Genomic DNA, 57,671 nt, shown 5'->3' with positions numbered 1-57,671 from the left:
GTGGGTTAGCATTGCACGATGCTGATGCTCGGTTTTGTAAAGCTTGCGGTACGAGATTAGAAAAGATTCAGACTTGATTCTCTCACAAACCAGTCGATCTTCCGCACGTCAGTAGCATCTAGCCACCAGCCACTAGTCACTCTCAACTAATAGAAGTACTACTTTTGGCGTAAGAACATATGCTTGAACCTGAGTATAATAAACCAAGTAAAAAATGTTGTTTTTGTCAAGTTAAGATTTATACTCGTTTCAAATTAGGGTAGTTCTATGGTTTTGTGGGCAGACTACGATAGCTTACCAATCTCTTATAAAGGTTGGAATGTGGCTGTGGGCGAAAAATACATAGGTAATAGACAACAGCTTGCAACCGCTTTCACAAAGCTATTGGCGTGGCTGCGAGAGTACATGTCTGTAGACACTGCTACACTCCTACTACCAGATGAAGATCGGGAAAATTTAGTCGTATATGCTACCCTCGGACTTGAAGAGGAAATTACACAAAAAATTCGCATTCCTATAGGTCATGGTATTGCAGGTAGAATTGCTGCAAGTTGTAAACCAATGGTCACTCATAATTTGTTGGCAGAGGAGATTGTCAGTCCGATTTTACGGCAGAAAAGATTGCGATCGCTCGTCGGCGTTCCCCTACCAATGCGAGAAGGTATGGTTGGGGTTCTACACGTTGGTTCGCTTCAAGAACGTCAATTTACCGAACGCGACGTACAGCAATTGCAAGTCGTCGTTCATCGCCTCAAGTCCATCATGGTGACAGCACAATTTAACTACCTTTCTGATTCTGCCAGCAAGACAGCTACACATAACTATAAATACATAGCCCGAACTCTATTGTTGTTCCAATATCGCTACCAAATTCAAAATATATCATCTGCTCTACAGCTGCCTTTAAACAGCTATTGGTCGATCGCAGCGTGCAAATGTCTTGACATTTTCAGATGTCAGTATATATTGACATGCAATTGAGTCGTGTCATAAAGAGTAGGGTAGTTTTTTCACCTTGAGATAGTTACGAAAATTAATATCAGAGGCGATCGCGTTTCCCGTAAGAATCGATACAATAAGCTTCTTGTAGGAGTCGATTTTGCCTATGAAGTCAAAAATAAAATTAGTAAATTAGCGATCGCGCGATCGCGAAGGTTGTCTTCAGAGGGAAATCGGAACCAAAATTGATTTAATTCAAGTGGTTTTGCAATCGTGAAATTTAAAGAATTGAAATTTAAAGAATTGAGATTTTTCATTAACAAGTGTTTCAGAAATTATTAGGGGCGCATAGCTATGCGCCCCTAATACAACAGATAACTAATAATTTCCTTAAGAGCTGAACATTTACATCTCTACTCGTTAGAGAATGCAAATTAGAATGCGCCTTCACTATCAGGTGTAAACTTCCTACACCCCATATTCCTGTCAATAACTTCCGACTGCCAACTGCCAATTTCATCACGACCCTTCATTGCCACGGATAAATCGCCAATTATGAATAGCAATCAACTACCACCAAAACAGGGACTCTACGATCCACAGTTCGAGCATGATGCGTGCGGTGTAGGATTCATCGTTCATATGAAGGGCAAACAATCGCACGAAATTGTAGAACAAGCACTCACAATTCTGTTAAATCTCAATCACCGTGGCGCGTGTGGTAGCGAGACTAATACAGGCGATGGTGCTGGAATTCTCTTGCAAGTTCCGCATAAATTTCTCAAAAAAGTTGCAGCCGTAAAAAATATTAACCTACCAGAAGCAGGACGTTATGGCGTTGGTATAATCTATTGCGCGCCAGATGCCGCACTCAGGGAGCAGAGTCGGCAGATATTTGAGAAAATTGTGGTAGAGGAAGGTCAAAAAGTCCTCGGTTGGCGCGACGTACCGACAGACAACTCCTCATTAGGTAACACAGCCAAAGCGAGCGAACCATTCGTACAGCAAGTTTTCATCCAACGTGCTGACAATTTAACCACTGAAACAGATTTCGATCGCAAACTATACGTCATTCGCAGACGTTCTCAAAACGAAATTCGCACCGCGCAGATAGATCCGTATTGGTATCCATCTAGTCTTTCGTGTCGGACAATTGTTTATAAAGGAATGTTAATGCCCGTGCAAGTAGGGCAATATTATCCCGATTTGCAAGATCCAGATTTAGAAAGCGCTCTAGCACTGGTACACTCTCGTTTTAGTACGAATACATTCCCTAGTTGGGAGCGATCGCATCCTTATCGCTACATCGCTCATAATGGTGAAATTAATACACTGCGCGGTAATATCAACTGGATGCACGCGCGGCAATCTTTGTTTGAGTCAGAATTATTTGGCGAGGATTTAGAGAAGCTAAAGCCAGTTATAAACATGGACGGCAGCGACTCGATGATCTTTGACAACGTGCTAGAGTTGCTTACACTGGCAGGGCGATCGCTCCCTCATGCGGTGATGATGATGATCCCCGAACCGTGGACGGCGCATGAATCGATGAGCGAGGAGAAAAAGGCATTTTATAAATATCATTCCTGCTTAATGGAACCGTGGGATGGTCCCGCCTCAATCGCCTTTACCGATGGAACGACAATCGGCGCAGTACTCGATAGAAATGGCTTGCGTCCGTCACGATATTACGTCACCAAAGACGACTTGGTAATCATGGCATCCGAAGCGGGTGTATTGCCAATTGAACCAGAACGTGTAGCGTCGAAAGGACGCTTGGAACCAGGACGGATGTTTCTGGTAGATATGGCACAAGGACGGATTATTGCCGACGAAGAAATCAAACACCAAATCGTCACCGCGCATCCGTATCAGAAGTGGTTGGATAAGTATATGGTGGCGTTAGCGGGAGTCGGGAGTCGTAGGGGCGGGTTTAGCGAAAGATTAACGGATGAGGCGAACGACCTTCACTCAAAACCCGCCCGTACAGGAGTTGGGAGTCGGGAAGAAGGAGACAAGGGGGACAAGGGGGACAAGGGGGACAAGGAAGTAATTCTAGCCACCAGCCACCAGCCGCCAGCCACTCACTCCTCACCCCTCATCCAAAGCCAAATGGCTTTTGGATATACGTTTGAAGAGTTGCGGCTGTTGTTGACTCCAATGGCAAAGGATGGAGTTGAGGCAGTAGGTGCGATGGGTGCGGATACGCCGTTGGCTGTTCTGTCTGACCGTCCCAAATTGCTTTACGATTACTTTCAACAACTGTTTGCTCAAGTCACGAACCCGCCGATTGATTCGATTCGCGAAGAAATTATTACTTCGGCAGAAACTACAATTGGTTCGGAACGAAACTTACTCAAACCAGAACCAGAAAGTTGCCGTTTAATTGAATTGAAAACGCCAATCCTCAGCAATGAAGAGTTGGCAAAACTGAAATACATCAATGAAGATAATTTCAGTTCTGTGACGATTTCCATCCTATTCAACCCGAAAGATGGAGTGAAGGGATTAGAAACAACCTTGGATGAAATTTGTAGCCAAGCAGACAAAGCAATTGCATCTGGTGTCAATATTATTATTCTGAGCGATCGCGGTGTGGATCGAAATAATGCTCCCATCCCAGCATTACTGGCGGTTTCTGGCTTGCATCACCACCTAATTCGCACGGGAACCCGCACGCGAGTAGGAATTGTCTTGGAATCGGGAGAACCACGGGAGGTACACCATTACGCCGTTTTACTCGGTTACGGTTGTGGTGGAATTAATCCTTATTTGGCTTTTGAGACAATTGAGAGTTTAATTCAGCAAGGTTCGCTACTTGATGTCGATTTTAAAACCGCGTGTAAGAACTACGTCAAAGCCGCAACCAAGGGTGTGATTAAAGTTGCCTCCAAAATTGGGATTTCCACCCTGCAAAGCTATCGTGGAGCGCAAATTTTTGAAGGCATCGGCTTAAATCAGTCGGTAATTGACAAATATTTTACCTGGACGGCATCGCGGATTGAAGGTATAGATATAGAAGCGATCGCCAAAGAAGCAATCTTACGTCACGCTCACGCCTTTCCAGACCGTCCCACCAACGGACATACGCTGGATGTTGGAGGTGAATATCAATGGCGCAAAGAAGGTGAAGCGCACCTATTTAGTCCGCAGACAATCCATACTTTGCAAAAAGCTGTCCGTGAAGGAAATTACGACAGTTATAAGCAATACGCCACCCTGGTAAACGAGCAAAATCAGCAGTTCTTCACGCTGCGCGGACTATTGCAATTTAAAGCACGTCAACCAGTCCCCATTGAAGAAGTCGAACCGATTGAGGCGATTATGAAACGCTTCAAGACAGGGGCAATGAGTTATGGCTCAATTTCCAAAGAGGCGCATGAAACCCTGGCGATCGCCATGAACCGGATTGGTGGTAAATCTAATACTGGCGAAGGTGGCGAAGATCCAGAAAGATATACCTGGACGAACGATCGCGGTGACTCGAAAAATAGTGCCATCAAACAAGTAGCTTCTGGTCGTTTTGGTGTAACCAGCTTGTATTTATCCCAAGCGAAGGAACTTCAAATCAAGATGGCGCAGGGGGCAAAACCAGGAGAAGGCGGACAATTGCCCGGACGCAAGGTGTACCCCTCAATTGCCAAAGTCCGTCACTCCACGCCAGGGGTAGGATTAATTTCGCCTCCACCACACCACGATATTTACTCGATTGAAGACCTTGCCGAGTTAATTCACGATTTGAAAAATGCCAACCGTCAAGCGCGAGTCAGCGTCAAATTAGTCTCTGAGGTTGGCGTGGGAACAATTGCCGCAGGGGTTGCCAAAGCGCACGCTGATGTGGTATTAATTTCTGGTTTTGATGGTGGTACGGGTGCTTCGCCACAGACTTCAATTAAACACGCGGGGCTACCTTGGGAATTGGGGTTAGCAGAGACGCATCAAACTTTGGTGTTGAATAATCTGCGATCGCGCATCGTTGTCGAAACAGACGGACAGATGAAGACGGGACGCGATGTTGTTGTCGCAGCACTTTTGGGTGCAGAGGAGTTTGGTTTTTCTACCGCACCCCTCGTTTCCCTCGGCTGTATTATGATGCGTGTCTGTCACCTCAACACCTGTCCGGTAGGGGTAGCGACACAAGACCCACAACTGCGGCAAAACTTTACGGGCGATCCAGAACATGCAGTTAACTTTATGAAGTTCATCGCCCAGGAAGTACGAGAAATTATGGCACAACTCGGTTTCCGCAGCTTGAATGAAATGGTGGGTCGCACTGAAGTACTAGAAGCAAAACAAGCGATCGCCCATTGGAAAGCTAAGGGCATTGACTTGTCGAAAATTCTCTACCAACCGCAAGTTGGGGCAGAAGTCGGGCGTTACTGTCAAATTCCCCAAGACCACGGGTTAGAACAGTCCCTCGACATGACAGTATTACTGGAATTATGTCAAGAGGCGATCGAACACGGTAAACCAATCAAAGCCACTCTACCGATTAAAAATATCAATCGCGTCGTCGGCACGATTCTCGGAAACGAAATCAGCAAACGTCATTGGGATGGTTTACCCAAAGACACCGTACACCTACATTTCCAAGGTAGTGCAGGACAGAGTTTCGGTGCATTCGTCCCCAAAGGCGTAACTCTAGAACTTGAAGGCGATGCTAACGATTACCTGGGTAAAGGACTTAGCGGTGGCAAGATTATTGTCTATCCACCTGTAGAGTCTACATTTGTCTCAGAAGAAAACATCATCATTGGGAATGTTGCTTTCTACGGTGCAACCAGTGGCGAGACATATATTTCCGGTGTTGCCGGAGAACGCTTCTGCGTGCGTAATTCTGGTGTCAATACCGTTGTGGAAGGCGTAGGCGATCACGGTTGTGAATACATGACTGGTGGTAAAGTTGTCATTCTCGGTACGACCGGACGTAACTTTGCTGCAGGAATGAGTGGTGGTGTTGCTTACATCCTCGACGAGAAAGGCGATTTTGCTACCCGTTGCAACACGCAAATGGTAGGACTGGAAAGACTCGAAGATCCAGAAGAAATCGCGATCGTGCGGCAAATGATTCAGAAACACGCCGACTATACCGACAGCCAGAAAGCAAAGCAAGTTCTCGCCAACTGGGAAGATGCGATCGCCAGATTCGTCAAGGTGATGCCACGGGACTACAAGCGCGTACTGCAAGCTTTACAACAAGCGATCGCCTCTGGCTTAAGTGGTGACGATGCCCTCACCGCTGCCTTTGAAGAAAATGTCCGCGATGTCTCCCGCATTGGCGGCAGCTAATTCAGTGACCAGTAGGGTGCGTTATGACTAACGCACCCTACTACAAAATCTCACTAATCCACCACGTACCACGCACCACGCACCACCTTTAAACTATGGGCAAACCAACAGGCTTTATCGAATATCTCCGCGAAGTGGCATCGGAAGCTGCGCCACTCGATCGCATCCACAACTGGGACGAGTTTCACATCCACATGCCAGAGGAGAAACTTCGCACCCAAGGCGCGCGTTGTATGGATTGTGGCGTACCGTTTTGCCACACGGGTACGGTCATCAATGGCATGGCAAGCGGTTGTCCGATTAATAACCTAATTCCTGAGTGGAACGACCTGATTTATCGCGGACTTTGGCGCGAAGCCCTCGATCGCCTGCACAAAACTAATAACTTCCCCGAATTTACGGGTCGCGTCTGTCCTGCACCGTGTGAAGGCGCTTGCGTTTTGGGAATTAATAACCCTCCCGTGACGATCAAAAATATTGAAAATGCGATCGCTGATAAAGGTTGGGAAGCAGGCTGGATCGAACCGCATCCCCCAGAAAAGCGCACGGGTAAAAAAGTTGCCGTTGTCGGTTCGGGTCCGGCGGGGTTGTGTGCCGCAGCGCAACTGAATACAGCAGGACATTGGGTCACGGTATTTGAACGCGCCGATCGCCCAGGCGGATTGTTAATGTATGGTATCCCCAACATGAAACTCGACAAGCGGGAAGTCGTCCAGCGCCGCCTCGATATTTTGGAACAGGAAGGCGTAAAATTTGTTTGCGATACCGAAATTGGTAAAGACATCTCTGCGGAAACTCTGCTAAAAGAATTTGATGCTGTAGTCCTCTGTGTCGGTGCGACCAAACCCCGCGACTTACCTATCGAAGGACGAGAATTGAAGGGAATTCACTTTGCAATGGATTTCCTCACCACCAACACTCAAGCAATTCTAGACGATCGTAGAGGCGACAATTTCATCTCTGCTGCCGATAAAGATGTGGTAATTATTGGCGGTGGCGATACTGGAACCGATTGTGTCGGTACGTCAATCCGCCATAGTTGCAACAGCATCGTCCAATTGGAAATTATGCCCCAACCGCCCCTCACCCGTGCCGCAAATAACCCGTGGCCCGAATATCCCAAAATCTACAAAATGGATTACGGACAGGAGGAAGCAGCAGCTAAATTTGGCGCTGACCCCCGCGCATACATCACCACTGCGACTAAATTTGAAGGCGATGAGAACGGCTGCGTCAAAGCCGTCCACACGGTACAAATAGAATGGACAAAAAACGACAAAGGGCAGTTTGTGCCGCAGCAAGTCCCAGGTACGGAAAGAGTCATACCTGCCCAACTTGTTTTACTAGCAATGGGTTTCCTCGGACCCGAACAACCCCTAATTGATGCCCTCAGACTCGATCGCGACCCCCGCAGCAACATCAAAGCCGACTATGGTAAGTATGCTACCAGCATCCCTGGAGTTTTCGCCGCTGGCGATTGTCGTCGCGGACAAAGCCTAGTCGTTTGGGCATTCAACGAGGGTCGCGGTGCAGCCCGCGAGTGCGACCTCTATCTCATGGGTAGCACGGATTTACCTTTTTAACAGTTATCAGTTGTCAGTTATCAGTTGACAGTTATTTGCGACCAATAACCAATGACCAATGACCAATGACTAATAACCATATGACAAAAATTTCACCTAGAACTATCTATCACAACCTCAGACTGCTAGAACAGGTTAATGCTGCTACTAGTGCTGTTTACAGACAACTGGCACAAGAAGTATTGGCAGATCCAGAAGTGGAACTCGTCTGGCGACAGGCGATCGCCAATCGACTCAATCACGCCAACCACCTACTAGAAATGCAGATGGCTAACGATAACGATAGCTACTGAGGAGAATTCGGAATTCGGAGTTCGGAATTCGGAATTAAATCGTCTCCTTTAGCTGCTTTAGTTCTCTTATCCCGACTCCCCACTCCCCACTCCCCACTCCCCAGTTTGCTCAATTTCTCGGCACTTTGCCTCAGCGTCTTTGAATGCTGCAGCATAATCAGCACCACCTAGCATGACATCGCCATAATACTCATAAGGGGCTTCTCCATAGACTGGTAAGGGGTCGTCTTCTGGGTAATCTTCTTTTGACTCTTCTATGGTTGCCTTGAGTTGTGGCACGGTGAGGCGCTGGGCGGGAAAGTAATAGAGTGTTTCCATGTGGCGATCCAGATGGGGAAATGTCGGATCGACAATGCGATCGCCTAATTCGAGCCAGCCATACTCTACCATTTCACCCGGCGCGCTGGCAAAGACTAAAAAGCCCTGCACGTAGACCGATTCCTCCATCAACAGCGCCGCTTTATAGGCGTTATCAAAACACTTAGTTGCTTTACTCTTAATCCGTTTGGCAACTTCCATCGAAAGAGTTACATCTAAAATTTTACTCATATCAAACTGTCGTTACATCTCAATCCCAATTTTTGAATGTTTTGACTTTTGTACGGGCGGGTTTACCAATTATCTCTGACTGCGACCAAATATTGCTGGCAAACCCGCCCCTACGAATGCATATCTCAATCAAACCGGAACCGTCAACGGCATTCCATTATCCTTTGGACTCAATTTAAGTAGAAATGGTACGGCTTGCTTAACCCAATCTTTTATCGCAGTATAAACTGCTGCTTCCTCTCCATAACAAATTTCCAGCATATCTGTATGAATGATGCCGGGGTTGAGGGGAATCGCTGCCATTCCAGAGGGTAATTCCTGTGCCAAAGACCTAGTAAGTCCCTCAATTGCCCATTTTGACGCACAGTATGGTGCAACCTCTGGGGAAGTGGAACGACCCCAACCAGAACTCAAGTTGACGATAACACCCCGATTTTTCTCCTTCATGGCGGGGACAAAGTGACGGATAACGTTTACAACTCCCTTGATATTGACATCAATCAGGCGATCGAATTCTTCAACAGGAATTTGCCACAGTGAGGCTAGAGGATTAATTATAGCTGCATTATTAATTAGTAAATCTGGCACGCCGTGGCGCGAAAGTACTCGTTCTGCCCAAGTTTTCACCTGCTGGTTATCGGCAACGTCTACTACCGCAAAATCGTGCGGCGAATTATACTGCTGAGATAGTTTCTCTACAGCCGTCTCAGAACGGGCGCAACCTACAACTGTATGTCCGGCTTGAATGAATCCTTCCGTCATGGCAAGCCCCAAACCGCGACTTACCCCCGTGATGACAATCAGTTTGGTCATGATGAAACTTGGCGTAACTTTACTTTAACTATATCTATATGCTATTCATGGTCATCGAACACTTTAAAAACTGCGATCCTTTGCCAATATAGCGTCGCTTTCAAACACAAGGGCGAATCATGCTGGAAGGGTTAAAAGTGGAGAAACATTTATTTTAGCTGGAGATGGGATTCAGATAGTTGTTCAACGCGATGGAAGTTGGAAGTTTATTGTACGAAGCCTGATTTTAAAGAAATGACCAAGCAACAGCTAATAGCTTACATAAAAAAAACATCGTACCGACGATGAAGCTATTCACGAATTGTTTGTCAATCGTCGTCAGCCCAACGCTATAAAATATCCTGCCGAACAAACTCAAGCGGAAATTGAACAAATCCTTCGAGATAAATTAGAATTAGATAAATCGTAGAAAATTGAAATATTAACTAATTTTTGTAGAAAAAATGACATTGGAGAGAACGAATAATTGGCAAAAAGCCATTACAGAAGATGGATTTTCAGTAGCTCATAAAGTCGCCAAAAAATTTAAATAATATAGCCTAGCAACATTCTTCTTCGCTGTAATCGCAGTCGATATAGTCAATTCGCTGGCAATCGTATTGACCTTTAATATTGTTATTATAAAATCTTCCTAAAGAATTGGTTTCTTGTAAAGCTTCCCAAGTTTCCGGTTCTACATCTGCATACTGATATACGCTGCCACTGCTAAACTCAACTTGCAAAATGCGATCGTTGCAGTCATAACCAATTGATGTTGCTATTGTAGACCGAACTGGTAGCATTTTTAGAGCTTCAGAGGCAGCAGGTAATGCACTAGTATTAACCAATGAATTGACGTGTTGCAAACCTTCACAAGCTTCAAGCGGGGCGGGAACTTCCACTAACTCAAACTCATTTCCTCGGTCGATTAACAGCCCTAAATAACCATCTGAATGACCGACTGCTACAAGATTACCCAGATCGAGCTTAGAGAACTTCATCAGGATTCTAACCCTCTATATTTATTGGTACAATTGTACTAGTAAATATGTATTTTGTATAGTGCTAAGGCAATATCCCACCCTTTCTTATTCCTCCCTTGTAAAGCAAGGCTTTCTCACAGCGAGTCACACGACCTCAGCTTAAAATCATGGATTGAAGCCTGAGTTATATTTGAACTTTTATTTCTATTAACTAAGTTTCATTGCTATTTCGATCTAAATATACAAAAAAGTTTCAGTATTGTAGGATACATAGTTTCGGAGTATACAAATAATATGGCAAATTTAAATAGACTGGTAAAAGGTGTATCGCAGCAATTCAACCAAAATTCTTTGAGTTGGGGTTCGCTATTGGTTTGGGTAAGTGGGTTAGTTGTAATAATGATGTTGATGGTAAGATTTTCTCAAATTTATTAAGTTTTTCATGCTGATTTTTAGAAAAACAAGATAGCAGGGAATAGGGAGCATCCTAAAAGCGCAAATTGTGCTTTTAGGATGCTCCCTAACAGCAAGATTTACCGTCGATACTCGATAATGTTCCTACCCCAGTTACCGCGATCGCCCGTACCAGTCCAGTAGTACCAGAAAAATTTTGGCGTGAGTCTTTTCACTGGATGAGGCTCTAATTGATATCTTTGGGCTACCATCGCTCCATTAATTCCCCTCAACGCCTCGCGATTAGTATAGCCCAAATGGTCTTTAGAAATCTCAATTTGTTGAGCGCGACGAAAGTTAATTAAAGCCGTATTGTAATCACCCCTAATTCCAGCTCGAATTCCTGTTTTCATTAAGCGCGTATAGTCTTTCCCATACCCAGGAATAATTGCTAATGGTGGTGGTAAGCAAGTATCATCCTTTGCTTTGCGGCTAGGGACTGCACCAACTGGAACGGGATAAAAAACCTTACAGTCTGATGGGTTGTTTTTATAAAAACTACTGCGAAAATACTTCGGCTCTGTTGTTATTTGAGCCTGAGTTGGAAGCGCTGTTGCGATCGCAATTAAGACCGCTAAGGTAGCAGAAATTCTTTTCATCAGTTATCGGTTATCAGTTATCAGAGATTTGGGAAATTTACCAATGACAAATGACAAATGACGAATGACAAATGACCAATGCCTAACTTCAAATTCCTTTGACAAATTTTGCTAAATTTTCTTGTCGCCATCGAGCATCAGCTTTTCTGTTCGTTCTCAACTCTAAAACTCGAATTCCGCTTGCTGGTAAAAACTTTAGCTTTTGTCGCAAATCTTCCCAAGTCGCAATTAATTCATGTTCTACACCATAAGTCTGACAAAGGCAAGCGAAATCAATATCTTGTGGCGTAGCAAAAAACTCTTCAAAGGGTGGATCGAACTGAGAAATTGGCAGCATTTCAAAAATTCCGCCACCATTGTTATTAATCAGCACAATTGTTAAATGACCCTTAAGTTTTTTGCCAATGAGAAAGCCATTAGTATCGTGCAATAAAGCTAAGTCTCCAGTTAGCATGACACTGCTTTGATTGTGATGAGCAATTCCTAAAGCAGTAGATAAAGTACCATCAATGCCATTTGCGCCGCGATTCACAAAAGGTCGCACGCCAGAATTACTAGGCATCCAAAAAAATTCTACATCGCGCACGGGCATACTATTGGCAATAAACAGTGGCGTACCCGGGGGGAGTATTTGAGAGAGCATCCAAGCTACCTTACCTTCAAACGGTTGATTCAGGTTGGCGATCGCCCCATCTACAACACCTCTCACCTTAGTCTCTAAGTCGCACCATAGCTGAAGATAGTCACTAGGTAGCTTTGGCTTTGTAGGATAGATTTGAGCTAGCTGTTCCACACAAAGGCGCAAATGAGTCGTTTTGCCATGTAGAGGGTCTAGATTTTGGTCGCTAGGATCGACAATCCAACGCTGCGGTTGAGTGCGATCGAGCCAACTACGTAACTCTTTACTTGTAGGCAATTCCCCAATTTGGATTACCACGTCCGGCTTGAGTTTATCTGCTAGTTGCGGTTGCCGGAGAATTAAATCGTAGGTAGAAATGAGATAGGGATTGAGTTCGGCATAATTTCTGGCTGGAGATAACCCCTCTGCTAGAACTGGGAATTTCACTGTTTTAGCAAGTTGTGCGATCGCTCCACAATATTCTCGCGGGTTCTGTGGTTGAGCAATACCAGCGATGATGATACCGCGTTCGAGCTGTTGCCAAAAGACGGGTAGGGATGGGTTTAACCCAGATATCTTTTGACTCGTAAACAATTTGAACAAACCCACCCGTACGGGAGTTGTAGGGAGGAACAGATGCGCGTGGCGATCGGCTTCGATCCCAGCAAAAAAGTCTTCTAATTCTAGTTGAGAGGAGATAAATTCAGAATTATTGCCATCGGGTATGGGTGCGAGGGGGTCGCGAAAAGGTATATTGAGATGAATGACTCCAGGGACGGGGTATAGCGCCCGTTCCCACGCATAAATCGCTGTTTGGCGCAAATATCTGAGCGTCGAGATTTCTAAAGATGGTAGAGCTAATTCTGCTTGCCAGTTAGGATAAGAGCCAAATAACTTTAACTGATCGATCGTTTGTCCAGAATGGCAGTGTCTCAATTCAGGAGGTCGATCGGCTGTTAGAACTATTAAAGGCACTCGACTTTCCCTTGCTTCCACGATTGCGGGATAGCAGTTAACTCCAGCCGTACCGGAGGTGACGACGACAACTACAGGTTTACTCGTTTGTTTAGCAATTCCCAAGGCGAAAAAGGCAGCAGAACGCTCATCTAACACGGAAATTGCCTCAACTTCTGAGGCTTGCAAGAAAGCGATTGTCAGTGGGGTAGAACGCGAACCAGGACAAATGACAGCAGTATTGAGTCCCAACCGTCGCCATGTTTCTACCAAAATAGAAGCACAAGCAGAATTTGTATTTCTTAAATCGATTGACATTGCGATCGCACAAACTATTAAGTAGTCATCAGTTATCAGTGGCTAGTGGCTAGTGGCTAGTGGAACCGGTGACAAGAATTGAGTCCAGCCACAAGTCACTCACGACTCACGACTCACTTCCCAACGACCAACGACCAACGAAAAAATGCTTTGTAAAACTATCAACACAAAAATTCACGCTCAAACGGTAGAGTAAACGATCGGGTATCTAATAACACTTTATGGCGCAACGCTACATTCGAGTTCAATCTCTAGAGGGACGCATCTACTACGGCATACTCCAACTTAGCTTGGAAGTTCTGCTATTAGATGCTCCGCCTTGGCTACAAGGACAGCCTACGGAGGAAAGCTTAACACCAGATGAATATCAGATTCTCGCACCTTGCGCTCCCTCCAAAATCGTAGCAGTAGGTAAAAACTACGTGGAACATGCAGCAGAAATGGGTTCAAGCGTACCGAAGGAACCTTTGTTGTTTCTGAAGCCACCTTCAGCAGTGATTGCCACGGCGACGGAAATTAAATACCCGCAACAGTCGAGACGGGTAGACTATGAAGGAGAATTAGCTTTAGTGATTGGCGATCGCACTTCAGATTGCACGCCAGAACAAGCACAGAAAAAAATTTGGGGCTACACGATCGCTAACGATATCACGGCGCGAGATTTACAAAGGCAGGACAGTCAGTGGACGCGAGCCAAAGGATTTGATACCTTTTGCCCTCTTGGTCCCTGGATCGTCAGAGAAATCAATCCATCTGCCCAGCTACAGACATTTTTAAACGATAACCCCCAACCCGTACAATCTGCCAGCATCGAAGAAATGGTGTATTCTCCATCCATCCTCGTGTCCTACATCAGTCAAGTCATGACGCTGTTACCTGGGGATGTCGTCTTGACTGGAACTCCTCCTGGGGTAGGAGCGCTGAATGCAGGCGATCGCATCCGCGTTGAGATTGAAGGGATTGGTCGCTTAGAAAATACTGTAATTTTAAGGTACGCCAACGAGAATTCTGAATCGACAATTCAAAACTTATAATTTTTTCATGACTAAAACAACAAGATTGTTAAAAGCAGTAAAATGTGCAATCGACTTTTATAAAATAGATAAGTCTCTTGCACTCAGATTGCCAATGACCAATCGCAAAATATCTATCTCACCTGCATATGAACTGCATCAGAGAGAGCAGGAATTTCTGCATATTTTCCTCTTAGAGACTGAGTTACAGCAAACGCTACAGCTGCCACTATTCCAAGGAAAATTGTACTGGCTATAGTCTGCGTAGCAAAACTAGCCCCAGGAATTGGAGCCAAAATTGGCAGCACCAACCCACACAAAAATATCACAATATCAATTAAAATTGCTTGCATGGTATTGAAACGAATAAAGTGGCTGATGCTTTCATTTCTAACTACCAATAGATATAAAGCAAAAAAGACAATTAAACTAGCAAAAGGTATACTACTGTATATTTGCAATAAAGGTATCAGCGGTAGAAATAAATATTGTAGAACTGGAAATTCTCGCAGTAAGAAAACGCCAAATGCAAACCCATGCATCAAGGGCAGTAAATATGGTAAACAAGCAAAGATTCGCTCTTGCACCGTAGTAGACCCGCGCCAAGCCATTATTTATTCTCCTAAAAGAATTTATTTGGATTTAACTCTTCATATGCACAGGATAGCGCAGGTTTTACAGTTATCAGTTGTCAGCGACCAGCGACCGATGACCAGTGACTAGTTAATTGCGACTTGCGACTTGCGATGCACTACCATCATTCAACATTGGCAATGCGGAAGCCCATCATGCATTCGTACTGATCTGGTTGTCCTGGGGAGAGTTTAGGTACAGCTTGACCACAGCGTAATTGTCCTTGTCTCCAACGTGGCTGTCCAGCACGATCGGCAAGCAAACAGCTTTGGCAAACTTGCTGAGGGGCAAGGATTCGATCTTCCATCAAAATCACTAACATCCAGATCCCTCCAGAATATCCTATAATCCCTTAAGTCAATTTTATGCTAGTCACTCAGAAAGAGTGTTATGGGGCATACAGAGCTTAATATCCACGTTGGTAGTTGGTAATGGGTAATGAGTAATGGGTAGTTGCCCCCTTGTCTCCCTTGTCTCCCTTGTCCCTCCCTGCTCCCCTGCTCCCTGCTCCCTATGATTGAGTTAAAGTATCTATGTTGAGTTATGCTGTCCGCGAATTTTGATTGATGGTGTGGTTTCGGAAAACGCGATCGCTCCTATTAATCTAGACAGGTACAGTCGTGTAAATTGCTTAAGGTTAACCACAGTGTCTTCGACTAACTTAGATTTACTTGCTTCCTCCGATCCGGTTGTGGCTGAATTAATTAGCGGCGAACTTCAGCGCCAGCGCGACCACTTAGAATTAATTGCTAGTGAAAACTTTACCTCGGCTGCCGTTTTAGCTGCCCAGGGTTCGGTATTGACCAATAAATATGCTGAAGGCTTACCTGGAAAGCGTTATTACGGCGGTTGTGAATATATCGATCGCGTCGAGCAATTAGCGATCGATCGCGTCAAACAACTGTTTGGTGCAGCTCATGCCAACGTTCAACCCCATTCTGGCGCTCAAGCTAATTTTGCTGTCTTCATGACTCTGCTAGAGCCAGGAGACGCAATTATGGGGATGGATTTATCCCACGGCGGACACTTAACCCACGGTTCGCCCGTAAATTTCTCTGGGAAGTGGTTCAAAGTTCACCATTACGGCGTGAATCCCCAGACCGAACAATTGGACTACGACCAAATTCGGGAATTGGCGCTGCAACATCGTCCCAAGCTACTCATTTGCGGTTATTCTGCTTATCCACGCATAATTGACTTTGAAAAGTTTAAAGCGATCGCCGATGAAGTTGGTGCTTACTTATTAGCCGATATCGCTCACATTGCTGGCTTGGTTGCTACTGGCTTGCATCCTAACCCCATTCCCTACTGCGATGTGGTCACGACAACCACACATAAAACTTTGCGCGGACCAAGAGGTGGATTAATTCTCACCCGCGATCTAGAACTGGGTAAAAAATTAGATAAATCCGTGTTCCCTGGTAGCCAAGGCGGACCCTTGGAACACGTCATCGCAGCGAAAGCAGTTGCCTTTGGCGAAGCATTGCAGCCTCAATTCAAAACTTATGCAGCTCAAGTTATTGAAAATGCAAAAGCTATGGCGGCTCAATTACAAAACAGAGGTTTCAAACTCGTATCCAACGGTACAGAAAATCATTTGATGCTGGTTGACTTGCGCTGTATTAGCATGACAGGTAAAGAAGGCGATCGCCTTTTAGGTGAAACAAATATCACCGCTAATAAGAATACAGTCCCTTTCGATACAGAATCGCCTTTTGTTACCAGTGGTATCCGTTTGGGGTCCCCAGCCATGACCACACGAGGCATGGGTACGGAAGAATTTACCGAAATTGCCAATATTATCGCCGATCGCCTGCTACATCCTCAAGATGATACCGTAGCGCAAGACTGTCGCCGCCGAGTCGCGGCATTGTGCGATCGCTTCCCCCTCTACCCGCATCTCAACGTTCCCGTACCTGCCCTAGCATAAAATTCAGGATTTTGGATTTTGGATTGAATCCAAAATCCAAAATTTAAAATCTAAAATTCAATGAGTGCTGAAATCATTTGTGTTGGAACTGAATTACTGCTGGGTGATATTCTCAACACCAACGCGCAATTTTTAGCTCAGCAATTAGCAAATCTGGGAATTCCCCATTACTATCAAACTGTAGTGGGGGATAATCCGGCAAGAATTAAACACGCGATTCAAGTCGCTCTAGAACGAACATCAACTCAGGATAACTCGACTCAAGTTCTCATCTTTACAGGTGGATTAGGTCCTACACCCGACGATCTCACCCACGAAACTTTAGCCGATTTCTTTGGCGTACCGCTCGCAGAACACCAAGAAATTATTGAAGACATTACTCGCAAATATGCTGCACGCGGGCGAAAAATGTCTCCTAGCAATCGCAAGCAAGCTCTACTGCCTAAAAGTGCGGCAATCTTACCTAATCCAGGTGGAACCGCCCCAGGTATTCTCTGGCAACCGCGATCTGGAGTGGCAATTCTCACCTTTCCTGGCGTACCGTCGGAAATGCAGCGAATGTGGCAAGAAACCGCCGTGCCTTACCTTAAGAGTCTTGGTTACGGTCAAGAAATTATTTACAGCCAAACTTTGAAATTCTGGGGTGTTGCCGAAGCAGCTCTAGCAGAAAAAGCAGCAGCCTTTCTCAATTTACCTAACCCTACCGTTGCTCCTTATGCCAGCCAGGGAGAGGTAAAGTTGCGTGTTTCGGCAAAAGCAACTTCTTCAGAAACAGCCAAGCAAATTATTGCTCCAGTGGCTCGACAATTGCAGGAAATTGGAGACTTAAATTATTTCGGTTCTGACGAAGAAACTTTAGCCTCGGCAGTCGGTAAATTGTTAACTGCGGCGGGAGAAACTCTGAGTGTGGCGGAATCCTGCACGGGTGGTGGCTTGGGTCAGATGCTCACGGACATACCAGGTAGTTCTAGATATTTCTGGGGGGGAGTTATCTCCTACGACAATGCAGTAAAAATTTCTGTTTTGGGCGTTAATCCTGATGATTTGAGTCAATTTGGCGCTGTCAGCGCGATCGTCGCCGAACAAATGGCAGTAGGAGTGCGATCGCGTCTCGGTACGACTTGGGGTTTGAGCATCACAGGAATTGCCGGACCCGATGGTGGTACGGCAACCAAACCTGTTGGCTTAGTGTATATCGGTTTGGCGGGAGCTGATGGCAAGGTTCAAAGTTTTGAAAATCATTTCGGAACTGGACGCGATCGCGCTCTGATTCGCCACGTTAGCGCCTGCACCGCTCTCGATCTCTTGCGCCGCCTACTACAGGCTAGGGAGCAGGGAGCAGGGAAGCGAGCGGCTGGCGAGGTGTCCTCGCCAGTAAAGCCGCCTAGCAAGGAGCAGGGGGGAGAAGAGAGCTGCTCTTGAGCTGGGGAGGCTCTCGGGAGCTGAGGGAGCAATTCTAGTCACTAGTCACCAGTCACTAGTCACTGATAACTGATAACCATTCCCTCAAAAGAGAGATGTGTCTGCTGTTGGAATTTGTGATATCTTTATATTAAATAAAAAAATTAAGCTGTCACCTTTGTTTTCCCAACAAAATGTTGGTAGAGCAAAGGGAAGAGACAGTTAAAACGGTTGAGAATAAGTAGCTAAGCTACATTTTGACTTGAAAAAGTTAAACTTTGTGTGATAGCAACAGCAAAAAGCTAAGCAAATATAAAGAATAAGTAGCGGAAAAATCAAGAGCGCACAAAGATAGATTCCAATCGATTATCATCAAGAAATCAAGGTAGTTTTGCAGGAGTAATCGGTTCGATGGATTACATAGATCGGGTACTGGAAAAGCTGAAAGAATGGGCGCGCAAGCTAATTGAAGCCTTGCTAGAACCGGAAGCTGAACCGGAACCAGAGCCGATCCCAATTCCAGTTGATGACCGCCGCACTCGTCGTCACAGATAAGTATCGAACAGGCTTGAATGGCGTGTCTTCTCATTCGTTACTAATCAAAGTCCTCGTGCTTCATGGACCGAATTTAAACCTACTGGGAGCAAGAGAGCCAGGAATTTATGGTTCGGTGACGTTGGCAGAAATCGATAGTATGTTAGTGACAGAAGGGAATCAGCTGCAAGCCGAAGTAGAGGCGATGCAGTCTAACCATGAAGGCGTGTTAGTGGATGCGATCCAAGCAGCTAAGACGGAATTCCAGGGAATTTTGATTAATGCGGGTGCCTATACCCATACAAGCGTGGCGCTGCGAGATGCGATCGCTGCGGTAAAAATGCCTACAGTAGAAGTTCATTTAAGTAATATCTATCAACGAGAATCTTTTCGCCATCACTCCTATATTGCAGCGGTGGCAATCGGGCAAATTAGTGGTTTTGGCGTACAGAGCTATCGCTTAGGTTTACACGCCTTGATTCACCATATCAGGCACTCCAATTAATGAGTTACTCGATTCATAGTCGATTTCGCGGCACGATGCTAGGAATGGCAGTTGGCGAGGTTGCAAACCACCCTAGACTTAAGGCGAAACTATCTGAAAGGGCAATCGATAACTCCTCCCAATCGGAGTTGCTTGACTCAGTATTGCAAGGAATAAAAACTTTGATCGCGCTCGGTAGGTTCGATTATGAAGCGTGGCACAAATCCATGACAAAAGAGTTGACTGGTAATTCAATCGCTTCACCTTTAGCAACTCTTCCCATATCAGTATTTTTTCATGAGAATGAGTTGAAGCTGCGGCAAAATTTGCAATTGGCGCTAGTCGCGATCGATCGGGATGAGCCAGAAAGCCGAGATGGAACCTTAGCAATAGGACAAGCAATCGCCACTGCTTTACAAGCAAAATCGAACCCAATCGAGATAATTTCCCAAGCAATTGCCTTTGTAGGAGCATCCCCAACTGCAACAGCTGCAAAACTCTCACAAGTCAAAGAGCTACTGGACGAACGAGTAGGATTGGAAAGAGCGATCGCTCAGTTAGGACAACCCCATGAATTGAGCAGTCAAATCGCTCTGGCGTTTTTTTGCTACCTGAGTACCCCAGCAGATTTTCGCTTGACCGTTCAAAGAGCAGCAATAAGCGATCGCTCTGGCGTGACGAGCGCGATCGCGGGTGCGCTTTCAGGAGCTTACAATGGCGTGGCAAGCATTCCAGCTACTCAAGCACTGGCAATAGGGGTGACAAATCAGACTGAAGTGCTAAGATTGTGTGATGTACTAGTCGCAGTGTGGTCGGGAGTCTATCAGCAGAGCGATCGAGCTACTGCCAACAATCAAATAGTCGCAATTGCTGCTCCTAAAATCGTGCGGAGGCGCTGAGAATAATAGTTGTCTTTCCAAAATCGATCTGAAAAATTTGATTTCAGGAAAGTTTAGTTTCTAAATACTTGAGTTGTAGAACAGGCAATAAGCTTAAACGTCAGTTGCGAGATCTCATTGTGGAAAGATCCATAGACTGGATGTAATTATTGTCATTCAACCTAAGATTACAGATGAGGCTTTATGCCATTTAACTTTTTGCTCCATGCCGATTGCATGTAATAAGGGTAATGAAAAAGCGTACGCTATTTGAATTGCTCGACCTGCAACTCAAGAAGTGGTGGCAATTGCGACCAAACCAGCAGAAATTAACTCGTCAAATATGCCAAGCTCAACCAGGAGTTAAAGCTAAAAAACCTCCTAAAGTGCGCAGAGAACGCACCTCTGCGCTCCTGATACTGGCAGTGGTATTGCTGAGCATAATGCTGGGACATCGCTTTGCCAACCAACCTCGGCTAGATGAAGGCACGATCGCACCAGAGACAATTCGCGCCCCTAAAGCAGCTCAAATTGTCGATACGAAGACTACAGCCCAAAACCGCCAAATTGCATGGAGAAAAGCAGAGCCAATCTTAGTCATTGACTCGACGGCAAACCAAAAAATTTGGCAAAAGTTGCAAGCTAACTTGACACAGGGAGAGCGACTGCGGCAGTTAGCAGGAGATTTTCCATTTACAACCACAACCAACTTATCTACAGCAGCACAAATTTATCTACGCAGCTGCCCAGATTTTCAGTGGCAGCAAGTCTTAGCCTTTTTACGAGACGCGCAAAGTCGAGAACGCAAGCAAAATGCCGCGACAACGAACTTTGCTCCGGTTAAAATCGAAAGATTTGAAAATGAGGCAATGGCTCAGGCAGCAAGGGAACTGAATGCTTATCGCTTGAAAACAGCGAAATCTCAACAGTTCTCGATGTTAATGGCAAAGCTATCTCAAGTCCGCCAGCAATACGCTCAAGCTTTATCACAACTAGCGCAATTACAAAAAGCAACTCCGCCGACTCTTTACGAATCGTCCTGGTTAGATTTATCCGATCCCATTTGGTCGAAGACAGTTGCAGGTATCCGCGCCACTACACAACGCATTCTCGCCCAAGGAGTTTATCGAGGCATATCATCCGACACTTTGCAAACAGCGGTGAACTTACAAGTGCGATCGCATGTACCACCGCAGCTGGAACCTCTAGCAACCCAAATGCTGTTAACCGTCCTCGAACCAAATCTTAAAGAAGACGAAGCACAAACAAAGTTAGCAGCAGCTGAAGCAGTCGCAAAAATTGCCCCCCAAATGCTGAATTTGGAGCGAGGCGAAGTCATAGTTAGAAAAGGCGAAACGATCGACCATGTTGCATTTATCACCCTTGACTATTTCGGTCTGTCGCGACGAGGAATCGGTTGGTCGGGGCTATCAAAATTTGGTGGGATCGTTAGTATAGCCGTTGGTATTTTTGTCTGGATTGCCTGGAAATTAGAGCGGCAGAAACTGCGGCAGCGTGATTGTGTTCTAATTTTGTTGCTAGCGTTGAGTACTCCACTACTCTTAAGACTGAATTTACGGTATATTAACTTACCTGCCGTAGGACTGTTACTAGGTAGCTTCTACGGCTTCCCCATTGGTGGCACAGTTGTAGGGTTGCTGGGGCTGCTTGTACCTATAGGAATGGATATTAGCGGCAAGTCTTTGTTAACAGGCTTAGCTGGCGGAATGCTAGCTAGTTGGATGGCTGGGTGGATGCGATCGCGAGAAGAGTTAGCTCTAATCGGAGTCGCGGTTAGTGCAATCCAAGGATTAGCTTACCTGCTCGGGAAAGTCGTACTCAGCGCGATCGGGACTGATTCAGTCTGGAATTGGTACAATGTTGCCCTTCAAGCTGGTTTATTTAGCCTTGCAGGGATTGTCTGGAGCGCGATCGCGATCGGCATTAGCCCCTATTTGGAGCATTTTTTCGATCTAGTTACCCCAATTCGGCTAGCAGAACTTGCCAACCCCAACCGACCATTATTAAAGCGTTTGGCAACGGAAGCCCCCGGAACCTTCCAACACACGCTGTTTGTCTCCACTCTGGCAGAGGCAGCGGCGAGGGCACTGGGATGCAACGTCGAATTGGTGCGGACGGGAACCTTATATCACGATATTGGCAAACTCCACGATCCCCTCGCTTTTATTGAGAATCAGATGGGTGGAGCGAATAAACACGATGAAATTAACGATCCTTGGGAGAGTGCGGCAATTATTAGAAAGCACGTGACTGAAGGGTTGGTTATGGCACGAAAGTGTCGTTTACCAATGGCAATCCAAGCCTTTATTCCCGAACATCAAGGTACAATGGCGATCGCCTATTTTCACCACCAAGCGCAGCAGATAGCACGACAAGACCATAGCATTACAGTAGACGAAAGAGATTTTTGTTACGCGGGTCCCGCGCCCCAGTCGCGAGAAACAGCCTTGGTGATGCTAGCAGATTCCTGTGAAGCAGCTTTACGCACTCTACCAGCAGATGGAAAATCAGGAGCCAAAGAACCGACGCGAGAGGAAGCTCTAGCAATGGTGCAAAAAATTCTGCGATCGCGCTGGCAAGACAATCAATTAGTTGATTCTGGACTAACGCGGGCGGACATGGATACAATTGCCGAAACCTTTGTCAACATTTGGCAACAGTTTCATCACAAGCGGATTGCTTATCCGAAGAGGAAGGAGTAAATTCTACCCCTGATTTTTTCTATCTAAAAACTTCAACTGCCGATACAAAGTGCGAATTTGAGGCAGATTTGTCCCAGCAGCCTCAGCTAGACGTAAAGGACTACCAACGATCGCTTCAACTTCCAAAGGACGCTGCAAATCGTAGTCAATTTTCATACTAGTTTTATAGGGCTTCATTTTGGCAGTGCGATCGAGCATGTTTTGGACAAAACTACTGGAAATATGACGATCGAATCTAGCCGCACCCGCTACCACTTCCGCCATCAACTCTTCGACTAAAATCCGAGTGGATACATCTGCCATCAACTCATCGGTTCGAGCATTAAGTATGACAGATAGCCCATTATAGGGAATATTCCATACCAATTTTTGCCAACGTGCTAACAGCAAATCTTCTGATAAGTCAATGGGAATGCCAGCCGATTCAAAATCAGTGGCAATTTGCTGCATTCTTGTCGTAATTCCTGCCGGAAAATAGTCAGCAGTATATTCTCCCAGCGAGATCGCCTTGTAATCTAAATGGCGAATATGTCCTGGGGCAACTTTATTAGCGCAGACAAAACACATACCACCGATAACTCGATGAGAACCGACAATTTCAGCTACTGCGCCTTCTATGCCCAAACCATTCTGCAATACCAAAACTACGCCATCTTCTTTTAAAACTGGAAGTAATAGATCGGGTAGTAGATGATTTTGAGTCGTTTTCAGCGCGATCGCTACCACATCGCAACATGGCATATCCTTCACGTCTTGGTAAGCATTGATTTGGGATAGGGTAAAGTCCCCGTCAGTTGACTCGATAATTAAACCAGATTGAGAAACATGGTTGTAATCGCTGCGAAGCAAAAAATGGACATCTAAACCAGCCTTTTGCAGACAACCACCATAATAACCACCCAATGCCCCCGTTCCTAACATGGCGTAACTGCGCTTACTATGACGATTATGGCGATCGGGATACGACTCCATTTGTTTCTTCCCTCTGGCTAGAAACGGGCATTACCTCATGAAAGTGGTTGTAATCGATATAGCGTTGCCCGTCAGACTTTTGGAATAAAATATCAGCAAACCGATGATGCCACAACATCTCTGAAGCAATGTATGTATGACGAGCATGAATCATCTGAGATACAGTCTCATCAATGCCAGTCAGCGTCACCACCAACATTGTCTCTGCTGCTTCTAGATCTTCTAAAGTAGCGCCGTAAAAAGGGCTGTACTCGTCAATCGGATGCATCACCGTCCAAGAGAGAATAAAAATTGGGTTATTAGCACGTATCAAAGGCAGGTCGTACAATCGGCGCATAAACTGCCCCTCAGCAGTCATTTCGTCGCGTACCAGTACAACTCTAATCTGCGCTTCAATAATTTGGTTGCGACGTTTATTCGCTACGCGAAACATCAAAGTTGGAATCCCATCATAAGCTGTGACAACAGCCACTCGACTGAAAACCACTCGCGCCGTAGGACGAGAGAAACGAGCAAAAGCGATTCCCGTTCCCATTGCTACGCCCAATAAACCCACCCAAGATTCGATCGCCACTAGGACATTAGCGTAGTCAGTCTGCGGATTCATCACGCCATAGCCAATAGTTGCCATTGTTTGAATGCTGAAAAAGAAAGCATCCCAGAAATTGCCAGGACGAGCGTTAGCTATGCTACCTGGTTGCAATAAATAGGCAAGCGCAAACAAAGAATTGAGTGATATGTATCCAAATGCTACGATACCTAAGAACCAAGACCAAGGCATAGTAATCAACAAATGGTATGGATCGCGCCAGTAGTAATACCATTTATTAATCCCCTGAACGTTTAACCGTCCATTCTGCCTGACAATCGAAATAATTGGTTTACGGGGGAGACGACGCTTTGCTTTTGTCATTTGTCATTTGTCATTCGTCATTTGTCCTTGGTTGGAGGTGATTCCAACTCATGAATCGCGACTTGTGAGTTAGGCTTTACCAACTACCTCTAGATAGATATTCTGACTCGATTTGGTAAAAGAAGGGAAACAGTTGTTAATAGAGAGTGACTAGTGGCTAGTGACTGGTGACTAGAATTGCTCCTGAAGTTCCTCTGCTTCCTTGTCCCCTTGTCCCCCTTGTCCTCCTTGTCTTCCTTATCCCGACTTCTATCTCGTCTTCCGGCGACGATTGCGATCTGTTCTCATTCCTTGCTCGTCACGGTTTTTTTCCGTTAGCGGTATGGCATTTTTTGTTGGTACGATGCGAGAACCATATCTTCTAGCATAAACTTGAGTAAATTCTGCACCGAAAAAGAGGATTTGGGCAGCATAGTAAACCCAAACTAAGATAATGACGACTGAACCTGCCGCGCCGTAGGTAGAACCAAAACTACTGTTTCCTAGATACAGTCCCAAAGCAAACCTACCAATTGAGAATAGCAGCGAAGTGACGATCGCGCCGCTCCAAACATCGCTCCAGGCAATTTTGACATCTGGCAAGACTTTGTAAATCAGTCCGAATAGTAGTGTCGTCACGGCAAAAGAGAGGACGAAGTTAGCTAGCTGTAACAATGCCCCGATTCCTGGTAGCAAGCTGCCCAAAAAATTAACCAAACCTGATAAACCTGCACTTAAAACCAGGGAAACGAGTAGCAAAAAGCCTACACCAAGTACCATCGTGAATGACAAAAAGCGATCGCGCAAGATGCCGATTAAACCCCGTCCTGGTTTCGGCTGAACTTCCCAAATCGTGTTCAAAGAGTCTTGTAACTGAGCGAATAAGCCAGAAGCGCCAAATAGTAAGACAGCAATACTAATCAGAGAAGCAATGGTTCCTGCTTGAGGTTTACTAGCGCCTTCAATTGCCGTTTCAATAAATTTTGCCCCGTCCCTACCTACCAAACCTTGAATCTGCGTGACAATTTCGCCTCTGGCTGCTTCTTCACCAAAAACTGCTCCAGCAATCGCGATCGCAATAATCAACATGGGGGCGAGGGAAAATACCGTGTAATATGCCAATGCTGCGGCTAGTCGCGAAGCTTTATCTTCGTTCCATTCAGTAAATGTCTCTCGCAACAAACTAATAATTGTTTTAATTCTCACTGCTAAATCTCCTCTTTGCCAGATGCACGGTCATTTTGATGACTATGACAAAATCGGCAATTTTACACATCTCCAAGGAGATAGAAAAAATTTAAATCTGTCTGATTTGATCCTCGAAAACTAAATTCTAGTATCGTTAGTCACTATCTCAACTCAGCTAGGTTTATTGCAAGCAAAATTGACGAACCATTTGCAGCCTTTTTTAAAGCTCGATTGCCGCAATCAAAATTACTGGAGTGTTTTTCAACAAATATTTTTTATCCTAACGGGAGAAGGAAACTGATGTCAATAAAACTGTAAAAGAAGTGTAATAGTTAATTACTATAGAGCTAATATTTAATTTTTGAAATCTACGTAGAATGCGTTAGCCTTGGGCGTAACGCATCACTCTTAGTTTTTAGTGCGTTACTATCAACTAACAACCGTTCAATATTACCTCTTGCTACCGATCGAATAAACCTTGATAAATTTCTAAATGCTGTTGAGTTATATTTTGCCAGTTAAAATTTTCGCTAAAAACTCGACTGGCTTTAGCCTGTTGTCTTCGTTTTTTGGGGCAATCGATCAGTTCTATTAATACAGTTGTCAGGGCAGCAACATCATGCGGCGGGACAAGTAATAATGGATGCGTATCTGGTAAATACGACGGCATATAAGTGGCGATCGCTGGTAAACCGTGGGATAAAAGCGACACCAAAGAACTATTATTGAGACTCACATCGCGATCGAACACTCCGATATCCGATCCTGCAAGATAGCGAGACACAATTTCCTCGTCCAAATATCCTGTGAAATGGACGAACGAACGTAATTCGAGTGCGTCGATCGCTGTTTGCAGTTGTGTTAGGTACGTATTATCGTCTTGAACCGTTGATTTTGGGCTATCATTCCTATCCATCACCAGCAGCCGTGCTTGGGGCTGAGTTGTGAGAACCTGTTTAAAAGCCAGTAGTAGAGTCTCTAAGTCGTTACCAGAGTGGAGAAAGCCTAAATAGGTAATGACGAGTGCATCTTCATGCCAATTGCAGTTTTGCCGTAAAATCTGGCGTGCCGCACTACTGTCCGTTTCGCTCGCTTGTACGTTAGGAGTTGCTGGAACGTGCCACAAACGACGCTCTATATTAGGTAATTTCGCTTGAATTAAGGTTTTTGCTTCTGGCGCGATCGCAATTGTAGCATTGCTTAACGTCAGCAAAAATCCCCCTTCTCGATCCCACCACGTATACTGCTGCAACCAACCCGAAAATTGGGCTAGCAATCCTCGTTGCCACTCCCAATTACCATACTCGTGTACTGTCGTCACGATGGGCGATCGCCACCCAGATAATCGCAACAACAAAGGTAGTAACAAGATTGCGGGCTGATGACCGTAGATTTGCGGATGGTACTGAATGTGTAAGGCATCCGCACCACTATCCCATACTGCTTTGACCAAAGCCTTTAGATCGACCCACTGCCATCCATGCACGACTCCTAACGCATGAGGATCGTAAGCCGCTTCTGCTGCGTAGTAAGTTGTCAGTACAATAGATTCCACACCGCGATCGCGGAGGGAAGTATGTAGGCGAGCAGTGTAGTCTGAAACACTATCGCTTTCTGGTAAGTACGTACCAGCAATGAAAGCAATGCGGCTCATGGCACAAGACGGCGGGTAGAAGCCAATATTTCCTTCTTGACTCTGGCTTGTACGAGTACAATCACTGCTAACAACTACTATCACGATCGGTAAATAATTTACTATTCTTCGATGATGAAAATAGAGCTGGCAGAGTTCCTAATTCTACAGTAATAATACTGATTTCAAACACCAGAAAGAGAATAATATCAGCGAAATTACGGTCTTTACTTCTTCAGGTATATGCGATCGGTCAAAGATTAGTCAACGAAAAAAGGTGAGCATTGCCCACCTTACACTGTTTTAATCATTAATTTTTAATTTTGGTACGGGAAAGTTTACTCAATAATTCCTACTCAGATAAATATTATGATTCAAAGGAGCCAGGAGTCAGGAGTCAGAAGTAACCCATGTATTTATACATGGGATTGTGCAAGTGAGCTGATTATGTCTCGTAGTACAGCTTTTCGGTTGTCGAGGTTCCCAAGGGCATTAAAGCCGTGTAATATCAAGGGCATAATTGTTGCTTTTTAACGGGCATTAAACCCATAAATAAAGTTTTTTTATTCTTCTGACTCCTGACTTCTGGCTTCTGTCTCCTTCTTCGTAAACCCATTGCTACAAGTTTGACTTATGCTCCGTGCTTTCGATACCAATCAATCGTATTGGTCAATCCCTGTCTGAAACCTACTTGAGTCACAAAATCATAGGCTTGTTTTGCCCTTTCGGTATCTAAACAGCGACGGGGTTGACCGTTGGGCTTATCGGTTTGCCAAATAATTTCCCCGTCATATTCCATTAATTCGCAAATTAAATCAATCAAATCGCGAATTGAAATTTCCTCGCCCGTTCCCAAATTCACAGGTTCGGAGTCGTTATAAAACTGAGTCCCCATGACAATTCCCCGTGCTGCATCTTCTGAGTAGAGAAATTCGCGGGTGGGAGTACCATCACCCCAAACAGGAATTTGCTTGTCTCCCCGCAATTGAGCTTTGTGTACTTTGCAAATCAAAGCTGGGATGACGTGGGAACTCTTAGGGTCGAAGTTATCTTCAGGACCGTATAAGTTGACTGGCAAGAGATAGATACCATTAAAGCCGTACTGTTGGCGATAAGCTTGCAATTGTACTAATAGGGCTTTTTTGGCAATGCCATAGGGGGCGTTGGTTTCCTCTGGGTAGCCATTCCAGAGGTCATCTTCTTTGAATGGGACTGGTGTAAATTTAGGGTAGGCACAGATCGTACCGACACAGACAAACTTTTCCACTCCTGCTTGATAAGCCGAGTGGATCAGTTGCGTCCCCATCATTAAGTTATCGTAAAACAGCTCGGCAGGTTTAGCTTGATTCAGCCCGATACCGCCAACGTGGGCAGCCAGATGAATAATAATATCTTGCTGGTCAACCGCACGCTGGCAGTTTTCTAAGACTCGTAAATCGCAATCGCGCGATCGCGTTACGGTAATCTTGTTTTTATCCGCGCCAGCTTGACACAGTCGATCTATCACCTGACGACCTAAGAACCCAGCACCACCAGTTACGAGAATGCGTTTGTTGTTTAAATCTAAGGCGGTCATGAGTTCAGCCTCGTAGGTAGGTTTTAGAACTAGGATAGGTAGCTGACCATATCTTGACGGATTGTTGCGATGTCATGGATGACTGAAGCACCATTTCCATTGGGGGCAGATAGACCGATCGCTTTTAAATCTGCGTCCACCATTAAAGCAACAAGCTGCTCGAATGTCACGCTAGGAGTCCATCCCAATTTTTGTCGTGCCTTGGTAGAATCTCCAATTAGTAATTCTACCTCTGCTGGTCTGAGGTAGCGATCGTCAAATTCTACGTAGTCTTGCCAATTTAAATTTACGTAACTAAAAGCTAATTCGAGAAACTCGCGCACGGAATGTGTTTCACCCGTAGAAATTACGTAATCATCAGCTTGCGGTTGCTGTAACATTAACCACATTGCTCTTACGTAATCTTTCGCATAGCCCCAATCGCGCTTTGCGTCTAAGTTACCCATGTAGATTTTTTTCTGTTTGCCACCTACGATGCGGGCAACAGCGCGGGTAATTTTGCGCGTTACGAAAGTTTCACCCCGACGCGGGCTTTCGTGGTTAAATAAGATACCGTTACAGGCAAACATCTCATAAGATTCGCGATAGTTGATTGTTTGCCAGTGAGCGTAAACTTTAGCACAGGCGTAAGGACTACGAGGATAGAAAGGAGTTGATTCTTTTTGCGGAATTTCCTGTACTAATCCATACATTTCTGAAGAACCAGCTTGATAGAACCGAACTTCTATACCCGTCCGGTGTTGGTAATCGCGAATTGCTTCTAATAACCGTAACGTTCCCATACCTACAGAGTCCACCGTGTATTCAGGGGAGTCAAAGCTAACGCGGACGTGAGATTGAGAACCTAAATTATAGATTTCTATAGGTTTGACTTCTTCTAAAATGCGTCGCAGTGTCGTGCCGTCGGTCAAGTCCCCATAATGCAGAAACATCCGCACTCCTTCTTTATGCGGGTCTTCATAAATATGATCGATCCGGTCTGTGTTAAACGTCGAGGTACGGCGAATGATTCCATGTACCTCATAGCCTTGTTCCAACAGAAACTCGCTCAGGTACGAACCATCTTGACCTGTAATACCAGTAATTAAAGCTCTCTTTGTTTGCGTCATACTTAATACTATATTTTTCTTTTTCCCTAAAACAATAGAGCGAGAACGCTGCTACAACTTAAGCAAATAATGGCAAAATTGCCCTCAGAGAGATCACCTAGTCGTGCAGTTGCCGTCTGGTTGGCGTTAATGCAAGCTTGGCTAAAATACAAATTAACTTAAAGTTTGCTTTTCATTATTAAGTAATTATTGAGTAATTGCAAAGATTGCGTGGATTGAGAGGGCGATCGCTTCAGGCTGCTTGCTCTCGGCACTGTTTAGAACAGCACTAAATATACCGCTCGTAGAAACCGTAGGACAATGGATCGAAAAGAAAAGTAGTGTTTCCGATCGAAAAGGGGCAATTGATGCCCCTAAACGCGAAACTGTAATTTTCAGCAAACCATAACAAATTTCAAATGCTGACGGCTACAAGCTAACGGATACACTTAATAAGCGCCGTTATTTTTTGGTACAATTACCACAAATACCGTCTTTAAAATGACCCACACATCTAGCCACATGCTGTAAGAGCTGGCATAGTGAACGTCTATTTGCACTCTACGATTGTAAGGAATGTCATTTCTGCCCGACACTTGCCACAAACCAGTAATTCCTGGCTTGATGGTTAAGACCTTATCAATATGACGACCATATCGCGGTAGCTCTTCTGCTACCAAAGGTCGGGGACCGACGATACTCATATCACCCATAAGCACGTTCCAAAATTGGGGAAATTCATCTAGGCTAGTTAAGCGCAAAAAATGACCGACTTTGGTAATGCGCGGGTCTTGTTTTAACTTGAAATTATCCTCAAATTCCTGCCGCAATCCTGGCGACGAGGCAATCAATTCTGACAAAATCTCATCAGCATTGGCTACCATAGTACGGAATTTAATACAATAAAAAGGCTTGTGATTCTTGCCTACTCGTTCCTGAACGTAAAAGATCGGTCCAGGGGAACTCAAGGCGATTGAGAAGCCTAACACCAGATAAACTGGCGCAAATAAAATTAGAACGGAAAGCGAAAATAAAACATCGAACAATCTTTTGGCAAACTCTTTATTGAGTCGAGCGAGCAATAAACCCTTCGGTTTAGCTCTGGTTCTAAACGGCTCTTGCCCGCGTTTGACAAAAGCCTGTAACCGCTTGCCAAAGAGGAGTGAGCTTTGGGCTGTCATCATACTCCTAAACCATCCACACCACACATAGTCCCGATCTTAAAGCCAGAAGCACCATTCTGAGGCATATTTAATTTTAGAGGCTGTAAAACCAGCTAAAAATCAACTCCTAAGAATTAGGGACGAAGAACTCCTGACACGAGCGTTCTAGAAAAGCTAAAAACTGCTCTTCAAAGATTTTAGGGGTAAATTGAGTTGCCTGGGTGCGAATGCGCTCGGAATCGAACGCTACCCAGTTGGCTTCAAATTTTTCCACAGATGCCACCAATGCGTCTACTTTTTGCTCTAAAAAAAATATTCCCGTCGCGCTATCGGGGTAGCGGTGCAAGTCTCGCACTGTTTCCAACGCTCCCCCAGCGCCCAAAGCGATAACTGGCGTGCCGCAAGCTTGAGCCTCGACGATCGCGATGCCAAAATCCTCTAGAGCTGCATAAACAAAAGCTTTTGCTTGAGCCATATATTTCTCTACTACATCATTAGGCTGCGCTCCTAAAATTTGAACGTGCGACTGTGCCAGTTTGCGAATCTCTGGTAGTTCTGGTCCCGTACCGATTACAACCAAAGGTTTTTTGAGTTGATTGAAGGCGCGAACGATGGTTGAGACTTGCTTGTAACTGACCAGTCGCGAGACCGTGAGGTAAAAATCTTGTTTATCTTTCACCACGGGGAAGCGATCGATATCTACAGGCGGATAAATTACTGTAGCAGGACGACGATAGCAGCGCCAAATCCGGCGTGCCGTATGGTGAGAGTTAGCAATGAAATAATCGACACGGTTAGCGGCGATCGCATCCCACTGGCGCAGGCGATGGAGTAAATACCTAGTGGCAATTCCAGGTAGACCTCGACCCATGCGGCTAGAGCGGAGGTAATCGAACGTCATATCCCAAGCAAAGCGCATCGGACTGTGACAATAGCAAACATGAAGCTGCTGGGGACTAGCAAGTACGGCTTTGGCAACGGTATGAGACGAAGAAACGATCGCATCATATGCACGCAAATCTAATTGTTCGATCGCCAACGGCAACAAAGGGAGATATTTCTGTACGCCATTGCGCGAGAACGGTAAGTGTTGCAAAAATGTCGTACCAATTTTGCGTCCGAACAAATAACTTTGGGAATTTGTAGATTCAAAGTCAATCAGTGCATAGAGATCGGCATCGATGCACCTGAGAATTTCTCGCACTACTAATTCCGAACCGCCAGTAGCTTGAGGCGTTAACCACTCATGGACAAGGGCATATTTCAAAGTCACAGTTTACTGAAGTTTGGATTCTAAGAGAATTTTAAATCAGTTATCAGTAGAGAGTGACTAGTGGTTGGTGACTGGTGACTAGTATTGCTCCTAAAGCTTCTTTGTCCCCCTTGTCCCCCTTGTCTCCCTTGTCCATTCCCCAGCCACTCGCCCCTAAACTGAGAGTAGACGAATTGGGGTTGGGTAATTATGCGAATTTTGATTATGGGTGGTACGCGCTTTATTGGTGTTTACCTAACCAAAATCCTAGTGGCGCAGGGTCATGAATTGGTGTTGTTTAATCGCGGTAATCGCCCTATTCCAGTTGAGGGAATAACTCAGATTCAAGGCGATCGCACTTCTTTAGAACAATTAAAGGCAAAGCTATCTCAAGAACATTTTGATGCCATTTATGACAATAACGGCAGGGAACTGAGCGATACTCAACCGCTAGCTGAGATCTTTCACGACCGGGTGCAGCACTTTGTCTATATGAGTTCGGCTGGCGTGTACCTCCGCTCCGACCAAATGCCTCACGTAGAAGGCGATCCAGTCGATCCTAAGAGCCGCCACCGAGGAAAATACGAAACAGAGGCTTACTTAGCTCAGGTAGGCTTGCCCTTCACGGCAATTCGTCCTACGTATATCTACGGAGCTAGTAACTACAACGATTTGGAAAGCTGGTTTTTCGATCGCATCGTCCGCGATCGACCTATTCCTATTCCCGCTAACGGGCTACATATAACTCAGATGGGTCATGTTGAAGATCTAGCTCAAGCTATGGCTCGGGTATTAGGCAACGAGAGAGCCATAGGGCAGGTTTATAACGTCTCTGGCGATCGCTACGTTACTTTTGATGGTTTAGCTCGCGCTTGCGCTGTAGCTGCCGGAAAATCGCCGGAGGAGCTAGCGATCGTACATTACGAACCGAAAAATTTTGATTTTGGCAAGCGTAAAGCCTTTCCCTTGCGAGTACAGCATTTCTTCGCCAGTGTCGATAAAGCGATTACAGAACTCAACTGGCAGCCAAAATACGATTTAATTTCTGGGTTAAAAGACTCTTTCCAAAATGACTACTTGGCTACTGGACGAGACAAAGCCGAAGTAGATTTTTCTGTAGACGAAGAGATTTTGAAGTAACGCTGTAGAGACGCGATCGATCGCGTCCCTACAATTTTTCGCCTTCCTTGCGGGCGGGGTTTGAGTACAGATGATTCGCTTCGTCTGTGAATTTTGTGCTAAACCCGCCCCTACGACTCCTGACTCCTGTACGGGCGGGTTTTGAGGGCAGCTCGCTCGCCAAAGCTGGTGAATCTGCTGGCTAAACCCGCCCCTACGACTCCCTAACAGGAATTACATAAATCAACCCCGAAATCAAAGTCAAAGCGACAGAAAGCCAAAAAACTCCTAGTGCAGGTGCGTACCAAGCTGGGGATAAGGGAGCAATTAATAAGGCGATCGCGGCAATTTGGCTGACTGTTTTGAGTTTGCCCCAAAGATTTGCCCCCGCGATCGCATTTGTACCTGTCAAGCTAGAAACGCGCCAGCCTGCTATACCTAATTCCCTCGCCAAAATCAAAAATACTCCCCAAGCAGGAAGTTGTCCTAGCTGAATCAGCGATAACAGTGGAGCTAGTACCAGCAATTTGTCTACCAAAGGATCGAGGAATTTCCCAAGTTCAGTGATAGCGTTCAGTTTCCGGGCTAAATAACCGTCCAGCCAATCCGTCAAAGCTGCAACCAAAAATACTGTTAAGCAAAACCAACGTGCGGTTGCTGTCGGTACTGGTAAAAGATAAAGCAGTAAAGGCAGGGCTAGAAGTCGAGAGAGAGTGACCCAGTTAGGTATATTCATCTATGCGAATGTGAGGAAATCATAAAGTTTAGATGAAGCTAAAGTCAGCAAGTTGAAGAGAAATTGACTGCTGGATAGCTTTATCTCTTGAGTAAAATCTTTGAGAAAGCCAACTTTACATTATCTTTACAAAGCGCGAGTGGAAGCAGGTTCTTGATAAAGATTCGACAAAATGTAAGTTAAAGTACTGTCATTCTAGCCAAGAGAGAGATTATATTCGGGATACAAGTTCAGTAAATCTACTTCGGTAAATCTACTTCAGTAATACTACGATCTATCCGATCCAGGTTTTAGTCGTGACAATGTACCAAGCACCGTTCCCCACCGCCATCAAAACTGTCGAACTTAAGTCTCCCCAGACACTAGATGCAGTTCATCCATCAGCCAGATCGGCTTTCAAGAGATGTTTGGACATCGTTGGCAGTTTAGTCGGACTGTCGATCTTGGCAGTTATCTTCATACCCTTAGCGATCGCCATTAAGTTAGACAGCCCAGGACCAATTTTCTACGGTCAAGAGCGTTACGGACTGCAAGGACGAACATTTCGGATGTGGAAATTCCGTTCGATGGTTCCCAACGCAGATGCGCTGAAGTCTCAAGTGCAAAACGAAGCATCGGGGCTAATTTTCAAAAACACGCAAGATCCAAGAATTACAAGAGTGGGTCGTTTCTTGAGAAGCACTAGCCTAGACGAACTGCCCCAATTTTGGAACGTATTAGTTGGAGAGATGAGTTTAGTAGGTACTCGTCCACCAACTGCTGACGAAGTTGCTCAGTACAACGATCGCCACTGGCAAAGATTAAACGTGAAGCCGGGATTAACAGGAGAGTGGCAAGTCAGCGGACGCTCTAGCATTAAAGATTTTGAAGAGATTGTCAATCTCGACCTGCGCTACCAAAAAATGTGGCATCCCTTCTACGACTTGTTTATTATTGCTAAGACCGTGTACGTAATTTTTGCTAAAGTAGGTGCTTGCTAAGCAGCGATTAACGATCGGCAACCAGTTGATATAGAATTCCTTGGGGGACGACCAGCCTGCATACGGCTGGTTTTTATTATGTCTAGATTGTAAATGTAGGGGCGCATAGCTATGCGCCCCTACAAACATTATTACCATGAAATTTGCGATCGCTCTCGTACGACTTGTTGATAAACTGCTTGCGTTTGTCGGGCTAACTTGCTCCAATTAAAGCGGCGATCTAAATCCTCATATGCATTGTCAACTAACCATTGCCGATAATCGGGATTTTTTAAGACTTCTAAAATTCCCCATGCGAGGGAGTCAGAGTTATTCGTCCAAGTTACAACTCCAGTCTTAGTATGCTGCACGACTTCTGGAAATCCGCCCGTATCGGAGACGACAACAGGTACGCGGGCAGCGAAGCTTTCTAGGGCAACAATCCCAAACGGTTCGTAAAGGCTGGGAAACACGGCACAATCAGCTACCGCTTGAAATTTATCGAGAAAGTCATCGTACATAAAGCCCGTGAAATAGCACTTGTGCCAAATACCTAGATCCCAGGCTTGACGCTTCAAAGCTTCGGTATTACCACCACCAACGAGTACGAATTTAGCATGACCTCCCATTTCCCACAGCACCTTGGGAGCTGCATTCAGCATCACAGACACGCCTTTTTCGTAAGTCATACGACCGACGTAGTAAACGATCTTCTCATCATCGTCAGCATATTGACGGCGGAAGTGCCAATAATCAAAATCTTGCCGTCTGTGCTTCTTTTCAGGACGGATACCGTTATAGATTACGTCGATTTTGTCCCAAGGACTCGTCAGCGCCCGTTCTACTTCGCGCCGCATGTAGTCGGTACAGACGATAATTCGCCAAGCATCATAAGCGAGTAATTGCTCTTTGCCATTGATGTAGCGCTGTTCTTCGGTATAGATACCGTTGTAACGACCGTGTTCTGTAGCGTGAATGGTGGCAATCAGCGGGATTTTAAAATTATGCTTGAGGGCGATCGCCGCATCTGCTACCAACCAGTCATGGGCGTGGATCAGATCGAACGGTTCTTCTTCTAAGATCAACTTTGCGCCGTGGCTACCCATGCTTTGATTCATGTTCGCCACCCAATGGAAAAAGTCATGTCCCCAGGCAACGGGAACCCGATGTACGTGGATTCCCTCGAAAAGCTCGTACATTGGTGCATGACCGAATTCCACTGTCACCATGTGGACTTCATGCCCTAGCTTGACGAGTTCAGGGTATAGTTCCCCAACATGACGAGCAATGCCTCCTACAATGCGCGGCGGAAATTCCCAGCTTAATACGAGTATTTTCATCGACCCCAATCCCTGCGACTTACTTGCTGCTTACCTAAATCTATCTAAATGTATAGGATTGGAAATTGAATGAGTAATCTCACTCAATTCTTCACAAAATTTAACTTTCTAGTTTAACAAATTTTGTCGAAAAGCCAACCAAGCAGATGTGGCTTCGGGAAGTGAAGTGACACCTTTATGCAGCAAAATGACCCCATCTTGAAAGCCGACGATCCCATATTCGCCAGTGTTAAAGAGCCGATCGATCAGTTTTACATTGTCTTGTAACTGCTGGCGATCGCCTGCGAACGCGACTTGATATTGTTGCAGTTGCCAGAGGTCGGCAATGAGATACTCTACCTGAATGACTTCCCTCGCATCGTTACGCAACTGCAATCCTGGTAGACGCAGAATCTCGCGACGGCTGGAAAGGTGAGGCACGATATGTGTCGTTGCCGATACACTCGCTTGCGGGGGAATTTGTGCTAGTAGAGATCGCAGTTGGCTGACGTGTTGCCATTGACGCGGGAGGGAAATATGTACCCAAGGTTGAATCGAGTCGGGAATTAAAAAGTAAAGCGTCCGATTGGGATTGTAGGCAATTGTAATGACTAGGGAAAGGCAAATACATCCAATCCAGAAGCGCTGAAACTTGGGCTTAAAGACTTTAGGATGTACAGACCACCACAAAATCGCGCCGTAAAATAATCCTGGAACGACACTCATGGCATAGCGAATCGTAATGGCTAGAACGGATTCACCTTGACCTAAGAATAGTTTCAAAAGAGGGAAACCCGCGATCGCCCAAGCCGTGCCAGAAAGTGCGGGAACGAAAGCCAAAGGCAACCACTGCCCTAGTAAATACAAAAATGTCCCAGGAAAAGGAGTCACTAATTCTACGAGCAATCGCCAAGGATTGCTGACAATGCCCCAAATAATCTCAACAGTAGAAGCATCTTCCCCAGTGGCATACTGACCAAATCGCTCCATCATGAAGCGTTTGGAAATATCCTCTGAAAAGAGGGGCATGATCAGATTTGTCAAAGCCAGCATGTAGCTAAAACTAAGAATGCAAGTCGCTAAACCAGTACGGGGAAAGCGCCGACTTAAAACCATATAAGCGCCTACCCCAAATAACCCAATGCCGCTATCTTCTCTCACAGCTAAAAGCAACACTGCCAACAACCAAAAGACCCACCACTTGCGCTTTTCCATCGCCAGCAGAATACCAAACGTCAACAAAGGTATTTGGCTGATGTCGTGGAAGTTCGTTAAAGTTGGACTAATAACAGCGATCGCGCCATAAAAACTTACGCTAATCATCGCTGCCAAGCGTGGTTCGAGGTACAAGCGAGCCAAGAAATATAAAACAATCCCAGCAGCGGTTACTAGAGCGACTTGTAACACGCTCAAAGTCGCTGGAAAGGGGAAAAGGGTATACAGCGGTAGCCAAACGAGTAAGGCAGGGGTAAAATGCTGTCCTAGACGATGGTAGTAAACCTCTGGGATTTCTCCAGCATGGACGACATTCGTGGAGAGGCTGGAAGAAAGAGAACTCTGGAAAAATCTACCGTGAATCCCATTCCAGAAAACTTGATTAAATATGCCCTGGTCGAAAGTAGCATAGAAGCTATAGTACCGATGTAGGATCAGAATTAATCCCACGATAAAAAAAGCGATCGCGCCGCCGAGAAATAAATTAGTTCCTGGCTGCTTTTGCCATTTCAATAACATGACTCACTCACACTTAAATTAGGAAGACAAGGGGGATAAGGGAGCAGAGGAGCAGAGGAAGCAGAGGGGCAGAGGAGCAGGGAGACAAGGGGGACAAGGGGGACAAGGGAGCAGTCGTCTCGTAAGTCGTAAATAGTTCGCGCACCACGCACCACGCACCACACCTCACACCTCACACCCTACACCCCATTCATCACGCACCACTCACTCAGGTATTTAGAATATAGTCTTTTGACACGCTCCTTTCATCCCTGGTAGAGAAGCACTTACAATTAAAGAGTGGCAAAATGAAGTCAGACTGAATTCTATCTGGGTCGGTCTACTTCAAATCGTATGCTCTCTAGCGATCGGGACTACTCATGAGAGCAGATTTGATATTTTTAGCTTTTGGCTTTTATCAGCCTGTCCTACCAAGAAGCTTAGACTTCGACTGAAATTTGAGGTGAGGATCGCCTCTATAAATGTATTGCTTTTGACTTTTACTTTTTGAGTTTTGACTTTTCTTTCCCATGCCTACTGCGCTTGCCGATACCAAAAACTTGCTCGCTGATGCGATCGCAAAATACTCTCACAAAGTCGATTATTTACTCATTCGCCTCGAAGAGTCCCAGGGAACAGATATTATGCTGCGGGGCGATCGGATAGAAACATTGAGCGAAGGAATTTCTATCGGCGGACAAGTTCGCGCGTGCTACAAGGGCGGTTGGGGATTGAGTAGTTTTAATCAGTTATCCGAGTTCAACTCTCGCATCGAAGAAGCGATCGCGGCAGCACGAATTGTAGGTAATGATGAAACCCTGCTAGCAGATATAGAACCAGTGCAAGCCACCTGCTTTGTCCCGTTGACAGGAACCGATCCGCGTCACGTTCCGCTAGCACAAAAAAAGGAATTGTGCGATCGCTATGGCGAAATTCTCAAAAGCGCGAGCGATCGAATTACCACTACGTCAGTCCGCTACGGTGATATTTGCCAGCGAGTCATCATCACCAGTTCGGAAGGAACGTTAATCGATCAATCTTGGGTGGATATGGAAATGCGCTTTGCTGCAACTGCACGCGATGGCGATACAGTCCAGACAGGTAGAGAAACCACTGGTTCTCGCAAGGCTTATGAGGATTTAGTGAGTTTGGATGCCCAAGTCCAAAGTGCAGCTCAAAGGGCTGTAGCGGCTCTTTCTCTACCTTCAGTTAAAGGCAACACCTATACTGTCGTGATCGATCCGATCCTCTCTGGTTTATTCGTTCACGAAGCCTTCGGGCATCTTTCCGAAGCAGATATGGCGTATGAAAACCCCGATCTGCTAGAAGTTATGAGCATGGGACGGCGCTTTGGACCCAAGGAGCTACAAATTTTTGATGGTGCAGCACCCCAAGGGCATCGCGGTAGTTATTTCTACGACGATGAAGGGACTCCAGCCACAACGACGCAATTAATTCAAGATGGCGTTTTGGTGGGTAGGCTCCATTCACGCGAAACCGCTGGCAAGTTGGGAGAAACACCCACAGGAAACGCTCGTTGTCTCAGCTATCACTACGCTCCCATCGTCCGCATGACAAACACTTGGATCGAGCGGGGGACGACACCAGTGGCAGATTTATTTACCGATATTAAAGACGGAGTATACGCCCGCAACTGGTTGGGAGGGATGACTAATGGTGAAATGTTTACCTTCAGCGCGGGAGAAGCTTGGATAATCCGCAATGGTCAACTTGCCGAACCCGTGCGCGATGTTACACTGTCGGGAAATGTCTTTCAAACCCTAGCAGATATCGAGGCGATCGGAGATGATTTCTACTGGGATGAATCTGGTGGCTGCGGTAAAGGCGGGCAAAATGGTTTACCCGTTGGTTGCGGTGGTCCCAGTTTGAGAATTCGGAATGTGGTTGTAGGTGGAGAAGCGTATTGAATTCGGAATTCGGAATTCGGAATTAAATGTTTACTTCTCGTTCTTTGCGCCATTCTTTTAGAATTAAAGCCGATCGCAGGATAAAAATTAGTAGAGAGACACCCGCGAGCGCATCCAGCCAAATTAATAAATGCATTTTTCCAGAAAATACATGTTGAGCTGAATAAAAGTAATGTCCTGGGCTAGAAATTCCAGTTAGAGAATAAATTCCTAAACATGCATACGCAGCCAAAAACACGTCTTTAACGTACAATAAATAGCCGACAACGCCAAAGATTGTTAATACACTCCATGCAAGATAAATACTGTCAGGAGTAATCCAAGTAGGTTGGGGATATTTGTCATAGTTTACAAAATTATCAATGTAGTGAAGAATAGTTGAAATTCCATTAACAATGAGTAGAGCAAGTAGTAAAATCTGACGTTTTTTCTTGCTATCCATTTTGGCATTTCTCCTATTAAACTAATTTTTTACCAGCGAACATTTGGTAACGGGTGTAGTGGATGTGCGATTGCGTAACTTCCCAAAACTTTTGCGATAGCGCTGGGATAAAAGCTGTAAACTGGAAATACTTGATGAACTTCGCGAATATAAGTTTTAGGTAAGCCGAAACGCAATTTTCCAAAACTTACATCAATCCAATCAGCTTGGCGCATTGACTCTACAAGGTTAGCAAATTCACCTTTATAAGTTCTAATTTTGTGGTGATTTTGAATCATTAAAGCGATTTGAGACGACCATGCTTGACGATTCATAGATATCAAATAACGATTTGCTAATTTTACCGCTGGTTCGAGATATGCTACCGTGCGATCGGGGAAAATAGTTAAATCGTGAAAAGCAGATGCTATTGCAATTTTTTCCTCTCGATCTGCTTCTGGCTGACTTAAATAAAGTACGAAATTAAGCATTCGCAAGCAGTGATTGCGATAGCCAATAAAATCAGAATCTGACGGAAAAGTTTTCCGCCTTGACTCCAAAATCTCATCAATCAGACAACTTTCAGTAATAATCTTCGGATTCATAGCCAGCTTGCTGTTTTTTTAGTCGCGCAAAGACGCAAAGGCGCAAATCTTGCTTTGTGTCTTCGCGGCTTTGCGTGACAATTTTAATAAGCTTACTCTACAAGGCACAAACAACAGTCGTCTTGTCAAATCTTCTCAAAAATAGTCAAATCTTGCTCAAATGCGATCGCGATACTTTTTGGGAGTAACGCCTGTATGCTTGCGAAAAATACTCGTAAAACGACTTTGATCGTGAAAGCCAACTTGTAAAGCAATATCAGCAATAGACAAGTCTTGCTTTGCTAGTAAAATTTTTGCTGCTTGAATGCGACGATTCAGTAAATATTGATGCGGGGAATATCCTGTAGATTGTTTAAACAATCTAGCAAAATGATGAGGACTAATTTGTACTAATACGGCTAAATCAACTAAACTTAAATTTCTATCTAAATGAGTTTGAATATAATCAATAACTTCTCTTAATCTGGATTTAGGCAATCCTCCGACAGCTTCTTTTAGAGAAAGGTTTTGGATAGAATAATGGCGGAGAATATGAGCAGCTAGCATTGTGGCTGCCGACTCAGCATAAAGGCGATCGCCTCTTCCACTAGATTCTAATTCTGTTTTCAGCGCCAGACCAATACTATAAATTAGCGGATCGTTAATAGCAGATTGAGGAATAATTTTACAGCAATCAATATTTATAGAATCATCTACAAAACGGTTTAATGTTTGCGGATCGAGATCGATTTCAATAAATTCAATTTCATCATTCCAATTTACTATATGAGGGGCAAATGCTAGGTAAATTCCAACTACACCCTTGGTATAAGTTTTTTGTTGCCAGCGCCCCTCTGCTTGCAATTCTACATTTACAGGTTTCCCTGTATAAATTGTAATTGTATGTTGTAAAAAAGTTGCTTCAGGCGTTTCCCAGGCAGGCTGACGATAATACCCGACGTGAATGCCATCCCAATCTCGATTGGCACTAGAAAGAATTGGCGTGACTGGCAGTATGGGAAAGATTGTCTCTTGCTGAAAAGTGTCAACGACTAAAGGACTTCTTGTCATTGGTCATTGGTCATCGGTTATTGATGGTGATTCTCTTTAAATTATCAGAGTGAAAATGCAATAAGGGCATACATTTGTATGCCCCTACGATCGCGACTATGAGTGAAAATTATTTATAACTGGTTCCGCTCTACGACTCGTCTTGAGATTTGCGGTTTTTTCAGCGGTTTTTTAAATTGGGCAAAACTGTTGTTGGTAATTACAGAAATTGCCCGTGCGTACTGTGGGTCTTGTCTCGTGCCAATTGAAGAAGGATTTGCGGCTAGCTGGCGCTTCTGAGCGTCATTCAAATCGATTTTAATATCTGGTGTAATGCCTTTATGACTGATATCCGTGCCTTTAGGCGTGTAGTAATGGGCAACTGTTACTGCTAGTCCCGAACCATCTGACAGAGAATGGACTGATTGGACTAAAGCTTTACCAAAGGTTTGGCTACCAACTACGACAGCGCGTTGATGATCTTGCAATGCTCCCGCTAAAATTTCACTGGCACTGGCAGAATTACCATTGACCAAAACAACTAGAGGGCGCTGAGTCAGTGCGGTTTGATTGGCTGGTATTTCTTGGCTAGCTCCCTGTCGGTCTACTGTTTTGACGATCGAGCCTTTATTCAACCACATCCGTGAGATTTCTACCCCTGCTTGCAGCAAGCCACCTGGATTATCGCGTAAATCCAGAACGAAGGCATTCACATTCTGGCGATTCAGGTCTTGAATTGCTTTTTGCATCTGCTCCGAAGCATGGGCGCTGAATTCTCGCAAGCTAATATAACCAACTCGCTTATTACCCTCCCGCTTTAGGGTGTGTGTAACTGTAGGCAGTTCGATTTTCGCCCGCGTTAGCTTGAGGTCGAAGGCACTTTTGTCTTGCCGCTCAATTTTCAATGTGACAGGCGTACCTGCTTTGCCCCGAATTAAGCTTGAGGCAGCTTGCACGTCCATTTGTTGAGTTGGTTTTCCATCAATTGCGACTATTTTGTCCCCGGCTTTAACTCCCGCTTTGACGGCAGGGGAATTTTGAATAGTCTCAACTACAGTTAAACGCTTAGTTTGTTTATTTAATTCCATCCGAATCCCCACTCCAGTAACTTCTCCTGAAGTTTGGCTGGTCAATGCCTCATACTGCTTGGGGTCGAGAAAGCGAGTATATGGGTCGTTCAGCTTAGCCAGCGCGACTCGGACAGCGGCGTAAGCTTGTTCGCGGTTAGTATATTCTCTACTTAATAAATCTTGTCTCGTTGCTTGCCAGTCTGTCTTGTTGAACGTGCCGTCCACATATTCTCTAGCAACGAGTTGCCAAACTTCGTCAACTAAAGCTTTAGGGCTATTTTGCATCAGTGCGGCACGGACAGAACCACACCAGGGAGATAGCGCCAGAAACGATGTAGTGGCGATCGCTCCACCAAACAGAGCAAGTTGTAGGGAGGAGAGGCGTTTAATATATTGCATGAGGTTAGCAAGCAGAGGTTAGCAAATCGAAAGCTATATTGCTCATTACCCAACGGGTTGAGACAGAGTAGATTTCTTTTGAATATACACCCAGATAGCGTGTGATGGCAGCGAAATCGCAATTGCGATCGCTGTTTCATCTCTCTCGTAAAGCCATTATTCCCAACATACTCAGACAGATTAGGTTCGTCACAAACACTCTGTGACAGTTTACCTATTGTCTGAAGAAATATAAAGTTGAGATTTTGTCTAGATTTGCACTGTTATTTGTAAGATTAGCAACTATTAGTTAATTATATCTATTTCATTTTTTACGAGCGATCAATGTATTTTAGTAAACTTTTTCACATATTTATTAAATCAATTTTCAGTTATTTAGTTATTAGTGAAGAAAGGGTGTAGGGAATTGGGAATTGGTAGTTGGTAGTTGGTAGTTGGTAGTTGCTCCCCTGCTCCCTGCTCCTCTGCTTCCTTGTCCCCCTTGTCCTCCTCACCCCTCACTCCTCACTCCTCACGCCTAATTGAGCGGCATGGGCTTGAATGGTAGAGAGGGGAACTGTAGAAAAATACTGGCGTTGGAATTGTTCTTCTCGGACAGCTTGGGCAAATTTGTCTATTGCTTGCAGGTAAGCGGCATCGGTAGCATAGAGATCTGTAGATGCGGCAACGTGCCACGGTACTTCTTGAGAAATTTGAAAATAGCGGTCTTGAAAGCTAACATAAAAGCCCAAGTAGGAAAGAGCAGTAAATCCTAATCCTAAAAGGCGATCGCTAATTCCAAGCTTTTGACTGAGTTGTACGCGAGTCACCGTTTGTCCGGTACGGCAAAGGTATTTAGCAATTCCGACTAACTGTTGCCAGACTTGTTGTGGTGAAACTGGTTCGGGTGTAGTCCATGCCAAGACTAAAGACTTATTTTCAAACTGCGATCGCCGCATCCAGACACGTAACTCGTCCCAACAAGTGGGACAGGTACGCACGACAAGCGAGGATGGATCGCCTGTGAATGTATCGTCAATTGGGGCGATCGCCATACCACGGCAGTCGAGAATTTGAGGAGCGAGGGGCGTTAGCGAAGCGGGACGAAGTCCGGAGTGAGGAGTGAGAGATAAAGAGTTGGAAGTACGGACGGCAATGAGGCGGACTTCGTAACGTTGTTTATTTTTGAACGAGTTGTAGTCGAGTTCTACAATACAGTCACACCTGCCAGTCGGGATCTCGTCTTTATAGTGTCCCCACCACACGCCAGGAAAACTAGTTTTAGTCGAGTCATCCCGCAAATTAAAATCTGTTTTGATATATTGCACTTTGTTTCCTCGCCAATCCTGTTGATTGCGATGCCAAGTATTTTCAAACCAGCAATTTTGGATCAGCAGTTTTGGCATGGGATTACCCATTCCACAGGGTTCGAGTAGTTTCAGTTCTAAAAACAAATCTCTACCTAAATCGGCTACTGTCACCACCAGATCTGCTTGTACGGATGGTACAGCGATCGCGCTTCCCTGCTGTCGGAGTTTTTGGTTAATCGCTGCGGTAAATAGCGGTATATTCTCAACGGGTATGCTTAATCCAGCCGCAAAAGGATGTCCGCCAAACCTATGCAGTAAATGCGCTTGATCTTTCACTAACTGGTACAAATCGATATTACCGACAGACCGAGCTGAACCGCGAGCTAATAATTTGGAATTCGGAATTCGGAATACCCCTTCGGGGAAGCAAGCTACGGAATTCGGAATTAAATTGTCCCCCTTATCCCCCTTGTCTTCCTTGTCCCCCCTGTCTTCCTTGTCCCTTTGTTCCCCTTCCGTGCTTAGCAGAATCGTAGGACGACCCGTTTCCTGAGCAATTTGTCCGGCGACGAGTCCTAAGACTCCAGGCGACCATTGGGAATCTACGAGAACGATAACGCTAGTGGTGGAGAGATCGATTTCTGACTTGAGTTTTTGGGCAACTTGCTGGGAAACTTCTTTTTGTAAAGACTTGCGACGAGTGTTTGCTAATTCAGTTTCTTGGGCGAGGCGCTCGACTGCGTTGCGATCGCTACTAGTAAGTAATTGAACGCAAAAGCTTGCGTCACCTTGAATCCGGCTCACGGCATTGATGCGGGGACCCAAACCGAAAGAAATATCTGTTGGGCGATCGCCACTTTTCTGACACATTTCTAATAATCGCCCTACTCCTGGTCGCCGTCGCTGTTGAACTGGTTGTTTATAATCCTGTTGCATCCGTTCAATACCCAATTGAGCTAAATAACGGCAATCTCCACTCAGTTGTACTAAATCGGAAATTAACCCAATAGCGACGAGATCGAGTAAATCCTCTAATGATTGTCGCGGTACATTTGGTAAAAATTGATATAAAGCTTCGACAAGTTTGTAGGCAACTGCGACCCCAGATAGATGAAATAATTGATGCTCTGAAGGAAAGTAACGCGGATTAATTATTGCAGTCACAGGTGGACGTTCTGCGGGTAAAGTGTGGTGGTCGGTGACGATCGCATCAATGCCCAAAGATTTTGCATAGAGAATTTCTGCAATATTTGTGCTACCAGTGTCGCAAGTCACAATTAACTTACAGTTATCGCGGGCAAGCAGATCGATTCCAGGGCAGTTCAACCCGTGCGACTCGGTAAGGCGGTTGGGGATGTAATAGGAAAGTTGAGTATGTTGACAGAAAAATTGTCCCAATCCATCCCATAAAACCGCTGTAGAAGTGATACCATCAGCATCAAAATCACCCCAAATTGCCACTTTTTCTTGGCGATCGCGAGCAACTTGCAATCTTTCTACTGCTAAGTGCATTTCTTGCCCAAATTCAAATGGGCTAGTAGGTTGATAGCCGCGAGGATTAATATATCCAGGTAGTTCCTCTCGGGCTTGAATTCCCCTTTGCCATAACAGTTGTGCCGCAAATCCTCGTGCGCTAGGGGCATATTCCCTAACTGCTTGCACGAACCACTCTGGGGGCTGTTCGGTTGGGACGATCCATTGCGGCTGTGGAGTGTTCATAGGAGATAAGGGGGACAAGGGAGCAGGGGAGCAGGGGAGCAGGGGAGCAGGGGAGCAGGGGAGCAGGGGAGAATCACAACCAATTACCCATTACCCATTACCAATTACCCATTACCCATTACACTTGCGATCGCAGTCATAATCGCTTTATGACTATTTGAAGTGTAGTGACATGACAACTAAGCGCGTACTAGTTATTGATGATGAAGATGGTGTCAGAGAAATTATCCAATTCAGTCTCGAAGCAGTAGCAGGGTGGGAGGTTTTGCCAGCAGCTTCTGGTAGTGAAGGCATAGACATAGCTCAAGCTCAACAACCTGATGCGATTCTACTAGATGTGATGATGCCAGACTTAGATGGACCCGCGACATTTCAGCAACTACAGGCAAATACTACTACTTGTCATATTCCCACAATCTTTCTTACTGCCAAAGTCAGAACCAGCGAACAACAGCAATTACTTGATTTAGGCGTAGCGGGTACGATCGCCAAACCTTTCAAAGCCCAAGAATTGGTAGCACAAATCTGCGATATCCTGCAATGGAGTGAATAAGGGAAGTTGGGAGTCGGGAGTCGAGAGTTGGGAATTGTAGGGGCAGGTTTAGCCAAAGATCTACAACTAAAGCAATCTCCCCTCAAAACCCGCCCGTACCAGAATCGGGGGAAGATAGCAGAGGAGGCTAGGAGCAGAGGGGCAACAACCAAAAAACCATTAACCATCAACAGTTCACAAATTATTCACATTAATATCCTAATTTCAAATTGTCGGTCACGAGTTGACTCTTTCCCGACTTGAGCAAGGCAGAATCTTCTATTTTCTTCCGATTGTTAAGACTGCTTCTTTCTTCTCCCTTGCCTTCCCTACCACTTACCGAGCATGGTAGAGCTGAAGCGAGAGATCGAGACTGCCTCAGCTAGCTTCCATCTTGCCAGACTAGATACTCCTACTTGAAGCGAAGCATAATTGGAATACATCATGAAATTCAAACACTCTCAACTGCTTTCTACTAAATTCGTAGCTGGATATTTGTTGTTTCCTCCTAAAAACAAAAGCAAGAGAGTCAGGATAGGAAGACAAAGATCGCTTCGACAAGCGGAAGGGCAATTGCCCATTCAAGTTACTTTAATTAAGCAGCAAGTAAAAACTGTAGCACCTCGAAATCATCTTCAGCAGCAAACGAAACCAGCTAAACGACGAGTTTTTACTATTAAAGAGTTGTTTGAGAAATATGAAGAGTCTTATCACAACGCTCTATATTTGGAAGCAATCAAGTTTATTCTAGAGCAGATTTTTTGGGATAGTTCTAGTTATCTAGAGGAATAAGTTTAGCCAACAAGGTTAGTACGATAAATATGCGATCGCCTGGGTAGCGATCGTTTTTTGTACTCAGTTAACGTATCATGTGTTATTTAAGCAATCGGGATGATACTATGGCAGCAGGCTGGAGAACATAAATTCACTAGCAGACGATTTCACTAAATAAACTCCGATCTCCTTTCTTTTTCAGAGGTATTTAGCATGATAGATTTTCAATTGCAGGGAATCAATCATATTGCCTTGGTCTGCAAAGACATGGCGCGTACAGTAGATTTTTATACCAACACTTTAGGGCTAAAACTGATTAAAACAATTGCCCTCCCTGATGGTGGGCAGCATTTCTTCTTTGATGTTGGTAACGGCGACGCGATCGCATTTTTCTGGTTTCCTCAAGCACCAGCTGCTGCACCTGGAATTGCCTCAGTTAATCCTGAAGGATTGCAAAATGGTAATTTCACAACTGCCCATGCTTCGATGAATCATCTGGCTTTTAATGTACCTATAGAAAAACTAGAAGAGTATCGAGAAAAATTAGCGGCAAAGGGCGTAACAGTTACACCAGTCCTACATCATGCTGATGTTCCGACTGGTTTTGTTCCCAAACTTGATGAAAATACGTTTATTTCTTCATTTTATTTTTTCGATCCCGATGGAATTTTGTTAGAATTTGCAGCCAACGTTCGCACTTTAGGCGATCCTGCAAGAGATGTTTCACATATACCTGTAACAGTAAATAGTAATTAAAGAGGAAATAGGAAACCGACAAAAAGGAACGGTGAAATTTAAGTTTATGAATTAAAGTGTAGGGTGGGCAATGCCTACCAAACTAAAAAAGCGTCTGTTGTTTGCAAAAGATCTAAAATTGCTAGATAAACAAATATGGTGTTAAATTGCATGGACTCATTAGTTACGCTAGCAACTCACGACTTTGAATTACTGAGCAATTTTTATCAGCAATTTTTAGAACAATCTCCTGTAAATCAAATTCCTAGTATTTATGCAGAATTTCAGGTGACTGGTTTGCGTTTGGGCATATTTAAACCTAAAGCATCAAACCAAGCAGAATTTATGAACTCAACTCAAAGCAGCATGAGTTTGTGTTTAGAAGTAAAAGATCTAGAAGCAGCGATCGCTCATCTCACTACAATCGGCTACCCACCACCAGGGCAAATTGTTACAGCCTCCCACGGCAGAGAAATTTACGCATACGATCCTGATGGGAATCGGATTATATTGCATCAGGCAAAAAACTAGGCTGTACCAAAGGCGATCGTAGAAGAATTTTGAGTACATCTGTTGAGATAAAAAATTTTATGACATAATTTGCGATCGATACCAATACGATCGCAAGACTTCTGTTTTTTTTATGAATTTCAAAAAATCTCTGTTTAGATGGTTGCCGCAGCATTCGTCACACTTCGCGATCGCGCTCTTTTTTGTAGGCTTGTTGTTGACAGCGATCGCTCTATTCAGTCAACCTAGCTTTAGTAGTTCAATGTCTGCCATACAGCCAGCGATTCAGGAGTATGCTATGAGTAACTCTCAACTATCGGAAGCAGAATTAAAAAAAGCCCTGGGAGAATTGAGCGGCTGGAGTATAGAAGCAGGAAAACTCCACCGTCAGTATCAGTTCAAGTCTTTTGTAGAAGCTTTTGGTTTTATGTCGAGTTTGGCTCTAGTTGCTGAGTCAATGGGACATCATCCAGAGTGGTTTAACGTTTATAATCGCGTTACGATCGATCTAACGACTCACGATGCTGGTGGAATTACAGCCAAAGATGTAGAACTTGCTCGTCAAGCAAATCAGTTGGCGAAATAATTTAGGAATTTAGTGAGCCGTGCGTGGTGCGCGGTGAGCCACAAATGACAAATGACCAATGACCAATGACCAATGACTAAGGAAAAACCTTTATCAGAAGCAGCACTCATCAAAGAGGTTTGTCGGCGAATTCGCGTTGCTAGAAGCTACTGGGATGCTCATAATAATGCTGCTTGTCGTGGCGAACGCGATCGCGCTTTAGCGCTCTACAATACTCTCACGCCGGAGCAAAAAGACCAAATTCCACAAGTTTTAAGAGTTTGGCTGCGTTATCGCAGTGAAAAGTATTTCGGTTCCCACAGAACCCCACCCCGATCGAAAGTCAAAAGTCAAAACAGAGGAGATAGGAGACAAAAGAGAGCAGAGGAGCAATTCTAGTCACTAGCCACTAGTCACTGATAACTGATTACTGATGGCGCTGTTCTAGCCAAGTTAAAACTTCTTGTTGCGATTCGAGTTGAAAGGTGCGATCGCGAGTTGGCTGGTAGATTTTCCATCGCGTCTGTCCGGTAGAGTCTGTTATCTCGCTAATCTGCGGCTCGTTGTTGCTACACCACAAATCTTGCCAAAAATGCCCAAGTCCTTGCAATAAAGACAGAATTTGTAGTTCTAGCAGGTTTTTGACAGGCGGATGCCTTCTAATCAGTTCTAGCTCTCTGTAGTTGCGCCATTGTTCGTAAGTTCTCATCATAATCTTCCTCACACTTTGTTACGTTTGTTGTTTACTGAATCGATTCAGTTTCCATTTCATGCTAAACAATTTTCCTGAATCGATCAAGTTCCCTAAAATCGTGTTTATAGGGAAAATTGGAGGAAGATAGATGTTAAAGGCATGAAGCAGAGTAAAGCTAGAAAATCCATCACGCTACTGGATGTTGCTAGAGCAGCAGGGGTATCTCGTACAACGGTATCAAATGCGTTTAATCGACCCGATCAACTTTCTCCAGAAGTTCAACAGAAGGTGTTGGCGGTGGCGAAGGAGATGGGTTATGCGGGTCCAAACCCAATGGCAAGAATGCTGCGGACAGGACAAACAGGTGCAATCGGCTTGATATTTTCGGAAGCACTACCCTATGCTTTTAACGATCCGGTATCTATCGCCTTTTTACAGGGAGTATCGAAAGTATGCGAGCAGGCAAAGGCTAGTTTATTGATCGTTCCAGCTTTAGACTCCGATGTAGCCCAGCAGACGATTCAACAAGCAGCAGTAGACGGCTTTATCCTTTACTGTATTCCCGATGAGAGTGAGGCAGTCGTGCGTGTTTTGGAACGACAGATGCCAGTAGTAGCAGTCGATCAACCCGTACTAAAAGGTATACCATTCATTGGCATTGACGATCGCCAAGCTGCTCGTACCGCAGCATTACATTTACTCAGTCTCAATCGCAGGGACTTAGGCATCATTGCGATGGATTTTCACAACGACTCCTATGCAGGACCAGTTGATGCCCAACGACTCAAAAACGCCATTTTTCGCAATGCAATACACCGCTGGCGGGGTTATGCTGATGCCATCCAAGCGGCAGGTATCGATCCTACTCTAGTGCCAATCGAAGAGACTCCCAACAGCCACGGTGTAGAGGGGGCTTTTGCTGCGGCGATCGCCCTATTGCAACGTCATCCCAGACCGACAGGAATTCTTGCTATGAGCGACATGTTAGCACTGGGTGCATTACGGGCAGCAGAACATCTAGGGTTAAAAGTTCCCGAAGATGTGGCAATTGTTGGTTTTGATGGTATTCCCCTTGCTGCTCAAGTGCGACCCTCATTGACAACCATACAACAACCTTTAGTAGAAAAAGGTGCGCTCGCGGCGGAAATTCTCTTAGGTATTCCTAATAAAAAAACAACTCATATCTTAGAGACAAAACTCATCGTCAGGCAATCTTCTGTAAAAGGGAGCGGGGAGTAGGGAGCGCACGAGCAGGGAGCTGAGAAGCTGAGAGGCTTCAGTCGCCTGCCGCAATCTCTTCTAGCTTATGGCGATCGCGCAGCACGATTTGACCACCGCGATGATAGCTGACAATTGGTTGCAACTGTTTGAACAAACGCACGCATTCTTCATAGGTAATGCCGATGCTGCGGGCAATTTGATAATAGGGAAGACGCGATCGCAAGCATAGCCCCGCTGTCGTTGTCTCTGTGCCTTCCTCCACTACAGAAGTATGAATTAACCGTGCCAGCCGCACGATCGCTCGTTCTGATGCCAATCCATGAACGGTATTGTGCAAATGTTGTAGGCGATCGTTCATCACAACTAAAATCCGCAAGGCAACTTCTGGATTTTGACGAATCATTTCTAAGAGTACAGCGCGATCGACGGTGAGAATTTGGCAGTCGCGATCGCTCACCACTGTTGCAGGTGAAATTCCATTACCAAATAGGGAAGGTGCGGCAAATAATTCTCCTGCTGACAAGGTTCGCAGAATGGTTTCTTTCCCCGTAGAAGCGGTTTTCTTAACCTGAATTGTGCCACTTAGAACTGAAAAGAGTTTAGCTGGCAGGCGATCGCCTTCATGTAAAATAATTTCTCCGCGTAGATAGTTTTTGACTAAAGTATGTGGTTTTAAATATGCCAGTTGCTCTGGTTCCAAACCTGAAAAAATTGAAATTTGCTGCAATTGTTCGGTTGTTGCCTGCATAACTAACAGTTATCAGTTATCAGTTATCAGTTATCAGGGCAATGCCCACCTTATCATAATAGGTAGCATCTCACGCATTTAAGATTAATAATTAATGAAGATTCTTCCTCTCAGACTCAAGCCCAACCAATATTTAAGACAAAGTTTAAAAGATTTTGCTCAGACACAAAATTCAGCTACTTGTATTAACCCTCTTCTGTCAGAGTGGGGTGAAACCTTGATTTTTCGTTGGCTGAAACAACGTAAATACGTCAAATTTTCCAAAAGTGACAGAAGAGGGATTAAGCTGCTATAAGAGATAAACTACCTTTTGCGCTCTTCTTTGCGTCTTTGCGTCTTTGCGCGAAATAAAAACATTTCTTTAAACGCACTAGGTATTGTTGTGTTTTAAAACATGAGCTATCTCAAAGAAATTCTTGCTAGAAATTATCAGGATGTGAATAGCACTAGTACAAGCAGAGAACGATATGGTAGCCGCTCAAAAAAACACAACCACGTTTCAAGTCGAAACCCTTGCCAAACTTTACCTAGAAGGCAACCCCGCTGAAATTTCAGATGAAGCGATCGCCCAGATGTGCGATTGGCTGATGGGTCAGTTTCAACAACTGCCTCTGAATCTGCAATTTTCAGACTACATGCGCTATGACAATCCTAAACAGATGTTTGCCGATATTGAACGAGGTCATCTCTGGGTTTCTGCTGATAGCTACGATAGCTCTATTTACCCTAATCCGATCTACGGCTTTATCTTCTTGGCAATGCACGATTACGACCACTACCTGACAGAAAGTGATTTCAGCCTAGAAGGAGAAATCGCCGCTTACAATGCCGCAGCGAAACGCGCGCCGAGTTTAACCATTCAGAAGATTCTATATTCAGAAATTGTCTTGCGATCGGCAGCACATTTATTTTTAGGTCATGCACCTAATCCTAAAGTTGTTTTTCCCTAGTTGGATTGCATTTGCAAGACTAAAAATGACCTGGATCGTCATCCAATGCAAGTAAGAAATTAATTAAATCGGTTTGCTGTGCTGGAGTAAATCCTGTAGTTTTGTCTACATAAAATTCATGTCCCGTTCCATCTAAATTACTGCGTACTAAAGCGGGATTAGCTTGATTAGCCGCAATAACTTGACTGCGTAATTGACGATCTAGTAAAGCACGTAAACTACTTGCACTATCAGCCAATTGACCGATGCTAAGAGTTCCAGTTAACCCTAACCCCGTGCGATCGATAACAGTAAAGTTACCATTTCTTGCGATCTTTAGACTATTTTCTCTAACAGCAACCCCACTATCATGTAGGTAAGGCGCACTTAAATATAGTCCTCTTAAAGGAGTTGATTTGTAGCCGCCATCGGGTAGCAAACCATTAGGGAGAGTGGTAGAGTTGGCGCTAATTCCTTCCGTTGGTACATCTAAAACTTCTGCATTTGTAGGAATGGGAACGGAATTGTTAAAAGTATAAAGCTTTGGTGGTACGAGCAGATCGTTCAAGTCTAAGCGAGATTTTGCTCGTGCTGGGTTTGTACCAATTTCACGGAGAGGATGAATCTTGTTGTCGGTGAAAAACGGTGGAACGTGGCAAGTGGCACAGTTGGCTTGCTGAAAAATTCGAGCGCCCCGCCGCACAGAGCCGCTATTGAGTGCTTCTAAGTTCTGGCGCGAACGATTAGCAGGTGGTACGAGACTGTTTTGGAAAGTAGACATTGCATTATTAGCAAATAAGAAAGATCCGCTAGCAGATTCATTCGGATCGTCTGAGTAGGTATTAGGGCTAAAGATTAAACCGTTGTAGGTAAACAAACTCGGTTTGAGATTCGGATAGTTACCCGTACCAGGCGCGGGAATTTGATCTTCCAATTCAGCTTGGTAGAGATCGGGAGCAATTTGACGCAACCACTCGGAGGGTTTGATTGGATTATCGGGTAGACGAATGCTAGGGTCAGTAGCGTTTTGTAGCACCACACCGAGATAAACTTCTGGGTCGATACCGATTGTTTCTGCACTCAACTGAGCTGCGGCTAGCAGGTTGATTTCAGAGGAGTGGACGGCATTATTCACTGCACTCAATCCAGCAAAAGGACCGACAGCAAACTGTCCGTCAGCTAGGTAAGGATTGCTCTTAAATGTGAAAACATTAGGAATTTGGGTGGTGTTGTTGATGCGATCGGGGGAACTCTCGAAGTTGCCGAAGGGAACATCTAGAACGGCATCGTCAAAGACAGCTTCAAATTTTTGCGGGTCGGGAAGTTTAACGAATTGGTTATTGCTATCAATAATGGTTTTGCCGTTCCCTTGATACTGAGGGTCGAGGGGATTGAGATTTAGGCGGGCAAAGCCTGCGGCGGTGTTTGGTGCTAAGGCAATTAATAGAGAGATGCCCAAATCGCCGTTAGGTACTCCATTGAGACGTTGACCCGTTTGAGATAGAGCAACATGACATGCTGCACAAGTAAAGTTGCCTTCGGGTGTCAGACCTAATAAAAAACTCGCTCCTGGTTCGACCTCAAAACCCGTACCGATGTTGCTACCTTTAACCAAAGTACGGCTACCTAAAGTGATGTCTTTTTCTAACGTGATGCGGAGGTTAGAAGTTGGTCTTCCGCCTAAGTTACGAATGGCTGTGTTGATTTCTGGTTGAATCAGTGACAAACCAGTACCAAAACCAAACACTCGCTGCAAACCGAACGTATCTCCAATCTTGCGGTTGAAGAATATGTTTTCGCCACGTGTTAGTAGTTGCTGGGTAATCTGGACAGCGCCAATTCGTTCAAAAGCACCAGGAGCGTTCGGGTCTAGACCCTTTTGGCGCACGAGCTTCTGGGCTGCTTGCGGGGTGAGTAGTTTTCCAAAATAGTCGTAGTAACCAAGTGGTTGAGTTGGGGCAGGTTGTAGCAGGGCTTCTGTAGCAAGAGTTAGTTTTGGCGCTAATAAGTTTGTAGATAGCAATACCGCAGTTAAACTCACTACTAGTAACAAGCCAAACAGAGAAAATCGCTTCTGCCAACGCATACTTACCCCCAGGAAAACCCCATTCCTTGAGATTTTTCTGTAGTTTAAAATACATATTTATAGTGAGTAGCAATGTAATACAAAAAGTTGGAAATTTTCGTTACTTAAGTTCAAAATTTGGCATTGCAGCGATTATTTGTAATGTTTTACGAAAAAAGATTACTGAGAGTATAAAGTTTCGCTCCATCATATAGCATTCTTAGAACTTTCACGGAGCCTATCCATAAACGATCGCCACAGGCTTGACTCCCACTGCCTATGCATTTATTGACTTGTTGAAACAGATGTGGCGAGAATTAAACCGCACTATTTAACTATCGGCTTCAATCCATTCCCTAGCTGCTTTTTCTGCTGCCTCAGCCGTGTAGTAAATTTTTCCCTCGCCAAAAACACCTGTTCCCCGCAACACGCGAAATTGCCATACTTGTTGTTCCTCGCAGTAAAACACCAACAGAATCAATCTGCGATCGCCAACTAATATGTGAATGCGAGTGGAAGTCACAAGCAATCGAGCGTGCGGATAAACAGTCTTGTGTATTAGAGTACCGCTAAGACAGAACCAGCGATCGCCACTAGTTTAAATTCCACCATCAAGCCAAGCATAGATTCATCTCTATACTAATTGCCATTAATCCTGTGGATAAATTTAGAACGTAAGACTGTAGATTGATGAATTAAGGATGAATTTTGGCTCAAAGTGCGTAAATTGCCAAAGGAGCGATCGCAATGCTGACTTTTTTATTGATTGTAGGAGCGATGGGGGGAGCAATTTCCTATGTTGTGTGGAGTGAAAAACAGCTACAAGAGGTAAAAAACAAGGAGTAGAGGCGTTGCAATGCAATGCCTCTTTCTTTTTTAACGTTATTTAATGCGCGATCGCTTTTTCTCAGGTAAATTCCGCAGGGGAATTTCTCGACCTTGGTAAAATTGCTTTTCCAGCTTACCCAACCATAACCACACCGCACCTAGAATTAAAGCCACTGCTGTAAGCAGAAGCGAACCTGTAGCGGCATTTTCTCCTAGAAACAGAGTCAGAGGTGGATTGATAATTGCGATCGCTGCTGCAACAATCGCGAGTCCTAACCGCAGGCGTTGAAGATTTACTAGTGCCGCTCTACAACTAGCACATTTAGAAGTGTGAGAGCGATCGCGATCTAACAACTGTGCCGCTGATAACGCTGGTGGCAAAGTTTCCCCTGGAAATGGATTCGCATTGTACTGGTTAACCCACTGACGCAACTCAAACACGAAAGCATCAGCCTGAGTCGGTAGATAAAAAGCTTTAGTAAAATTACCACTCCCCCCACCTGCTTCGAGATATCGCTCTTGGTAATGCAGAAAAATTTGATCGTCCTCCAAAACAGAGTTCTGCCCTAAATGAGAATACCAGCGGGGTGTGAGCTTAATTATCCAACCAGGCAATTTAGAAGCAAATTTAAACGGAAAACGGGCAAATAGCCGACACTCACCCTTGCGAATTGGAGTAGCATAAACAGCAGTGAGCGTTCGCCCAAATTGCTTTGATGTCAAGTCGTGCCACATCAACCCTGGAGCTACAAAAGTCGTGTCTTGCCGTCCCAAAGTTCCGCGTCGGGGTCCTTCCTGCCACACCCCTGTAAAACCGTACTTGCCAGACTCGACTACCTCCAATTCTACCGAACTGGCATTCGCCCTATTCCCTACGGAACGGTGATGGGTAAAAGGAACGTGGCTAGCGTCCAAGACATTTTCCATTAGCGTTAATGCATCGTAGGGTAAATCGCGAAACGTATCGATGCAAACCCATCCCTCTAAGGATTCCTCTAAGGGTTCAATAACAGGAACTTTAGTCTTGGTGGCA

53 protein-coding genes (2 of these 53 cut by a window edge) are annotated in these 57,671 nt (G+C 44.9%); 24 read left to right on the top strand and 29 right to left on the bottom strand.

Translation table 11 applies throughout. The features are described from left to right. From H6G17_RS15240 to H6G17_RS15220, 5 genes are all read left to right on the top strand, one after another. Positions 1-77 carry the final stretch of an ion transporter gene (locus H6G17_RS15240; protein WP_192158498.1) on the top strand. Its footprint begins 715 nt before the window's first position, so the window shows 77 of its 792 coding nt (coding positions 716-792); its start codon lies off the left edge, out of view; the stop codon is at positions 75-77. A gap of 190 nt (positions 78-267) precedes the next feature. Further along, positions 268-981, top strand: a complete 714-nt coding sequence (locus tag H6G17_RS15235; protein ID WP_192158496.1) for a GAF domain-containing protein — start codon at positions 268-270, stop codon at positions 979-981. Positions 982-1,494: 513 nt separating this feature from the next. After that, on the top strand, positions 1,495-6,228 hold the full coding sequence (gltB, locus tag H6G17_RS15230) for a glutamate synthase large subunit (protein ID WP_192158494.1): 4,734 nt from the start codon (positions 1,495-1,497) through the stop codon (positions 6,226-6,228). Positions 6,229-6,323: 95 nt separating this feature from the next. Beyond that, on the top strand, positions 6,324-7,811 hold the full coding sequence (gene gltD / locus H6G17_RS15225) for a glutamate synthase small subunit (protein WP_192158492.1): 1,488 nt from the start codon (positions 6,324-6,326) through the stop codon (positions 7,809-7,811). 65 nt (positions 7,812-7,876) lie between these two features. Then, positions 7,877-8,104 carry a hypothetical protein gene (locus H6G17_RS15220; protein WP_199316742.1) on the top strand — a complete coding sequence of 76 codons (228 nt, stop codon included), beginning with the start codon at positions 7,877-7,879 and terminating at the stop codon, positions 8,102-8,104. A 66-nt stretch (positions 8,105-8,170) separates the two neighbouring features. On the opposite strand, the gene H6G17_RS15215 is transcribed toward H6G17_RS15220, so the two are convergent. From H6G17_RS15215 to menD, 5 genes are all read right to left on the bottom strand, one after another. Continuing rightward, on the bottom strand, positions 8,171-8,653 hold the full coding sequence (locus H6G17_RS15215; RefSeq protein ID WP_192158490.1) for a hypothetical protein: 483 nt from the start codon (positions 8,651-8,653) through the stop codon (positions 8,171-8,173). A gap of 129 nt (positions 8,654-8,782) precedes the next feature. Then, the gene (locus H6G17_RS15210; RefSeq protein WP_192158489.1) at positions 8,783-9,466 is read right to left on the bottom strand and encodes an SDR family oxidoreductase; all 684 of its coding nucleotides are present in this window, start codon (positions 9,464-9,466) and stop codon (positions 8,783-8,785) included. A gap of 539 nt (positions 9,467-10,005) precedes the next feature. Further along, positions 10,006-10,446 (bottom strand): KTSC domain-containing protein, encoded by a 441-nt coding sequence (locus H6G17_RS15205; RefSeq protein WP_192158487.1) that lies wholly within the window; start codon positions 10,444-10,446, stop codon positions 10,006-10,008. Between the two features lie 515 nt (positions 10,447-10,961). Next, complete coding sequence (locus H6G17_RS15200; protein ID WP_192158485.1) at positions 10,962-11,480, bottom strand: hypothetical protein; 519 nt, start codon at positions 11,478-11,480, stop codon at positions 10,962-10,964. 88 nt (positions 11,481-11,568) lie between these two features. Beyond that, positions 11,569-13,371 carry a 2-succinyl-5-enolpyruvyl-6-hydroxy-3-cyclohexene-1-carboxylic-acid synthase gene (menD, locus tag H6G17_RS15195; RefSeq protein ID WP_192158484.1) on the bottom strand — a complete coding sequence of 601 codons (1,803 nt, stop codon included), beginning with the start codon at positions 13,369-13,371 and terminating at the stop codon, positions 11,569-11,571. A gap of 221 nt (positions 13,372-13,592) precedes the next feature. Here menD and H6G17_RS15190 point away from each other — a divergent pair, with 221 nt between their 5' ends. Continuing rightward, positions 13,593-14,405, top strand: coding sequence for a fumarylacetoacetate hydrolase family protein (locus H6G17_RS15190; RefSeq protein ID WP_192158482.1), 813 nt, complete (start codon positions 13,593-13,595; stop codon positions 14,403-14,405). Between the two features lie 113 nt (positions 14,406-14,518). Here H6G17_RS15190 and H6G17_RS15185 read toward each other — a convergent pair whose 3' ends face one another. Both H6G17_RS15185 and H6G17_RS15180 read right to left on the bottom strand, forming a co-directional pair. After that, positions 14,519-14,995, bottom strand: a complete 477-nt coding sequence (locus tag H6G17_RS15185) for a Tic20 family protein (RefSeq protein ID WP_015155082.1) — start codon at positions 14,993-14,995, stop codon at positions 14,519-14,521. A 146-nt stretch (positions 14,996-15,141) separates the two neighbouring features. Continuing rightward, complete coding sequence (locus tag H6G17_RS15180) at positions 15,142-15,339, bottom strand: hypothetical protein (protein ID WP_015155083.1); 198 nt, start codon at positions 15,337-15,339, stop codon at positions 15,142-15,144. Between the two features lie 324 nt (positions 15,340-15,663). On the opposite strand from H6G17_RS15180, the gene glyA reads away from it, so the two are divergent. The 6 genes from glyA (at position 15,664) to H6G17_RS15150 (ending at position 22,967) form a co-directional block, all read left to right on the top strand. Beyond that, complete coding sequence (gene glyA / locus H6G17_RS15175) at positions 15,664-16,947, top strand: serine hydroxymethyltransferase (RefSeq protein ID WP_192158479.1); 1,284 nt, start codon at positions 15,664-15,666, stop codon at positions 16,945-16,947. 60 nt (positions 16,948-17,007) lie between these two features. Beyond that, positions 17,008-18,369, top strand: coding sequence for a competence/damage-inducible protein A (locus H6G17_RS15170; protein ID WP_242038409.1), 1,362 nt, complete (start codon positions 17,008-17,010; stop codon positions 18,367-18,369). A 390-nt stretch (positions 18,370-18,759) separates the two neighbouring features. After that, a complete protein-coding gene (locus H6G17_RS15165) occupies positions 18,760-18,903 on the top strand; it encodes a hypothetical protein (protein WP_192158477.1) in 144 nt (47 codons plus the stop codon). Further along, positions 18,875-19,387, top strand: coding sequence for a type II 3-dehydroquinate dehydratase (gene aroQ, locus H6G17_RS15160; protein WP_199316741.1), 513 nt, complete (start codon positions 18,875-18,877; stop codon positions 19,385-19,387). Before H6G17_RS15165 ends, aroQ begins: the two co-directional genes overlap by 29 nt. Further along, positions 19,387-20,265, top strand: coding sequence for an ADP-ribosylglycohydrolase family protein (locus H6G17_RS15155; RefSeq protein WP_192158475.1), 879 nt, complete (start codon positions 19,387-19,389; stop codon positions 20,263-20,265). Before aroQ ends, H6G17_RS15155 begins: the two co-directional genes overlap by 1 nt. Positions 20,266-20,495: 230 nt before the next feature. After that, positions 20,496-22,967 carry an HDIG domain-containing metalloprotein gene (locus tag H6G17_RS15150; RefSeq protein ID WP_192158473.1) on the top strand — a complete coding sequence of 824 codons (2,472 nt, stop codon included), beginning with the start codon at positions 20,496-20,498 and terminating at the stop codon, positions 22,965-22,967. Positions 22,968-22,970: 3 nt separating this feature from the next. On the opposite strand, the gene H6G17_RS15145 is transcribed toward H6G17_RS15150, so the two are convergent. From H6G17_RS15145 to H6G17_RS15110, 8 genes are all read right to left on the bottom strand, one after another. After that, a complete protein-coding gene (locus tag H6G17_RS15145; protein WP_192158471.1) occupies positions 22,971-23,939 on the bottom strand; it encodes a putative 2-dehydropantoate 2-reductase in 969 nt (322 codons plus the stop codon). After that, the gene (locus H6G17_RS15140) at positions 23,914-24,852 is read right to left on the bottom strand and encodes an ion channel (RefSeq protein WP_192158469.1); all 939 of its coding nucleotides are present in this window, start codon (positions 24,850-24,852) and stop codon (positions 23,914-23,916) included. Before H6G17_RS15140 ends, H6G17_RS15145 begins: the two co-directional genes overlap by 26 nt. Before the next feature lie 249 nt (positions 24,853-25,101). Continuing rightward, a complete protein-coding gene (locus tag H6G17_RS15135) occupies positions 25,102-26,037 on the bottom strand; it encodes a YhjD/YihY/BrkB family envelope integrity protein (protein ID WP_192158467.1) in 936 nt (311 codons plus the stop codon). A gap of 442 nt (positions 26,038-26,479) precedes the next feature. Next, positions 26,480-27,757: a glycosyltransferase family 4 protein gene (locus tag H6G17_RS15130; protein ID WP_192158465.1), complete on the bottom strand. Its 1,278-nt coding sequence runs from the start codon at positions 27,755-27,757 to the stop codon at positions 26,480-26,482. A 526-nt stretch (positions 27,758-28,283) separates the two neighbouring features. Beyond that, on the bottom strand, positions 28,284-29,228 hold the full coding sequence (locus H6G17_RS15125) for a GDP-L-fucose synthase (protein ID WP_192158463.1): 945 nt from the start codon (positions 29,226-29,228) through the stop codon (positions 28,284-28,286). Between the two features lie 29 nt (positions 29,229-29,257). Then, positions 29,258-30,337, bottom strand: coding sequence for a GDP-mannose 4,6-dehydratase (gene gmd / locus H6G17_RS15120; RefSeq protein ID WP_192158461.1), 1,080 nt, complete (start codon positions 30,335-30,337; stop codon positions 29,258-29,260). Positions 30,338-30,765: 428 nt separating this feature from the next. Further along, positions 30,766-31,497 (bottom strand): sugar transferase, encoded by a 732-nt coding sequence (locus tag H6G17_RS15115; protein WP_192158541.1) that lies wholly within the window; start codon positions 31,495-31,497, stop codon positions 30,766-30,768. 109 nt (positions 31,498-31,606) lie between these two features. Beyond that, complete coding sequence (locus H6G17_RS15110) at positions 31,607-32,752, bottom strand: glycosyltransferase (RefSeq protein WP_347276433.1); 1,146 nt, start codon at positions 32,750-32,752, stop codon at positions 31,607-31,609. Between the two features lie 189 nt (positions 32,753-32,941). On the opposite strand from H6G17_RS15110, the gene H6G17_RS15105 reads away from it, so the two are divergent. Continuing rightward, positions 32,942-33,871, top strand: coding sequence for an NAD-dependent epimerase/dehydratase family protein (locus H6G17_RS15105; RefSeq protein ID WP_192158459.1), 930 nt, complete (start codon positions 32,942-32,944; stop codon positions 33,869-33,871). A gap of 193 nt (positions 33,872-34,064) precedes the next feature. Here H6G17_RS15105 and pgsA read toward each other — a convergent pair whose 3' ends face one another. After that, positions 34,065-34,586, bottom strand: a complete 522-nt coding sequence (pgsA, locus tag H6G17_RS15100; protein WP_192158457.1) for a CDP-diacylglycerol--glycerol-3-phosphate 3-phosphatidyltransferase — start codon at positions 34,584-34,586, stop codon at positions 34,065-34,067. 302 nt (positions 34,587-34,888) lie between these two features. Here pgsA and H6G17_RS15095 point away from each other — a divergent pair, with 302 nt between their 5' ends. Then, on the top strand, positions 34,889-35,566 hold the full coding sequence (locus H6G17_RS15095; protein ID WP_192158536.1) for a sugar transferase: 678 nt from the start codon (positions 34,889-34,891) through the stop codon (positions 35,564-35,566). A gap of 131 nt (positions 35,567-35,697) precedes the next feature. Here H6G17_RS15095 and H6G17_RS15090 read toward each other — a convergent pair whose 3' ends face one another. Then, a complete protein-coding gene (locus H6G17_RS15090) occupies positions 35,698-36,885 on the bottom strand; it encodes a glycosyltransferase family 4 protein (protein ID WP_192158455.1) in 1,188 nt (395 codons plus the stop codon). 108 nt (positions 36,886-36,993) lie between these two features. Beyond that, positions 36,994-38,598 (bottom strand): DUF2079 domain-containing protein, encoded by a 1,605-nt coding sequence (locus H6G17_RS15085; RefSeq protein WP_192158454.1) that lies wholly within the window; start codon positions 38,596-38,598, stop codon positions 36,994-36,996. A 509-nt stretch (positions 38,599-39,107) separates the two neighbouring features. Between H6G17_RS15085 and H6G17_RS15080 the strand changes: the two genes are divergently transcribed. Further along, on the top strand, positions 39,108-40,505 hold the full coding sequence (locus H6G17_RS15080; protein ID WP_192158452.1) for a TldD/PmbA family protein: 1,398 nt from the start codon (positions 39,108-39,110) through the stop codon (positions 40,503-40,505). A 22-nt stretch (positions 40,506-40,527) separates the two neighbouring features. Here H6G17_RS15080 and H6G17_RS15075 read toward each other — a convergent pair whose 3' ends face one another. The 6 genes from H6G17_RS15075 to H6G17_RS15055 form a co-directional block, all read right to left on the bottom strand. Beyond that, positions 40,528-40,947 (bottom strand): hypothetical protein, encoded by a 420-nt coding sequence (locus H6G17_RS15075; protein WP_192158450.1) that lies wholly within the window; start codon positions 40,945-40,947, stop codon positions 40,528-40,530. Positions 40,948-40,976: 29 nt separating this feature from the next. After that, the gene (locus tag H6G17_RS15070) at positions 40,977-41,531 is read right to left on the bottom strand and encodes a phosphohydrolase (RefSeq protein WP_192158448.1); all 555 of its coding nucleotides are present in this window, start codon (positions 41,529-41,531) and stop codon (positions 40,977-40,979) included. 156 nt (positions 41,532-41,687) lie between these two features. Then, positions 41,688-42,581 carry an AraC family transcriptional regulator gene (locus tag H6G17_RS15065; protein ID WP_192158446.1) on the bottom strand — a complete coding sequence of 298 codons (894 nt, stop codon included), beginning with the start codon at positions 42,579-42,581 and terminating at the stop codon, positions 41,688-41,690. A 113-nt stretch (positions 42,582-42,694) separates the two neighbouring features. Further along, positions 42,695-44,029 (bottom strand): carboxyl-terminal processing protease CtpB, encoded by a 1,335-nt coding sequence (gene ctpB / locus H6G17_RS15060; RefSeq protein WP_192158444.1) that lies wholly within the window; start codon positions 44,027-44,029, stop codon positions 42,695-42,697. Positions 44,030-44,404: 375 nt separating this feature from the next. Then, positions 44,405-44,530, bottom strand: a complete 126-nt coding sequence (locus tag H6G17_RS34135; protein WP_277876009.1) for a hypothetical protein — start codon at positions 44,528-44,530, stop codon at positions 44,405-44,407. Beyond that, positions 44,527-47,037 (bottom strand): DHH family phosphoesterase, encoded by a 2,511-nt coding sequence (locus tag H6G17_RS15055; protein WP_192158442.1) that lies wholly within the window; start codon positions 47,035-47,037, stop codon positions 44,527-44,529. The genes H6G17_RS34135 and H6G17_RS15055 overlap by 4 nt, the downstream gene beginning before the upstream one ends. Between H6G17_RS15055 and H6G17_RS15050 the strand changes: the two genes are divergently transcribed. From H6G17_RS15050 to H6G17_RS15020, 7 genes are all read left to right on the top strand, one after another. Further along, entirely contained in the window at positions 47,030-47,179 is a 150-nt protein-coding gene (locus H6G17_RS15050) for a hypothetical protein (protein WP_192158440.1), read from the top strand. The genes H6G17_RS15055 and H6G17_RS15050 overlap by 8 nt on opposite strands. A 30-nt stretch (positions 47,180-47,209) precedes the next feature. Then, a complete protein-coding gene (locus tag H6G17_RS15045; RefSeq protein ID WP_015155109.1) occupies positions 47,210-47,590 on the top strand; it encodes a response regulator in 381 nt (126 codons plus the stop codon). A 423-nt stretch (positions 47,591-48,013) separates the two neighbouring features. Continuing rightward, complete coding sequence (locus H6G17_RS15040; protein ID WP_192158438.1) at positions 48,014-48,361, top strand: hypothetical protein; 348 nt, start codon at positions 48,014-48,016, stop codon at positions 48,359-48,361. A 195-nt stretch (positions 48,362-48,556) separates the two neighbouring features. Continuing rightward, positions 48,557-49,099 carry a VOC family protein gene (locus tag H6G17_RS15035; RefSeq protein ID WP_192158436.1) on the top strand — a complete coding sequence of 181 codons (543 nt, stop codon included), beginning with the start codon at positions 48,557-48,559 and terminating at the stop codon, positions 49,097-49,099. A gap of 135 nt (positions 49,100-49,234) precedes the next feature. Beyond that, positions 49,235-49,609 carry a VOC family protein gene (locus tag H6G17_RS15030; RefSeq protein WP_192158434.1) on the top strand — a complete coding sequence of 125 codons (375 nt, stop codon included), beginning with the start codon at positions 49,235-49,237 and terminating at the stop codon, positions 49,607-49,609. A 112-nt stretch (positions 49,610-49,721) separates the two neighbouring features. Beyond that, on the top strand, positions 49,722-50,174 hold the full coding sequence (locus H6G17_RS33490) for a 4a-hydroxytetrahydrobiopterin dehydratase (RefSeq protein WP_242038406.1): 453 nt from the start codon (positions 49,722-49,724) through the stop codon (positions 50,172-50,174). Positions 50,175-50,246: 72 nt separating this feature from the next. Further along, positions 50,247-50,552, top strand: coding sequence for a Precorrin-3B methylase (locus tag H6G17_RS15020; RefSeq protein WP_192158432.1), 306 nt, complete (start codon positions 50,247-50,249; stop codon positions 50,550-50,552). Positions 50,553-50,580: 28 nt separating this feature from the next. Here the strand turns inward: H6G17_RS15020 and H6G17_RS15015 are convergent, their stop codons facing one another. Next, positions 50,581-50,865, bottom strand: a complete 285-nt coding sequence (locus H6G17_RS15015) for a hypothetical protein (protein ID WP_192158430.1) — start codon at positions 50,863-50,865, stop codon at positions 50,581-50,583. A gap of 141 nt (positions 50,866-51,006) precedes the next feature. Here H6G17_RS15015 and H6G17_RS15010 point away from each other — a divergent pair, with 141 nt between their 5' ends. Beyond that, positions 51,007-52,086, top strand: a complete 1,080-nt coding sequence (locus tag H6G17_RS15010) for a substrate-binding domain-containing protein (protein WP_192158428.1) — start codon at positions 51,007-51,009, stop codon at positions 52,084-52,086. Positions 52,087-52,123: 37 nt separating this feature from the next. Here the strand turns inward: H6G17_RS15010 and H6G17_RS15005 are convergent, their stop codons facing one another. Next, a complete protein-coding gene (locus H6G17_RS15005; RefSeq protein WP_106169745.1) occupies positions 52,124-52,816 on the bottom strand; it encodes a Crp/Fnr family transcriptional regulator in 693 nt (230 codons plus the stop codon). 467 nt (positions 52,817-53,283) lie between these two features. On the opposite strand from H6G17_RS15005, the gene H6G17_RS15000 reads away from it, so the two are divergent. Further along, positions 53,284-53,766, top strand: coding sequence for a transposase (locus H6G17_RS15000; protein ID WP_192158426.1), 483 nt, complete (start codon positions 53,284-53,286; stop codon positions 53,764-53,766). Positions 53,767-53,785: 19 nt separating this feature from the next. On the opposite strand, the gene H6G17_RS14995 is transcribed toward H6G17_RS15000, so the two are convergent. The 3 genes from H6G17_RS14995 to H6G17_RS14985 form a co-directional block, all read right to left on the bottom strand. Continuing rightward, positions 53,786-55,831, bottom strand: coding sequence for a di-heme oxidoredictase family protein (locus H6G17_RS14995; RefSeq protein ID WP_192158424.1), 2,046 nt, complete (start codon positions 55,829-55,831; stop codon positions 53,786-53,788). A 310-nt stretch (positions 55,832-56,141) separates the two neighbouring features. After that, complete coding sequence (locus H6G17_RS14990) at positions 56,142-56,333, bottom strand: hypothetical protein (RefSeq protein WP_192158422.1); 192 nt, start codon at positions 56,331-56,333, stop codon at positions 56,142-56,144. Between the two features lie 359 nt (positions 56,334-56,692). Continuing rightward, positions 56,693-57,671, bottom strand: the 3' portion of a protein-coding gene (locus H6G17_RS14985) for a Rieske 2Fe-2S domain-containing protein (RefSeq protein ID WP_192158420.1). Its footprint extends 446 nt past the window's final position; the window shows 979 of its 1,425 coding nt (coding positions 447-1,425); the start codon falls outside the window, past its right edge; the stop codon is at positions 56,693-56,695.

The sequence above is a fragment of the Chroococcidiopsis sp. [FACHB-1243] genome (assembly GCF_014696895.1).
GTDB lineage: Bacteria > Cyanobacteriota > Cyanobacteriia > Cyanobacteriales > Chroococcidiopsidaceae > Chroococcidiopsis.
Note: the sequence above shows the minus strand (reverse complement) of the source record. Positions and strands in the feature narration are given on the sequence as shown.

Bases quoted from the DNA above. Each gene is read 5' to 3' on its own strand.
- H6G17_RS15235 (WP_192158496.1), top strand. From the start codon at position 268: ATGGTTTTGTGGGCAGACTACGATAGCTTACCAATCTCTTATAAAGGT.
- gltB (WP_192158494.1), top strand. From the start codon at position 1,495: ATGAATAGCAATCAACTACCACCAAAACAGGGACTCTACGATCCACAG.
- gltD (WP_192158492.1), top strand. From the start codon at position 6,324: ATGGGCAAACCAACAGGCTTTATCGAATATCTCCGCGAAGTGGCATCG.
- H6G17_RS15220 (WP_199316742.1), top strand. From the start codon at position 7,877: ATGACTAATAACCATATGACAAAAATTTCACCTAGAACTATCTATCAC.
- H6G17_RS15215 (WP_192158490.1), bottom strand. From the start codon at position 8,653: ATGAGTAAAATTTTAGATGTAACTCTTTCGATGGAAGTTGCCAAACGG.
- H6G17_RS15210 (WP_192158489.1), bottom strand. From the start codon at position 9,466: ATGACCAAACTGATTGTCATCACGGGGGTAAGTCGCGGTTTGGGGCTT.
- H6G17_RS15205 (WP_192158487.1), bottom strand. From the start codon at position 10,446: ATGAAGTTCTCTAAGCTCGATCTGGGTAATCTTGTAGCAGTCGGTCAT.
- H6G17_RS15200 (WP_192158485.1), bottom strand. From the start codon at position 11,480: ATGAAAAGAATTTCTGCTACCTTAGCGGTCTTAATTGCGATCGCAACA.
- menD (WP_192158484.1), bottom strand. From the start codon at position 13,371: ATGTCAATCGATTTAAGAAATACAAATTCTGCTTGTGCTTCTATTTTG.
- H6G17_RS15190 (WP_192158482.1), top strand. From the start codon at position 13,593: ATGGCGCAACGCTACATTCGAGTTCAATCTCTAGAGGGACGCATCTAC.
- H6G17_RS15185 (WP_015155082.1), bottom strand. From the start codon at position 14,995: ATGGCTTGGCGCGGGTCTACTACGGTGCAAGAGCGAATCTTTGCTTGT.
- H6G17_RS15180 (WP_015155083.1), bottom strand. From the start codon at position 15,339: ATGTTAGTGATTTTGATGGAAGATCGAATCCTTGCCCCTCAGCAAGTT.
- H6G17_RS15170 (WP_242038409.1), top strand. From the start codon at position 17,008: ATGAGTGCTGAAATCATTTGTGTTGGAACTGAATTACTGCTGGGTGAT.
- H6G17_RS15165 (WP_192158477.1), top strand. From the start codon at position 18,760: ATGGATTACATAGATCGGGTACTGGAAAAGCTGAAAGAATGGGCGCGC.
- aroQ (WP_199316741.1), top strand. From the start codon at position 18,875: ATGACCGCCGCACTCGTCGTCACAGATAAGTATCGAACAGGCTTGAAT.
- H6G17_RS15155 (WP_192158475.1), top strand. From the start codon at position 19,387: ATGAGTTACTCGATTCATAGTCGATTTCGCGGCACGATGCTAGGAATG.
- H6G17_RS15150 (WP_192158473.1), top strand. From the start codon at position 20,496: ATGAAAAAGCGTACGCTATTTGAATTGCTCGACCTGCAACTCAAGAAG.
- H6G17_RS15145 (WP_192158471.1), bottom strand. From the start codon at position 23,939: ATGGAGTCGTATCCCGATCGCCATAATCGTCATAGTAAGCGCAGTTAC.
- H6G17_RS15140 (WP_192158469.1), bottom strand. From the start codon at position 24,852: ATGACAAAAGCAAAGCGTCGTCTCCCCCGTAAACCAATTATTTCGATT.
- H6G17_RS15125 (WP_192158463.1), bottom strand. From the start codon at position 29,228: ATGACCGCCTTAGATTTAAACAACAAACGCATTCTCGTAACTGGTGGT.
- gmd (WP_192158461.1), bottom strand. From the start codon at position 30,337: ATGACGCAAACAAAGAGAGCTTTAATTACTGGTATTACAGGTCAAGAT.
- H6G17_RS15115 (WP_192158541.1), bottom strand. From the start codon at position 31,497: ATGACAGCCCAAAGCTCACTCCTCTTTGGCAAGCGGTTACAGGCTTTT.
- H6G17_RS15105 (WP_192158459.1), top strand. From the start codon at position 32,942: ATGCGAATTTTGATTATGGGTGGTACGCGCTTTATTGGTGTTTACCTA.
- pgsA (WP_192158457.1), bottom strand. From the start codon at position 34,586: ATGAATATACCTAACTGGGTCACTCTCTCTCGACTTCTAGCCCTGCCT.
- H6G17_RS15095 (WP_192158536.1), top strand. From the start codon at position 34,889: ATGTACCAAGCACCGTTCCCCACCGCCATCAAAACTGTCGAACTTAAG.
- H6G17_RS15090 (WP_192158455.1), bottom strand. From the start codon at position 36,885: ATGAAAATACTCGTATTAAGCTGGGAATTTCCGCCGCGCATTGTAGGA.
- H6G17_RS15085 (WP_192158454.1), bottom strand. From the start codon at position 38,598: ATGTTATTGAAATGGCAAAAGCAGCCAGGAACTAATTTATTTCTCGGC.
- H6G17_RS15080 (WP_192158452.1), top strand. From the start codon at position 39,108: ATGCCTACTGCGCTTGCCGATACCAAAAACTTGCTCGCTGATGCGATC.
- H6G17_RS15075 (WP_192158450.1), bottom strand. From the start codon at position 40,947: ATGGATAGCAAGAAAAAACGTCAGATTTTACTACTTGCTCTACTCATT.
- H6G17_RS15070 (WP_192158448.1), bottom strand. From the start codon at position 41,531: ATGAATCCGAAGATTATTACTGAAAGTTGTCTGATTGATGAGATTTTG.
- H6G17_RS15065 (WP_192158446.1), bottom strand. From the start codon at position 42,581: ATGACAAGAAGTCCTTTAGTCGTTGACACTTTTCAGCAAGAGACAATC.
- ctpB (WP_192158444.1), bottom strand. From the start codon at position 44,029: ATGCAATATATTAAACGCCTCTCCTCCCTACAACTTGCTCTGTTTGGT.
- H6G17_RS15055 (WP_192158442.1), bottom strand. From the start codon at position 47,037: ATGAACACTCCACAGCCGCAATGGATCGTCCCAACCGAACAGCCCCCA.
- H6G17_RS15045 (WP_015155109.1), top strand. From the start codon at position 47,210: ATGACAACTAAGCGCGTACTAGTTATTGATGATGAAGATGGTGTCAGA.
- H6G17_RS15040 (WP_192158438.1), top strand. From the start codon at position 48,014: ATGAAATTCAAACACTCTCAACTGCTTTCTACTAAATTCGTAGCTGGA.
- H6G17_RS15035 (WP_192158436.1), top strand. From the start codon at position 48,557: ATGATAGATTTTCAATTGCAGGGAATCAATCATATTGCCTTGGTCTGC.
- H6G17_RS15030 (WP_192158434.1), top strand. From the start codon at position 49,235: ATGGTGTTAAATTGCATGGACTCATTAGTTACGCTAGCAACTCACGAC.
- H6G17_RS33490 (WP_242038406.1), top strand. From the start codon at position 49,722: ATGAATTTCAAAAAATCTCTGTTTAGATGGTTGCCGCAGCATTCGTCA.
- H6G17_RS15020 (WP_192158432.1), top strand. From the start codon at position 50,247: ATGACTAAGGAAAAACCTTTATCAGAAGCAGCACTCATCAAAGAGGTT.
- H6G17_RS15015 (WP_192158430.1), bottom strand. From the start codon at position 50,865: ATGATGAGAACTTACGAACAATGGCGCAACTACAGAGAGCTAGAACTG.
- H6G17_RS15010 (WP_192158428.1), top strand. From the start codon at position 51,007: ATGAAGCAGAGTAAAGCTAGAAAATCCATCACGCTACTGGATGTTGCT.
- H6G17_RS15005 (WP_106169745.1), bottom strand. From the start codon at position 52,816: ATGCAGGCAACAACCGAACAATTGCAGCAAATTTCAATTTTTTCAGGT.
- H6G17_RS15000 (WP_192158426.1), top strand. From the start codon at position 53,284: ATGGTAGCCGCTCAAAAAAACACAACCACGTTTCAAGTCGAAACCCTT.
- H6G17_RS14995 (WP_192158424.1), bottom strand. From the start codon at position 55,831: ATGCGTTGGCAGAAGCGATTTTCTCTGTTTGGCTTGTTACTAGTAGTG.